The organism is Runella aurantiaca (genome assembly GCF_003339505.1).
GTDB lineage: Bacteria > Bacteroidota > Bacteroidia > Cytophagales > Spirosomataceae > Runella > Runella aurantiaca.
Genome location: NZ_QPIW01000024.1, coordinates 1 through 57,671, shown reverse-complemented (window position 1 = coordinate 57,671; position 57,671 = coordinate 1). Strand labels below are relative to the sequence as shown.

The following is a 57,671-nucleotide window of genomic DNA, read 5'->3' as shown; positions in this document are numbered from 1 at the left end:
ACGACGTATATGGGTACGGATTTTCCGGGAAATACTGCAATTGGTTATAGTGCACTTCGTGGAAGTATTTCATCTGTCAATAATGTAGGTACAGGGAATACTGCTGTGGGTGCAGTTGCGCTATCCGGTAATACATCCGGTACTGAAAATGTAGCTGTGGGTGCTGTTGCACTAACTAAGAATACTTCTGGTACTGCAAATGTAGCTGTGGGTGCTGTTGCACTATTAAACAGTATCACCGGTTATTCAAATGTAGCTATTGGAACTAATGCGGGAGATGTAATTACAGCAGGCTATCGCAATACTTTATTAGGGACGGGCGCCAATACTTCAGCCAATAATTTATTCAATTCAATCGCCATTGGCTATAATGCCATAGTCAATGCTAGCAACAAAGCAGTCATTGGCAATTCTTCGGTTACAACCGTAGGAGGCTATGGCAATTGGAGTAACTATTCTGATAGAAGGCTAAAAGAAAATATTACTTACACCCAGCGCTTAGGACTGGATTTTATCTTAAAACTCAAAACCTCTTCATACAATTACGCCGCAGACACCAATAAACGCCGACGTGATGGCCTGATTGCCCAAGATGTTCAGGCAGTTATGAAGGCATTGAATCTTCCATTTAGTGGATTGATAGAGGATGATGATGCCCAAAAAACGTTAAATCTTGCCTATGCAGACTTCGTTATGCCCCTTATCAATGCGGTGAAAGAGCAACAGGTGCAAATCGAAAAACTTAAACATGAAAATAGCGCCTATAAAGATGACATAGCGATGCTCAAAAATAGCGTTACTGAAATAAAAGCTTCGTTGAAACCAAACCTAGATAGTAACAAATTAGGCAAAAAATAGACTCAAGCTGCGAAAGTATTTAACCGAAAAAACCAAGAAATAATAAATGTAAAACTGCAAAAGGGTCCAATCCTTTTGCAGTTTTACATTTATCGGTTCGCCATTTTTCAGTTCTTACTCCTGCCTCTACTTCACTACCGGCGGCGTGTAGAACTTCCAAGTCGACTTATAATCCCGGCTCAATTTTTTGTTGGTCATTACAGCCCTGACCATATCTACGGGCAGCGAATTTTGCTGCATCACGGCGTCGTGAAACTCCTTGTAGGTCATTTTTTTGGTATCGACCAATTCTTTCTTCAACGCATAAAACTGAAACGCGCCCGTCATATAAGCCAGTTGATACAACGGCTCATAGCCGCCTACGAACGACCGCCGCACTTCGCCCTCGGCATTGGCGCGCTCGTGGCCTACGCGGTCCACGAGGAAGTCAATACACTGCTGCGGTGTCCATTTGCCGAGGTGGTAATTGAGCGAAAAAATAATCCGGGCGCAGCGGTGCATCCGCCAGAATAGCATTCCGACTTTGTCTTCTGGCGACTGAGGAAAGTTCATATCCCACAAAATCATTTCCCAGTACAACGCCCAGCCTTCGGTCCAAAACGGCGTGCGGAAGCGACGGTAGGTTTTGTAGCGGTTGTTCATAAAACCCTGTAAATGGTGCCCCGCGATAAGCTCATGGTGAACCGTAGCACGTGAGAAATGCGGGTTATTGCCGCGCATACTCATCAGCTTGTCTTCATGCGACATGGCCGCCGTGGGGTACGAAATCAGGATTGTTTCTCCACCCAAAAAGAACGGACTGAACTTCTGCCGCTCGGCCGACATCATGGCCATACGCCAAGTTTCTTCGGCAATTGGCGGAATGGTAATCAGGTCTTTTTGTTTCAAAAACGACACCGATTCGTTGTAGAGCCGCAAAATCATTTCGGGCTGTTTTCCCACTGGCACCATCGAGTTTTTGACTTTTTCCTGTGCTTTTTTCCAATCATCGCCAAAGCCCATCTCACGGGAGGCTTTCAGCAATTCGCGGTCGCACCACGCAAATTCTTTGTTGGCGATGTCGATGAGTTCCTCGGGCGTATAGGAAATAAACTCAAATTCTAATTGACGAATCAGTTCATCGCGCCCTACCGCTACCCCGTTGATGCCGCTGCCGTCGTCTTTGAAAGGAGCTACAGATTTGGCTTTTTTGGTAAACAGATTAGCATACGAAGTCAGCAGCGTATCCACTTTTTTGTACGGCTCGGGCATCCACCACGTAAAGTTAGGGTCGTAGGCGTTGTAAAATTCAAAGACACTTTTCAGGGCTGATTTCAGTCCCGTAGCGGTGCCAGCGGCCCGCTCGGCCAGCGCAGGGTCGATTTTTTCCATTTTTGCCACCGCCTTGCGCGCTTCGGCTATTTCCAAACCAAGGGCATTAAACTCAGTGGCCATCTGCTCACCGTTGACGGCCGCGCCTCGTCGGCGTGATTTTTCCAACGCATATATTTTATCCGCAAACGGAAACCACGCCTGCGTCTGACTTACCTCGACGGCTTCTTTACCCAATTCCCGAATGTCAACCTGCAAGTTTCGTTGAAACAACACATAGTCCACTTGGCTGTCAACGGGCAATTTGTCAAAATCCATTTTTTGGAGCTGCCCCAGATAATCGTTGGTCAGTTTTTCCAGTCTCTGACGACGTTCGGGAGAGTTTTCGACAACGTAAAACCGCGTCAGGCTTCCTCGGTCGGCGGCATAATTGGTCATCAAATGGTGGACTTCGCTCGTTTGTTTGTACAACGAATTAGTGGGGGATGGTTGGGCATACGCCGCAGACAAACCTGAAAAGGTCAGTACTGCACTCACCAAATAGTGTTTGGGGAAGAGCATGTAAACAAAAGGGTTAGTTTGGAAATGAAAGGGTTTACGTGCATTAACTGAAATGGTTTTTATCACCAACTATGCACTTAACAAAAGTAATCAAATTGTAACAAATGCCTGACTGCATCGTAGCCAGACTTTTTTGTTCTGTGTAAGTCCTTTTAAAAACGAAACATCCTCCACAAAAGTCAGCTTACTTTATTGCCGAAGCGAATAAACTTATGGTCTATTTTACCAGTATATAACTAAACTGGGACATTTTTATCTTTTACAGGAACAGTAAAATATCCAAAAAAGACAAACACTCCATTTAGATCCATTTATCGTACGGTATATATCAATTAGAACATTAAACTAATTTTGCCGTTATTAAATTAATTTATCCCTAAAAGATACAAAAATTCAAAATGGGGTAATTATTGAACTGAATTTCCAAAAATGAGACTGAATTCTATATTAAAAAAAACGGCATTTTTCATTGTTACGCTACTTATCACGGCATTAAACAGCACTGCACAAGTTCAATCTGGCTTTGTTGATGAATCGTTTAGGGGGATTTGGCTACCAAATGAAGGAGTCAACGGAACAAGTGCCTCCATAGTCGGAGTCACCTTCGATGCAAACGGACGAACTTTCGCGTGGACCAAAGACGGACGGGTATTTGTATTGCCGTATGTACTGCCCAACACAAATAAAGACAATTATTCATGGTCGCTGATGCTCGACATTCGAGGAGATGTCAAAGGTAATTTTGACGGAGGAATGTTGGGTTTTGTGCTAGACCCTGATTTTTTCACCAATGGCTTTTTTTATGTGTATTATTCAAGTCACATTGTAGGGGGCAGCAGCGAAGATGCCGCCATTGGAAGGGTCAAACGCTTCAAAGCCAACAACCCAAATCACCCAACCCTTTTGCCAACGACCGATTACGGAAGTTCGTCAAATAAAATCCTCATTGGCGAAAGCAACTCCACGGGCATACCCATCACAAAGCTATCGCACATGGGTGGTACGTTGGTATTTGGAACCGACAATTCTCTCATTGTTTCGACCGGCGACGGCGCTTATTACTCCAACGATGATAATGGTTCCCACCCCGAAACCGCCTATCAAGAATGCTTGAATAGAGGTGTAATGACCAACGCCGAAAACATCGGAGCCAATCGTTCTCAACTCCTTAGCTCTCATTGCGGTAAGCTTCTACGCATCGACCCCAATACGGGAGACGGCCTACCCTCCAACCCGTACTACAACCCCACTAGCCCACGCACCGCCCAGTCCAGAGTTTGGGCGAGCGGATTTCGAAACCCTTTCCGAATCATGCACATTCCCCTCACTGGCAATCACACCGACGACCCTGGGGATTTTTTGGTGGGTGATGTAGGACAAGGAGATAAAGAAGAGTATAATTTGGTAGTGGAAAGTGGGCAAAATTTTGGGTGGCCATTCAAAGAGGGGATGGATGTCAGCCACAATCGACCACTTACCCAATATGCTCCTGCAAACCCACAAAAACCCATCGTTGATTATCGCACAGGGACAGGCCGCGCTATCAAAAATGACACCATTTTTAACATAGGTAGCCCTCAGGTACCGGGCATCAACCCAATGCAGGGAAACTCAGCCGTAGCTGGTGTGTATTATGATAAAGATACCTATCCTCCAGCGTACAAAAACACTTATTTTGTGGGTGATGCCAGCGGGATTGTTTATAACGTAAAATTAGATGCTAACTACAATGTCCAATACGTCAATCGCTTCAATTATAACATTGGCGGGGGCATGGTGTCTATGGCAATTCACCCCATAGAGGGCACCATTTACTACGTTTCATTTGGAAATCTGCAAATTCGTCGAATGCGCTATTCTCCCGGCAATCAACCGCCCATTGCCAAAATAAAAGCTGATACCACGGCGGGCATCAGCCCCTTAATCACGGCGTTTTCGGCCCTAGACTCCTACGACCCCGACAACCAAACGATTACTTACCAATGGAATTTTGGCGATGGTAGCCCCGTAGAAACTACTCTTGCCCCTCACCACGTTTTTACGAATGCAGGGCAAACATCGTACAAGGTAAAACTCACCGTGACCGACCCCAACGGCGAAAAAGGCTACGATTCTCTCTACGTAAGCCTCAACAACACCCCTCCCGTCATCGACAGCAGCAGTATTCACTCGCTGAATTCTATTGCGGCCAATGCCGCATACCCTATCACCCTCAGCGCCTTTGCCTCCGACGACCATACCGATAGCGCCCAACTTACCTACGTCTGGAAAATCATGCTCGCTCATAATGACCACGAGCACCTTTACATAACATACACCAACAACAATCAAAACATCTCCCTCCCTTCCTTGGAGTGCGAAAAGGGGGTGGCTACCTACTGGATTCGGATTTATCTCATCGTCACCGACCAGCAGGGATTATCAACAACTTATACCAAAGACATTAACCTCAATTGTGTCGGTTTACAGCAATCCATTACCTTCCCCGCTATCCCCGACAAGTTAACGACGGCTTCGGCCTTTGCCCTAAATGCTACCGCAAGTTCCACGTTGCCTATTTCCTACTACTTGGTTTCGGGCCCCGCAACCGTGGGCGGCTCAACCGTTACTTTAACGGGAAAACCTGGGCCAGTGAAAATTCGGGCGACTCAACACGGAAGCACTCTCACTAACTATAATCAAGCCCCGATTGTGGAGCGGACTTTCAACGTAACGCGGCCCATTACGCAACAAACCGTTACGCTGGATTCTGTCCCGCCCAAGCTAATCACCTCACCTGCTTTTGCGCTCAATGCCACTGCTTCTTCGGGGCTTGCCATCAAGTATTTTGTCCTCAGCGGGCCCGCCACCCTTTCCAATGGAAACCTCATCACGCTTACCGGGCAAGAAGGAACGGTACGGGTACGCGCCGTTCAGGCAGGGAATTATACCACCAACGGCGCGTTTGCCGAGCGAACATTTACCGTCACTGATCCTTGCCCACCTGCACGGACGTTGACCCAAACCCTAGCGAACGGTGAACCCATGACGATTCAGGCAGGGCAAACCATCCAAGCCGCCAACCTCATTCAAAGCGGAGCGAATGTTGTTTATCAGGCAGGGGCCGCAATTGAATTAAACCCAGGGTTTCAGGCCGAAGCCAGTAGCGTATTTAAAGCTCAAATTCAGGGATGTAATTAAGAGAATGCAAAGAGGTTACTTTTGGACCAAACTTTATAGGCTGATAAAAAAACAAAGTGCCTTAAACGGGCACTTTGCAGAATAAAAACCATTGTTTTTTCAAACTATCATTACTTCAAGTATCTAAAATCCTCATCTCCTTTCAATTGCACCAACACTTCGTACATGAGGTTAATGACATTCTGCACGTCCTCCTTATGAACCGTTTCAACAGTGGTGTGCATGTATTTGAGCGGAAGTGAAATTAAAGCCGAAGCCACCCCTTCCGTTGCATACGCAAAAGCATCGGTATCTGTTCCAGTAGAACGGCTAACGGCTTGGCGCTGAAACGGAATCTTTTTCTCTTCGGCTATCTGAATCAGCATATCCAATACGTTGTTTTGCACCGCTGGACCGTAGCACAATACTGGGCCGCTTCCGCATTTCAAATCCCCTTGTTCTTTTTTCTTGTACATCGGCGATTGGGTATCGTGCGTTACGTCGGTACAAATCGCCAAGTCAGGTTTCAGGCGACGCACAATCATCTCCGCGCCGCGCAGACCGATTTCTTCCTGTACTGAGTTGACAATGTAAAGCGTAAAAGGCAGATTGATGGCGTTTTCGTCCAACAGGCGAGCTACTTCCGCAATCATAAATCCACCAATGCGGTTGTCCAACGCCCGTCCAACAAAATAACGGTTGTTCAATTCAAACAGGCCATCCGAGAAAGTAGCTACCGTTCCGACGTGAATACCCATGTCAAGCACTTCCTGCTTCGTGGTTGCGCCTACGTCAATCGTCAGGTCAGCCACTTTAGGAGCAGTATCTTTGGCGAGTTCGCGTACGTGGATGGCAGGCCAGCCAAAAACACCCTTGACAACGCCTTTTTTGGTGTGTAAATTAACACGCATGGAAGGCGCAATGACGGCATCAGAGCCCCCGTTGCGGATTACATAAATATAACCGTCGTCGGAAATGTAATTGACAAACCACGAAATCTCATCGGAGTGGGCTTCAATCACGACCTTGTAGGGCTTTCCTTCATTGATGACGCCCACGGCGGTTCCGTAGGTATCCACAAAATAATCATCAATGTAGGGTTTTAAATAATCCAACCAAATCTGCTGTCCCGACGATTCAAATCCGGTGGGCGAAGCATTGTTGAGATAGGTATACAAAAATTCGGTGCTTTTTTCGTTCATTTTTACTTTCGTTTATAAATCCGCGCGCCCTTTGGCGAACCATCATTTACTTGGGCTATCAGTTGATAATGTTGTTTTACAAAATTAGCAATCGGCGGGAAATACTCATGTTGGTGCTCAGTTTTTCCTTCCGTATTTATCAGACTCCCGTTCAAATCCACAAAAATGACGGGTTGATTTTGGTTCATATCCGCTAAAAAGTCTTTCACACGAATGTCATGCTGGGCGCTGGGCCAATAAATTCCGATGGTGTGCGGCCAACGGTAGCCCATGGGCAATCCCGTATAAACATAAAACCGATCTGCGTAGCCCCAAATAACCAAATGGTCAGTAGGATGCGTATTTTCTTTGATAATTTTTACTACCTGTTGGTCAATTCCATCGTATCCTAGTGGCTCTAGCGGTTGGCGTTGGGTGAGGTTAAAAATCCCCTGCCCTATGGCACTCACCAGTACAATACCATACACTACGTTTTTGAGAGAGCCCCACTGAGTTGCAGAAGGGCGACTCAAGAGGACTCCGATGAGAAAGGTAAGCGGCATCGGCAGAAAGAGCGTGTAATGCGTGTAGGGATTTCCAGATTGTAAGATAGCGTAAAAAGTGACGCACAAAAAAGTGGCAGCAAACAACAACAGTCGGTTAGAACGGTCTAAACTTAGTTTTTTAACGGTGCCAAGAAAACCTACAAGCACCGCCAAACACCACCCGCCAAACACAAAACGAATGGCGTAACTTTGCCACATCAAACTCCCCACCCGCCAAGGGCTGAAACGTTTCCATACTGGCAGTTTAGAAAACTCCTCCGAATAGCCATAATAAAAATAATACCAAAAGTAGTTGTTCCAGAACGTGTCAAACTCTCCGCGCAGGGCAAAATAAACGTTGACGACTACCGTGGGCATAAACCCTCCTACCACCAACCAACACAGGCTTTTCCAGCCTTTTTGGATAATGAGTTCGTAAGCAAGAAAAGCGGCAATAACTAAGCCCATTGGCACATTTTGAAACTTAGCATAGACCAGCAAGCCCAACCCAATTCCCAAACTCAGCCAAAACACAACTGAAAGCTGACGATTGTCCGCTGGTAAATCTCGCCGATGAAACGCATAAACGTACGCACCGATGCCAGCGGTGAGCATCAATACACTCACAGCTTCTGAATTATAGGCAAGATGATCGTGATAAGCAGTAGTGCCCAACCACGTCAGCAACGGTAACACTACGATCAACGCCCGTAAAGCTGATAGGGAGAGCCAACGAAGTGTGTTGTATAAAATAACGAGGGTAAACAACCAACAAACAATCCCGACGCCTTCAGCCACGGGGTAAGTGGCGTCAAACCCCAACGCATTGGCGATGAGCAACGGAACAACCGTTAGAGGACGGCCGTCGGTGTAATTGAGCCAAGTCCAAATCGGGTCGGAGGATTTATCAATCGAAATAACGCCTGCCAACCACGTACTTGTATCAATATTAGGCTCGCGAGGGGTCATGTTGCTCCACCTAAGCAGAAACACACCCACTATCAGCCCTACTAAAAGCCAATTAACTGTTTTATTTTTATGCATTTATCTTACTCCTTTACCTGCCTGGCAGGATTCATTACTGTAAAAAGGGAGCTTCCGAACGGTGCCCGGGGTAAAACCGCCTCTTCCAGCTTGACAAGCCAATAAAGGGGAATATTAATAAAAAAAGGAGGTACTGCTACATCAGAAGCTTGTTTTGACAAATCTATCCATCCCCGACGCAACTGAAAACGTTGCCACGCCCGAACCGCCATAATCAGGGGGGAAAGGAAAAAACTCCAGTAGGTCGCATAAGAAATAGATAAGCCTGCCCTATCTACCAATCGCTCTAAATCCTCCTTAATAAAACGTTTTTGGCCGCCTACCACAATATCATGTATACCCGAAAAAGCCTCGTGTGAGTTATTGTTCGTAATAAAAACTCCTCCCGGTTTAAGCTTAGTACCAATACCCATTATGATTTTCTGAATTACGGCATCGCTGAAATACGTGAACACATCGTTGCAAATGATAACATCAAATTGCTGCCCAGGCTTGTATTCGGCAATTTTTGTGAGGTCATGATGGGTCACGGCCAAACCTCTCATTTGTGAAAAAGCAACACCATCTTCCGAAAAATCAAACCCTTCAATAGTAGAAAACCCCTCTTCAAGCAAGTGCATCAGCATTCCTCCAGTGCCACATCCAGCATCAAGAATTGAAATATCAGGGCGGTTTGGGAAGTGTTTTTTAATACTCCTTGTCACCTTCTGGTGCAAAACCCGGTACCACCACAAATGGCGTTCCGCATCATACATGCGTTTATATTCGTCGTATTTACCTATCATGGGTTCACAAAAATATCACTAGTTCGGAAAATATGTTTTTGGCATTCATTATTTAGAAACACTTTTCTCGATATACTGCGGGAGTCCGCTTTGATCCATGTAAATCCGGCCAATGTACTCTCCCACCACCCCCAAAGCCGTCAAAATCATTCCACTGAAAAAAATCAGTAAAATAAGGGCAGAATTAAGGATAAAAAGCTGCGCACGAAACGCATAAAGTATTAAATCAACAAAAGCCGAAACACATGACAGTCCCATAAACAATAAACCCGCCGCTGTGAGTAACCGCAAGGGTTTGAGGGAATAACCAAAAAAAATCGTCAGAAACAAAGACGTCAGTTTTCGCAGCGTATAGCCCGACTGCCCATCTTCGCGTTTGTTATGAGATACCTGCACCCGCCCCACGTTGCGCGTTACGCGGAAAATCAATCCGTCAATATAAGGATAAGGTCCTTTGTACTTGATGATTTCTTGCACGACTGGCTTCGAGATAAGTTTGAAGCTCGACAAATACAGGTCCTTGGGTTTTTCCAAAAGCCAAGTGGTAAGGCGATTGACCAGCATACTGCCAAAATTTCGAAACAATGAATGTTGTTTTTGACCGTAAAACGAAAAAACCACATCGTATTGATGGTCTTGGGCCGTGGTCATTAACTTCAGAATTTCGGAAGGAGGATTCTGAAAATCATCATCAATCATTACGCAGTAATCTCCCGAAGCATGGTTTAGCCCACACATAACCGCATTGAACTCCCCAAAGTTTCGACGAAGCGAGATGAACTTAACCTGCTCAAAACGGCGCGCCAACTCTGTACAGACCCTTTCGGAGTCGTCGCGGCTACAATCATTGACCAAAATGATTTCGAGGGTACTTTTATCCAACGTTTCCAGTACATGTTCAACAAGCCTGCCGATGGTCCGGGCACTATTATACACCGGAATAATAACCGACAGCAGCATGAGATTGAAGGACTGATTGATTGATGGTTTGAACAATATACGCAGCCTCTTCGTTGGTCAGCGCAGGATGAAGCGGCAGACTCACCACTTCGTTGTGAATTTGCTCCGTAATGGGCAAACTTAAGTGATTATATTCAGCGTAGGCTCTTTGCTTATGAGGCGGAACGGGATAATGAACCGTGGCCTGAATGCCATTGTCCATTAAATAGTCGATAAATTCTTCTCTTTTAGGATGCCTCACCACAAAAAGGTGCCAAGCGTCTTCGTAAAGCGTTTTCACGTTTGGCAGTATTAAATCAGGATTTTTGATTTCCGAAAGGAAATAACGGGCCAATTCTCGACGGCGAATATTTTCGGCATCCAAATACCCCAACTTTACGTTCAAAATCGCCGCTTGCAATTCATCCAACCGACTGTTGGTGCCTACGTGGTCGTTGTAATACTTGATGGTAGAGCCATAATTGCGCAGACTTGAGATTTTACGCGCCAATTCGGCATTATTTGTGGTTACGGCGCCAGCATCTCCCAAAGCGCCCAAATTTTTGGTTGGATAAAAACTAAATGCCGCAGCATCCGACAAATTACCCGCTTTCAGTCCTGCATAAGTCGCTCCATGCGCTTGGGCCGCATCCTCAATAATTTTTAAGTCATAGGTTTGAGCAAGCTCCCAAATGGGTTTCATCGTACAGCATTTTCCGTACAGATGCACGGCTAGAATAGCCTTGGTTTTCGGGGTAATTTTTCGCTCAATTTTTTTCGGATCAATATTATACGTTTTGGGGTCAGGCTCTACCCAAACTGGTTTCAAGCCCAAACTCGTTACTGAAAGTATAGAAGCAATGTAGGTATTGGCTGGTACAATCACCTCACTTCCTTCGGGAAAATCGAAGGCTTTAAATATCAATTCCAAGGCATTGAGGCCATTAGCAACCCCAATACAATGCGAAACACCGCAATAAGCAGCCCAACTTTGCTCAAAAGAAGCGACCTCTCTACCCAACACATACCATCCCGACTCCGCCACTCTTTGCATAGCTTCGGCAATTTCAGCCTGATACGGCCGATTGATTTGCTTTAGGTCTAGGTGAGGTATCATGGTTTTTGGTATACGTAGTCTTCTTTATCGTAGTATTCGTTAGACAAAACCAGCAGGATGGCATCAGACGAAAACTCATCCATTATATGCCAATCTCCCGGCTCAATAATTAAACATTGGGCGGGATGATTTAAATAAAAAGTCTGCTCACCGTCCTTTGATGTAACAACAATTCGGCAACTGCCTGCTACTGGAATAAGGGCATTCCATGTTTTTTTATGTCCGTGTTTGGCCCTCTGTTCCTCTGGAGGAACTCCGTAGATATAAAAGGCTCTTTTAATGTCACCAGGAAGAATTTTTTCAAAAACGGTAAGCTTTCCATTGGGGTCACCAAAGGTACTTAATTCAATCAGTTGGGGCATATAGGGTAAGATAAACGCTGTTAGAAACGCAAAAAATTAAAATTTTCCTTAAAGAAAAGAAAAAAAAACAAGTTTTTCCCCCTATTTTCAGCGGTTTTAAAGAAAATAAAATTTACCGATTGAGCCACAAGAAAATTTTTAATCAAAATTTAATATATAAAATAAGTAATTGTACGTATCCAATTTTATACCAAAACGATAAAAGAATCGATAAAAGCCAAAAAAACATACCATTAAAGCCAAGTACTTTTCAACAAAAAACCCCGCCAAAGACGGGGTTTTTTAGTGCTATGTATTCCAAAAATCAGATTTTCACGCCTTTAACGGTCTTGATAATGCGAGCCGCTACTTTATAAGGATCGGCAGCCGAGTTTGGACGACGATCTTCTAACCATCCCTTCCAGCCTTTTTGAACTGCGGCGATAGGGATACGAATAGAGGCTCCACGGTCAGAGATACCGTAAGAGAATTGGTCAATTGATTGTGTTTCGTGCTTACCAGTCAAACGCAAGTGGTTATCAGCACCATACACGGCAATGTGTTCAGCAACTACTGGAGCAAATGCTTCACAAATCTTGTCGTACGTTTCTTTGTTACCAGCAGTACGCAAAGCTGTATTTGAGAAGTTGGCGTGCATTCCCGAACCGTTCCAATCGGTAGCTCCGAGTGGCTTGCAGTGCAAGTTAATGCCTACTCCATATTTCTCACCGATGCGCTCCAACAAGTAGCGAGCAACCCAGATTTGGTCACCAGCTTCTTTAGCACCTTTTGCAAAAATTTGGTATTCCCACTGACCAGCGGCTACTTCGGCGTTGATACCTTCAACGTTCAAGCCAGCTTGCAATGTATATTCAAGGTGTTCTTCGATAATATCGCGTCCAAAAGCATTTTTTGCGCCTACTGAGCAGTAGTAAGGTCCTTGAGGCGCTGGATAGCCATTGGCTGGGAATCCAAGGGGCTTGTCAGTTTCAAGGTTCCAAAGGAAATATTCCTGCTCAAAACCAAACCAAAAATCATTGTCATCATCTTCAATCGTGGCGCGGCCGTTAGACTCGTGAGGAGTACCGTCAGCGTTAAGCACTTCGCACATTACTAGGTAAGCGGGTGTTCCTAATTTAGAACGCTCAGGATCTGGGCAAATAAACACAGGCTTCAACAAACAGTCAGACGAACCGCCTGATGCCTGCTCTGTAGAAGAACCGTCAAACGACCACATACCGCATTCCTCTAATTTACCGGTGAAATCAGACTCAATTTTGGTTTTACTACGCAAACTTTGGGTGGGCTTGTAGCCGTCCAACCAGATGTACTCTAATTTAGCCTTTGCCATTGACATGTATGATTTTAGGTGGTTGAATAATTCACTTGGTGTTGTTGTACTTTTTACGGATTCAAAATTAATGTGTTTTTATTAAATCACCAAATAAAATTTTATATTTTTTAACATTGACCATCTTTTATGGAAGAAAACGGCCACAAATTACACTAACAAGGTAAATAATTGTACAAAAACAAGATAGATCCAATTTTACCAACTTTTGCAACAAAGATGTAAAATATGGAGAAAGTAAGATTAAAAACAATACTCATAAAAGAATATTTATAAAGAAATGACAAATGTTAGAAATAGCAAAAACCCATCAAAATTGCGCTAAAATAGGATTTATCCCTCTTTTAAAATGAATTTCATCCTCTTATAAATCCTAAAAACAACCTACTTTTTAGATAAAAGCACTTTTATTCTGTTGTTTATTATCATGTAGACCACTCATGAAGTTCATTGTGATTGTAGACAGTATTAGCGGCTTCTCTGTTTCGAAAAACACAACATTGACCAAAGAAAAACCCCGTATTTCTCAGAAAAAGAAATACGGGGCTAAGTAGTCAGAAAAATTACTATCTACATACTATTTGTCTTTGCGCTCTATCTCCCGCAGGTTTTCCATTTTCTTGTTACGCAAAAAACCGTTGATGTCTTCCAAGTGTTCTTTCACACGTTTGTTTCCAAACTCAAACACCTTCTCCGCCAATCCGTCCAAGAAATCACGATCGTGCGAAATCAGAATGATGGTTCCTTCAAAAGCCTTCAGGGCATCTTTCAGAATATCTTTCGTTTTGAGGTCGAGGTGGTTGGTAGGCTCATCTAATATCAAGAGATTGACGGGTTCGAGCAATAGTTTAATCATGGCCAAACGAGTACGCTCTCCACCCGACAGCACATTCACTTTCTTATTAATACTCTCGCCGCTAAACATAAACGCCCCCAAAAGGTCTTTGATTTTGGTGCGAATATCACCCACGGCAATGTTATCAATCGTCTGAAACACCGTCAAATCTCCATCCAACAAAGCGGCCTGATTCTGCGCAAAATAACCAATCATGGAATTGTGTCCGAGTTTCATTTCACCTTCGTACTCAATCTCGCCCATGATGGCCTTAACGAGCGTAGATTTACCTTCACCGTTTTTGCCCACAAAAGCCACTTTCTGGCCGCGCTCAATGGTCATACTTGCGTCTTTGAAGACCAAATAGTCGCCGTAGCTTTTGCTAAGTTGCTCCACAATCACAGGATAATTGCCCGAGCGTGGCGCGGGCGGAAATTTAAGGTTCAGCGCCGACGTATCCACTTCATCCACTTCCACAATGTCAAGTTTCTCCAGCATTTTCACCCGCGACTGCACCTGTAAGGTTTTTGAGTACGTTCCTTTGAAACGCTCAATAAACTCGGTAGTTTCGGCAATCATTTTCTGCTGGTCGTTAAACTGCTTTTGTTGCTGTTCGTGGCGCTCTTTGCGGAGTTGGAGGTACTGCGAGTAGTTTACCTTATAATCATAGATGCGCCCCATCGTGATTTCGATGGTACGATTGGTGATATTGTCCACAAATGCCCGGTCGTGCGAAATAACAATGACAGCCTTGGCGGTATTAACCAAAAACTCTTCCAACCACTGAATCGACTCAATATCAAGGTGGTTGGTGGGCTCATCCAACAAAATCAAATCGGGCGTCTGCAACAGAATCTTGGCCAGCTCGATCCGCATACGCCAGCCACCACTGAACTCATTGGTTTTACGGTCAAAATCCGAACGCAGAAAGCCCAGCCCTAAAAGCGTCTTTTCGATTTCAGCATCGTAATTGACTTCTTCGGTCGAATAGTACTTCTCGCTCAACTCCGACACCCGCTCAATGATGGTCATGTACGCATCCGATTCATAGTCGGTACGCGTTTCTAACTGATGATTCAGCTCATCCAATTCGGTTTTCATTCCCAACACTTCGGCAAATGCCTTGGCGGTTTCTTCAAAAACAGTTGAATCATCCTGAGTCAGCAAATGCTGCGGCAAGTAGGCAATCACGGCATCGTTGGGAGCGGAGATTTTGCCGCGCGTGGGCTTGTCGGCTCCCGCGATGATTTTGAGCAGGGTCGATTTCCCAGCTCCATTTTTACCCATCAGGGCGATTCTATCTTTTTCGTTGATGTTGAAGGTTACATCACTAAACAAAGCTCGTCCACCGAACTCCACTGTTACGTTATCTACTGAAATCATTCCTTATAGTAATAATAAGGCGCAAAGATAAGGGGAATGGGTGGAAAGTCTACACGGTAACGGGCGGAGCTAAATTAGCTTTAAAGATTTTAATGTTTGTTTACCCATGATTCCATCTGTGATAAGTCCTTTTGTAAGTTGATAATTATAAATTGCAATTTCCATGTTCTTATCGTACTTATCATTCATATCACCAGGGTCAATACCAAAGTTTTTTAAAGCTTGTTTGGCTAATAAAACAATAGGGTCTGTCATTATTGGAACAGTAACTTTAAAATTAACCGCAGGAATTGTGTAAGGTTCTGTCCCCTGCGTTTCATCATACAGAATACCATTTACTAGTAGAGCAACATCCCAATGACGTAGATTTATTTTACCTCTGGTTACCCCATGGTTTTTATCCATTGCCTCAATGGTCTTCCCATTGCCGTCTGAAAATACAATGTGCCCTATGGCACTGTTAGGAAATCTAAGTAGTACAGCACCTTTTACTTTTTTTGCTTGCTCAATGGATATTGTTCTACATTTAGTTGCTATATCTTCCTTCCAATATCCTGTATAAGCATCATTGTTGCGCATACCGACTTTGATACCTGAAACTTGGTAAACACACCATGAAACAAATTCGGCACAATCCCATGGACCTGTATAATTGGCATTGTCTTTAGGGGCAACAGCTCCTAAAATATACTTTTCGCCAAGATGTTTTGCGGCTAATTCAATCATTTCGTCACCCGTTGCCATTTCTGTAAGTAATTTAGTTGTCCCTACTCTCTGTATTAAGGTGCTTTTTCGGGTTAATCCACCTAATTTTAAACTAAACTTTTCATCATAAAACCGCTGATTTGGTCGTTATGGGCACTTTTCTCCTAAGATATCTCTTACAATGTAGCCAATTTGGTAAGGGACAGTTTTTGCGCGGCGCCAAGTGCGCCTTTTAGGATGACTAAATCCCAGTACGTGGCAATATTCATGTATCAAATGAGCGGCATAACATTGGGCAGAATGTTCCAAAATATAGTTTTTTTGTGTGGCAATTATTTTACCAGTTGTATGGCCTATTTCATTTCGAAAAGTTGTATCAACTTTCAAGCTGAGGTTAATAATCTGGTCTGGAATCGTGCCTAATTCTTCTCCGTTCAAGATTTTGTCTAATACTCCATTGGAACTGAGGCCATTTCTTCGGAGTAGCTTTTTGGTTAAAACTAAATTTGCGAATTCGTTTGTATTGATAGTTTTTTCAAATAAGCCAACGGCTTCATTTAACTTTTTTTGAAGTTCAGGGGTATCAAAGCCCATCTTTTGGTCTATCCGAACTTTGGTTTGAGTAAAGCTACTTAATGCCAGTATCATTAAAAAAGCAGAAAAAATGAGTGTTTTCATAAACCTATTTTCTTTTAGATTTAACAATGCTGAAAAGCGGTATATCGTAAGCAACTCGCAGTTGCCAACGATGTGCATTACTTAGAACTTCGGATGTAGCATCCTTATCCAACTTTCTAAGTTGCGGAGCATATTGATAGCCTGCGCTCAAGGTAATCGGTGTATTAGGGAAGCCCCAACCTAATGATAAACCCGGAGAAAGAAACTGCTTAAAATTGAACTCATCGGGGAGCGTATTGGCGTTGGTATTGAGGCGATAACTAAGCAATGCGCCTAAATCAATGATACTGGCAAATAAACTTAGCGAAGAAGCTTTTAAAAATTTAAAACTAATATCTATACCTATTGGAAGGGTAAGGCCAAAAGTACTTTTGCACTCACTTTTTCCGGCAGTATCTACTAGCTTTTCTCGACCTACATATAGCCCCGGCATTCCCCCTATAGTAAGCGTAAAAGGATGATTGCGTTTGTCTATATACGAAGAAGGCGGATTAACGTAGCGTTTTACAACAGCCTTTACATCTTCGCTGGTTTTGGCATTTACCGCAGCCGACATAAATCCTGACCACTTGTCTATTTGTTGAATAAGTGGAATGGCTTTGCTGTTTTGGGCTATATTGACTAGCGTAGAGTCGATTTTGATATAAATATTTTTTGATTCTAAGCCTGTTTTTATGGTGGTTGTAAGCGATGTTATTAATGCCTCATTTAAAGTTTCTCCTCTTCTTGCTACAAGTGCATCGTTTACCAGTTTTGTAATTTCTTGTTGCCATTTGCTTGTAAAATCCTTTTTAGCAAAAGCATCTATTTCGGCGGTCAATGTGTTAATAAATGCGTCGTTGTTGGAAGTATATAGACTCTTATTTAGGCGTTCATCAATATACTGATTGTATTTTGTGAAAGCTGGAATGGATTTGTTACGGTTATTAAAAAGATGATAAAGTTCTTTTTCATTAGAATCATAACTACCCAACAATGGTCCAAACGGGCTATCTATAATCTTTCGGTAAGCATTGGCATTATTGAGAGGGTCTGTTGTAGCATCAAGTTTAGCTATTACTCCTTTGACTAAATTTATTACTGGTATCCCTACGACATCCGAACCACTATTATTTTTTGTCAACAATTTTATTATGTTACCAATTTGAGCAGGTAGATTACCATAATTTTTGGTTCGGATAGCGTTGTAAGTTAAGAAAACCTCATTTGATAGGCTAATGTAATGTTCTGCACGCCCTTGATTTTCTTGAGTAAGCGCCAATTTTACCAAGTCACCTGTGAGTTTCATCAAAGGCAAGAAGTTTTGCTCTTCAAAAAGGGTTTTGTTCTTGAGTTTAATGAATTCATCTATTTTCACAAGAGTAGAGAGTAAATCTGTAAGTTTACATTTGGATTTTAAATCATTAAAAGTGCTACTTGAAGATATACGAATTGGGTTAAGTGTATTATTAAAAAAAGAAGAATCCTCGTTCATCAAAAGCGCCAAAAAATATTGTTGCTTTTTAGACGTATTAAGCTGTGATAGTTTTTCAAAATTAATCCATACGTTCGGAAATTGTCCATTTACTTTAGCGGTCGTGTCGCGCAGGTTACGTTGGAGAATATTGAGTAAATGAAACGATTTGCCCAACTCTGTTAAGGTAGTACCGCCATCATCATAGTATTTTGCATCCAGATAACCGATTATGTCTGCGGGGTGTACACCATCGATGAGTTTTTGGGCAATCTCGGCAGAGAGCTTGAAGTGTTGATATTCCCTTTTGTTTTTTAATGTATTACAAAACGCAGGATTTAATAATGCAAATACTTGATTGGTTTTTAGCTGGAATGATTCTGGACTCTCGACATGGCTGATGAGGTGTTCTAACGAAGATGATAAATCTTCGTTAAATACCAATTTAAGTTCATTGCCTATTTCTTTGTAGCGTATAGGGTCAAAAGTACGCAGTTTCTCATAAGTAGCGGGGAACAAGATTTCGAGTTCGGCGGTTTTCCCAATCGATTTTTCAAAAGTATTCAGGTACGTTTGCATATACCCTCTCCGAAACTCATCAGCAAAATAGATGGTGAGTCCATACAACAAGGTATCTACTTGGGCGGTTGATAAGCGCGAGAAGTTGAGTAATGGTGCCGCCAAACTCAGGATAGAAGCCCCTGCGAATTGATTTTCATAATCTCTGACGGCCAATCCTATGGCTCTTTGTTTTTGAAGAATAGCCCGCACTCGTGCAAAATCGGGTTTGGGCTTATTGAATGGGTCATTTTTAAAAAGTTGACATTCCTCAAGAACTTTTTTTTCTCCAGGGGTTAGACCATCATCATTTTGTGAGTTCAGATCCTCATCATTCAAATTTGCGCAAAACAGGGCGTCGTAATAGGCATTTTGGGCAATGCCTTGGTTCAATATGCCCAGTAAAGCAATGATAACATACAGGTTTTTCATGGGTTTATAATTTTTCGTTTTTGTAGAAAAAGCTTGTTTTGAATGGCTTTGGCAGCGATTGTTTCTGTCCATAAGTTGCAGTACTGATCAATGTAGTACGTGCTTCTATCTACCATAAATTGATATAAAAAAGGCCAAGAGGCTGGTGTAGCCGATATAGCCACTATGGAATCTTTATATGCTACACTTTTTTCATTTTTATCAAATTTATTTTCATCAAATGTTATCTTTATCCCCCCCTTCAATGTATAAGAATACACACCTGCATCACTCTTGTCTTTTCCATACGGTCTGAGTAAATCGTCATTCATTATAGCATTTGGATTGTCCAGATAGAGTAAGTTGTAGATGGTTTCATTTTTTAATTCTACGTTCTTACTCGTTTCATATTTTTGAGTAATTGTAGTTGATTCAGTCTCATAAGAGGTTAATAAATTTGTCTTTGCTATTTGTAGGCTATCACGCTTTTTACTCAATACTTGTCTAATACTTGCTACATTTAGCACATTTACTGTGTCAAGTTTTTGTAATGAATCTAACTGTTTTTCTATTTTTAGATTGTCATCTTTATACTTGCTAGCAAGATTTGTAATCTCCTCGTTTTTATTTTTCTCTATATTCCTAAACTTTGTTTGTAATGATTCTCGTATTGCATCCAGATTCTTGTTTTTTTGATAATCGAAAATTACTTCCCCTGTTAAGAATCCTTTTTGCACCAAAAAAATACGAGCTTCTTTAGACAAGTGTTTTTTATCCACTGGGTGGTCGGGAAGTATAGAAAGTGCGCCTGTCAATCTTTGTTCTTGAATAGATTCATTTTGACTACTTGTGCCTAATTCATATAAAATTCGACCTGCAATCAAATCAGCATCTCGTTCTTTGACAATGTCTCCTCTTTCAAAAACATGTCCCAAAAAATGATGCGCCCACTCGTGTGCTAAGATACCTTCGAGTTGATATTGGGTCTTGGTGCTGTCTTTTTTCCATTCATTCAAAAAATAACGGTAGTTGAGCAGAATATATCTTTTGTTTCGCCGCCGATCAAAGTGGGCAAAGGCAATACCCACTGGCACATCTCTTAAAATCACTTTTGAAAGTGATAATTCAACCCCCGAAAATGTCATTTCTTTGTATATTGACACTACTTTTTGGGAAAAACTCTTCAAATCCAATGGCTTAGGTTGGGGATTAGGTACAGCTGTTTGAGCCAATAAAATATTCGGACTAATCATGAACAAGCTTATTGATAGATAGCGCAGTAGCCAAGGTCTAAAAAGCGAATTTTGTGATGCTTTCATATAAAGTGGTTTTTAGGAAAGTTAAGCCCGTGTAGGTGATATGTAAGTTGGCCTATCTTTTCGTCTCATGACCCCGAAGAAACTCGTATTGCGTACCAACCCTTTACATAGAAATCATTCCAAAGTGATTCATTATCGGTTGTAGAAAGCATTTGGGCAATACTATTACGCAATTGACTCGCTCGTACATGGAGCGTTGCGTCTATCCACTCATTAATGGCTGTACAAGCCAATGCCAGTGTAAGATAAACAATGAGGCCAATTAAAACATTAAGCGATGTGAGTATATTCATATAAGGTTGAGGGGTAACAGCGCCATTAATCTAATAAACACCAATAATAAATTCAAAAAAAGTTATCAAACGGCTATTGGATTTTTAATTATGGCAAATTTGGTAGGTTGAGAGCCGCTAATCAATGGGAAATCTCACCTATTTATTACCGTATTTTTCCTGCACAAAAGGGGGGATTTCCCGTACAAAAAGATTTATTCTTAAAATACCTTTGCAACGACATCGGAAACGCGTATTTTCGAACATTAACTTTCAAACACTTAAATTTTTACAAATATGCCCTTACTAGCAACTAAAGAAGAGTTTAGGTTTGACCCTGTGCATATAAAGTATTTCTATCGTTGGCGAGATGCGTACATAAGTAGAAATACCAGATTCAATTTAAAAAATGGGAAAGAAAAAGTAGATTTAAGTGATGAAAATTTATATGTTACTTTCAAAGCCTCTAAAATATGGTCTCTAATTGAGAACGAGACTACAAACGGGAAGTTTTTAACTGTACAATTTATGTGTCAAGGTAATGGTGATATAAACAAAAAATATAACTATTTAAGTGCAGCTATTTGTATCATGGATAATAAGGTCCCTATAACTCCTTTTATACTACCAATTGGCCTGCCACCTAGTTTTACTGCTGATATTGGCAAAAAAAACTATAAAGACAGAAAAGATATTATAAAAAAAACTAGTAATTCATTGGCTATTAGAGAGGAGTTTGAACGGGATGAAGATGGCATAGCCCATGAAATAACTAATGATTTAAGAGCATATTTCTTTGCATTAGGAGATAATAATGTTAAAGTAATTTTTGTTAAAGTACCAGAATTGGAAGATGATATGATTGGAGAAATCTCTTTACCAACTGATAGAAAGGGCAGACTTACTGTAGTATTTGTACAAGATGATTTTGAACCAGATTCAACCCTACCTCTCAACAGACTTAGCGAGTTGGAGCTTGCTTTGTACGACTTTGGTCAAGGTTGTTGCCCACCACAATAATTATGTCTGTATGAATACAGTAAATTATATCTATATGTCAATCCTATCAGGATGTTTTCTGATAGGATTGATGTCCTATAAATCGTTTAGAGTACCTACTAAGATAATGTATCTATATGTTGTCTTAACTTTTGTAACGGAAACATTAGGATATTATTCTCTGTATATAAGTGCAGAAAAAAAGGTAAATTTTCTACTTTATAATATTTATGCACCTTTGAGTTTTTCGATTCTTAGTATTTTCTTTTACAAAATCATTGAAAATGAAAATATTAAAAAAATTCTTTTCATATTGACACCATTAGCTGTATTAATAAGTATTTACTTTGTTTTTGGAAGTTCAAATAGTAAACTCAATTACAGAATTTTGCTATTTTCAATGGTTATATTATCTATGTATTGTATCATATTTTTTAAACAAACCCTAAATACTGAAGAGAACTTCTTTTCAAACCCGCATTTTTGGATAGTTACAGGAATTCTTTTTTTCTATGCAGGATTCTTTTTCCTTTCAGGGTTTATTAACTATATTTCTTCAAAAGACATTATACTCGCCCGTAAGCTACATACAATCAATCACTTACTTAATATTGTCTATTATTCACTCGTAACGTTTGGTTTTATATGTCAGCGGAGATTAATGAAGTTATCATAATAGTACTTGCAGGTACATTCCTGATGTTACTATTGCTGACCTTTATCTTTTCTTTTTTCTTTTTACATCAACGCCGCCAACTTCAAAACATCCAAGAAAAAGCCGCCCTCCACGCTCAATACCAACAGGAAATCCTTCAGTCTCAAATCGAAATTCAGAATCAGACCTTGCAGCACATCAGCGGGGAGTTGCACGATAACATCGGGCAGTTGCTGTCAGTGGCGCGGCTGCAACTGAATATGTTGGAAGAAGAAGAAAAAGCCACCCCCGCGCAAATCCGCGAGGTAAACGACGTCATCGACAAAACCATCCACGAACTACGGGCCCTGAGCAAGAGCCTTGACGGCGATTTTGTCAAGGATTTTGGCCTGATGGAGAGCCTTTCGCACGAGTTGCAACGTATACGCACTATGAGTAAGTACCAAACCGAGATTATTACGGAAGGAGAGCCGTATCGGTTGGAAGGGCAAAAAGAAATTGTACTGTTCCGCGTAGTGCAGGAAATTTTGAACAATACCCTCAAACACGCCGCCGCCAAAAACATCAAAGTAACACTTCAATATGAGCCAACTCAGTTTACCCTCATGGTGCAGGACGATGGAAAAGGCTTTGATTTTGAGAAGCTAAAGAGCCGAGAAATGACCGAATCCGGGGCGGGCCTGCGCAATATTAAACGCCGCACCGAACTCATCGGCGGCAACTGTCAGCTGGAATCTACCCTGGGCATAGGCACTAAAATACGGCTTCAATTGCCCATTGCTTCCTAAAAACCGTAAAAAAACCTTCACAAACGGGAATTCTCCCCTTTCGCTCCCCATTCCATCCTTTTACTTTCGTACTATTCCGATTGTATCGGTCGTTTTATTGGTCATAATGTATCCAAAAAACAGCAGTGAGCATGGAAGAAGGGAAAAAGCTGACACAAACTAAAAAATTAATGGAGTATCAACATGAAGTGCTTGAATCTCAGATTGAAGTACAAAAACAGGCATTTGAACGCATCGAAGCCGAATTGTACGACAACGTAGGCCAAATGCTATCCGTCGCCAAGATTTATCTATGTACACTAGAAGAAAGTGCATTGGACGAAGAGCAACAGAATTATGTCAAACAAATCAATGACATTGTGGGCAAAACAATTCTTGATTTACGCACACTGATTCGAAATCTGGACGCCTATCTTTCCACCAATTTCGATTTAAGCAGTAGTTTGTCTACCGAAATTCTGCGTATTCAGAAAACAACCCGCGTCAACATTGAATTACAGATTTCGGCCACTCGGTATTCGTTAGGCTACGAAAAAGAAATTGTGCTGTTCAGAATTGTGCAGGAGTTAATCAACAAACTGTGGAGTACGGGCAATGTTTCAAACATTAAAGTTATTCTGAATTATACACCTACATTGTTCAGTATTTCAATTCAGTTTCAGGGAAAAAACGTCAAAATAGAGGCCGACACTCTCCACCGTCGTACCGAATTGATGGGCGGACAATATGTATTTATAGACAAAAAAAATAAGGAAATACTCATTGAGCTACCCGTTATAAATTAACTCATTTTAGAAAAAAGCTAAATTTGTATAGAAGGCCATTGCACCCACAAATTCAAGCGTTTTTTCTTTTTATTTTATCTAAATCCTTGATACATTTAGGCAAACTGCGCAAACTTTATTTTTACTGATTATACCCACTCTCCTCCCCCATGAAAACCTCTATCGCTATTGTTGACGACCACGAATTAATGGCCAAAGCCCTGTCAGGATTGGTTCAAAAATACGAAGAATACGAAGTCATCTACGAAGTCGGCAATGGCAAAGAATTGATTAAGTACGTCCAACTCAATATGGTGCCCGACATCGTGCTGCTCGACATCAATATGCCCGAAATGAATGGGTACGAAACGGCATTGTGGCTAAAAAACAATTATCCCAAAATAAGAATTTTGGCACTTTCAATGAATGATAAGGAAGAGGCCATCGTCGAGATGCTCCGCAACGGCGCGCACGGCTATTTACCCAAAGGCTGCAAGCCGTATGAACTTAAAATGGCTTTGGATTCACTGGTGGCGAAAGGCTATTATTATTCTGAATTTGTGACAGGGAAGCTCGTCAAAAGCCTCAACCCCGACACCATTTTGAATCCTGTCGAAGCCCTAAATCTCAACGACCGCGAAACCGAATTCATTAAGTTGGCTTGCAGCGACCTCACCTACGTCGAAATCGCCGACAAAATGTGCGTTAGTCCACGTACCGTCGATGGCTATCGTGAGTCAGTGTTTCAGAAAATGAACGTCAAAAGTCGGGTGGGAATGGTGATTGAAGCTATTCGTCTTAAAATCGTAGAAGTATAACGATTTCTCCACCAAAACCCTGCTTTACCGGGAAAACAATTACTGAAAACGACCGCGGTGTTGAAATACAACAGCGCTTTTTGGCAAGGATATTGCCGTTTTAACGTTTTGTAATCATCCAATTTTCAACTCGCTTCCTGCTACCAACCTTTTCGGGTTGTTTCCAGAGTTTTACCCCGTGCCTGATATGCGTCAAACAGTAGATTGGTTTGTTAAGAATTTCCAACGATTGTTGGATTGGTTACGCCAAAAGACAATCCACAAGGAAATCGGCCTGGCTACACTCCAAGCACTTCCATTCTGGATAGCTTCTTTGCTGACGGGATTAGTTGCCGTGGCATATGAAAAACTATTCTCGATTTTCGAACACCTCGGCACCCTGCTCTATATTCAATCTCCCGTATTGAGCTTTGTCTATATCCCCGGTTTTTTTCTGTTGTCGTGGTGGTTGGTACGTCAGTATGCTCCTACGTCGCGGGGGAGCGGCATTCCACAGTTAATGGCTTCCATTGAATTGGCCAATCCGCGCCATGACGCACGCGTAGACAAGTTGCTCAGCCTCAAAATTGCGGCTGTCAAAATAATCAGCAGCCTGAGTTTATTGCTGGGCCACGGTGCCATTGGTCGCGAAGGACCGACGTTGCAGATCTCTGCATCCATTTTTCGATTTGTCAACCGCATGTTGCCTGACTTTTGGCCGCCTATTTCCAAACGTATCATGCTCGTCACGGGGGGAGCATCGGGATTGGCGGCGGCGTTTAATACGCCCTTGGGCGGGATTGTTTTTGTGGTAGAAGAGTTGACCAAAACCCACATTACCCAATTCCGTACGGCCGTTTTCGCTTCCGTCATTATTGCCGGTATGACCGCACAGTCGTTACTGGGTCCTTATTTATACTTGGGGTTTCCTAAAATCACCCCGGTCGGCTTTTCCTTTGTTTGGGTCGTTCTCGTAACAGGGGCTGTTTCGGGACTGATGGGGGCTTATCTGGCCAAACTGCTTTTATGGCTAAGCGACTGGAAAGCGCGACATTTCACGAAGTTGTACCAACAAATCATTTTCGTATTGGTGCTTGGTGTACTTTTTGCAGCATTACTTTCCGTGATGGGCCCCAACGCGGGCGGAAGCGGCAAAGAGTTAATGAACCGTCTGCTTTTTACTGATCACAAGCAAGTCCATTGGTATGAATTTCCCGGACGTTTTTTGGGCCCTGTTTTAAGTTATATGAGCGGCGGAGCAGGAGGTATCTTTGCCACCTCACTCAGTGCAGGAGCCGCCTTAGGCGCGCTCATTGCCGAAGTATTGCACATCACGCAGGCCAATTATAATTTGGTCATCCTTATCAGTATGGTAGGCTACCTGACGGGCGTCACTCGTTCGCCTTTTACTTCCGCCATTCTTGTATTGGAAATGACCGACCGACACTCCGCCATTTTCTATTTGCTGTTGGGAGCTGCCGTGGCCGGTCTGATCGGACACGCTGTTGACCGTAAATCTTTTTATGAACATTTAAAGGAAAAATTCATACTTGAAACTGCCTAACGTCATGATTTTCGACGCATTCACACAGGTTGTAGCCAAAAGCCTGCTACCTTTGCGGCATGAATTACCTTTCAGCAGAAAATATTTCCAAGTCTTTTGGCGACAAGTGGTTGTTTAAAGACTTGACCATCGGCCTCAGTCGCGGTGACAAAATGGCCCTCATCGGCGCCAACGGAACGGGCAAAACGACTTTAATGACCATCTTGGCGGGCGTTACGCCCCTTGACCAAGGCAACGTCAGCGTTCGCAAGGACATTCGCGTGGGCTATCTCGAACAAGCACCTGATTTTGACGGACAACTCCCCGTTTTGGAAGTTTTGTTTTCGGGCAATAATCCCGTAGCAAAAGCTGTCAAAGAATACGAAGAAGCACTTTTATCGGGCGATGATAAACGATTTGCGGCCGCCATTGAAAACGTGGACTCGCTGCAAGCTTGGGATTTTGAAGCCCGCGTTAAAGAAATTTTGGGTAAACTCGGCATTCCCGACGTTACGGTCAAAATAGGAACCATGTCGGGTGGACAACGCAAACGTGTTGCCCTGGCCAAAGTACTCATTGAAAGCCCCGATTTATTGATTCTGGATGAGCCCACCAACCACCTTGACTTGAGCATGGTGGAATGGCTAGAAAATTACCTCAACACCCAAAACACCACGCTCCTGCTCGTGACCCACGACCGGTATTTTCTGGATACCGTCTGTAACGTGATTGTGGAGTTGGACAACGGCACGCTCTTTACCTACAAAGGGAATTACGCTTATTTTCTGGAAAAGAAAGCCGAGCGCGAAGCCATCGAAGCCTCCGAAGTAGATAAAGCGCGCAACCTATACCGCAAAGAACTCGACTGGATACGCAGGCAGCCCAAAGCACGCGGAACCAAAGCTAAATACCGCGTCGACGCCTTTGAAGATACCAAAGATAAAGCCAGTCAACGCAAGTTTGACAATCAAATAGAACTCAACGTAAAGTCAGCGCGACTGGGTAGCAAAATTGTTGAACTGCACAGCGTGGGCAAACATTTTGGCGGCAAAACCGTCGTTGACAATTTCTTATATACCTTCAAAAAAGGCGATAGAATTGGGATTGTCGGCAAAAACGGAGCGGGGAAATCCACATTGCTCAACATGATTACGGGCGAACTACGCCCCGACAACGGCCAAGTGGTACGGGGAGATACCGTTCAGTTTGGTTATTACAAACAAACCGACCTTGAGTACAAACCCGGTCAGCGGGTGGTAGACTGGGTAAAAGATGTGGCTGAGGTCATTCGACTCGGCACGGGTCAGACCGTTACGGCTTCGCAATACCTGAACGCCTTTCTGTTTCCTCCCCATAAGCAGGGTACGCTCATCGAAAAACTCAGCGGGGGCGAAAAACGACGCCTTCAACTGCTCCGTATTTTGATGGCCGAACCCAATTTCTTGATTCTGGATGAGCCAACCAACGACCTCGACATCACGACCCTCAACATTCTGGAGGAGTTTTTAATGAACTTCCCGGGTTGTTTGATTATCGTTTCCCACGACCGGTATTTCTTAGACCGCCTCGTCGACCACTTGTTTGTGTTTGAAGAAAGTGGCGGCATCCGCGATTTTCCAGGAAACTATACCGATTACCGCAACTTCCTTTCTGAAAACAACGATCTAAAATCCGATACCAAAGCACAAACTGCGGTCGCACCCGTCAAAGCCGACACGCCTGCAGCGGCACCAAAGCGTAAACTGAGCTACAAAGAGCAGAAAGAACTGGAAGGGCTAGATGCAGAAATGGCCGCTTTGGAGAAACAAAAACAAACTTTTATTGAGAAGCTAAACGGTGGCAGTGGCTCGCACGAAGACCTCATTCAGTGGGCGCGCGAAATTGAAAATATCAATGCCAAAATTGAAGAAAAAGAAATGCGCTGGCTAGAGTTGAGCGAACTAGCCTGAGTAACGCCTTTTAAAGTGCTATTTTTTAGAAAGAAAATAAACAAAGCAAGACTTATTCGGTTGGTTATTTCCCCGTGAACCGGAAGTTATGTAATTTTGAGCATGGATTCAATTACTGACTTTTTCCAATACCTCGTTAACTCTGAAGAAATTATCCGTACGGGTGGATTAGTGCTCATAACGCTCATCATTTTTGCCGAAAACGGTCTATTCTTTGCGTTCTTTTTACCGGGCGACTACCTCGTGTTTTTGGCGGGGGTTTTCTGCGCGTTAAAAATTCTAGATGTCCCTATTTTTCTACTTTTGGGATGTCTTTTTGGAGCTGCTATTGTAGGCTCACTGACGGGGTATCTCACTGGCCGTTTTTTTGGCGACCGGATTCAGAATCGGCCCGATTCTATTTTTTTCAAGAAAAAGCACATCGAAACCACGCGCATTTATTTTGCAAAATACGGCAGTCGAACGCTCGTAATCAGTCGTTTTTTGCCCGTAGTACGCACTTTTGCCCCTATTTTGGCGGGGTTGGTCAAAATGAAATGGCCCGGGTTTATGCTCTATAATGTGTTAGGGGCCGGATTATGGATTTTTGGATTGACGGGCGGAGGTTATTATTTTGGGGAAAAATTTCCGTGGATTATTGATTATGTTCATTATATTATCTTTTTCTTTTTGGGAATTACTACGTTCACGGTGGTGAGGGGATATTTTAGCGCAAAAAAAGACATAAGCAGCGAGGGATAAAATGTAGTCTAAAAGGGATAAGCCGCCGTAGTACAGTTAACTAAACAAATTATGTTTTTATTCCAGATAGGTTTTTTAAACATCGAATGGGTAGATGTATTGGACATCGTACTCGTGGCGTTTTTACTGTATCAAATCTACTACTTAGTACGGGGAAGTCTGGCGAGCCGCGTATTTTTGGGCTATTTACTGATTTATCTTTTCTATTTGGTCGTACGGGCCATTGGCCTTGAGCTTTTGACCAAAATTCTGGAATATTTCATGGGTGTGGGAGCCGTGGCGTTGATTGTGATTTTCCAACAGGAAATTCGGCGCTTCCTGCTGTTTATCGGAAAATCGACCGCTTTTGCCAACAACCGACTGCTGGGTCGTTTTTTGCGCCAGCCTTCTTCAACCGAAAAAATCAACGAAATCAAGCCCATCATTGAAGCCGTTCGGGCCATGGCGTCCGAATTTACGGGCGGGCTATTGATTATCAAGAAAAACGACGAACTCGACAAATACCTCCAAACCGGCGAGGAAGTCGACAGCGTGCTCTCCAAGCGTCTTTTTCTTTCATTGTTTAACCAATACAGCCCCATGAACGATGGCGGTGTGATTGTGGCCGATGGGCGCATCAAAGCCGCACGCTGTATTTTGCCCGTTTCTGACAGCGATGATTTTGGTAATTTAGGCTTTCGTCACCGAGCGGCGTTGGGCATGAGTGAAGTAACGGACGCCGCCGTCATTGTGGTCTCCGAAGAAACAGGCCGTATTTCGCTCGCGATTGAAGGAAATCTATTGAGCAATATTCCCGCTTCTGAAGTCGAAGAACGCCTTCGAAAGTACCTGTTTGAACAAAGTAGTAAAAAGTAATTGTTAGTTCTTCATTTGTTCGGTCTTTGCTGAGTTGCCGTAATAAGGGTACGTTTCAAAAGGTTGCATTCCCGCCGTGCGAGGGTCGGCGGTCTCTTTTCGCCATTGGTACAATTTCATTGCCAAACTCTTTTTAATTGACTGGTAGCTAGTGTTTTTGGCCAAATTGTTCACTTGTTCGGGGTCTTTCCTTAAATCATATAGCTCTTCTGCTGGGCGCTTGGCAAAAGACAATTGGTAATGATAGGCGTACTTGGCCGAATCTTGTAAGATAACATCTTTGGTCGGGCCTGGATCAACGTCTCCGTAGGATCCTACGGCAAAATAAGCCTGCGGGTCGCCAGCGGGCCATTGCCCTGGTTCAAGGTTTTGAACGTATAAAAAATCGCGGGTACGAACGGCGCGGATAGGATAACTTCGGTCGCCCTTACGCACATTGGCGTGTCGTTCACGTTCAAGAAAAACTTCATTTCGATGGTTTTGAGTTTCTTTTCTCAACAAAGGCCACAGACTTTTCCCTGACATTTCTTTGGGCGTAGGCAGGTGCGCTGCCTCCAAAAAGGTAGGTGCAAAATCGACAAAACTCATGAAAGTATTGGTAGCCTGAGCTGGGATTTTGCCTTTCCAATAAACCACCAACGGTAGGTTCGTTCCTGCATCGTACACATTGGCTTTGGCACGCGGAAAAGGCATTCCGTTGTCGGAGGTAACAACTATGAGGGTATTTTCCAGCTCGCCGATTTCTTCCAGTTTTTTGAGCAATAGCCCCACTTCCCGGTCAAAACGTTGTACCTCATAATAATAATCTAACACATCGTCGCGGATTTCGGGCGTATCGGGCCAGTAAGCAGGTACACGCACATCGGCAGGATTCATGCCCGAGGCTTTTCCCGTTCCTGTTTCATACACTCGGTGCGGGTCTTGGCTACCAAACCAATAGCAAAAAGGGCTATCGGTGGGTCGTTTTTCCAAAAATTCATCAAAATTTTTGTAGCTTTTACCCGCAGGGTTTTGTTCATAACCACCGACTTTAAAATCGCCTGGCCCCCATCCTTTGCGCTCCAGACCTACGTGGTAGCCGTTTTGGGCTAATATTGAAGCATAATTGGGCAGTTTGGTTTGCAGCGTACTCCAAAGGTTTCCGCTTTCTTCGTTTTGGTGCGGATAACGCCCCGTCAGAATCGTCGCCCGGGAGGGCGTACACGACGGTGAGCCACAAAAAGCATTGGTAAAAACGACACCCTCGCGGGCCAAACGGTCAAAATTGGGCGTTTTTACGACTTTATCCCCGTAAATACCCGCGTGTTTTCCCCAGTCATCAGCAATACAAAAAAGGATATTAGGCTTTTTTTGCGCCCACAGAGAGTGCATAAACAAGCATAAGACACCCGCAAACTTTATAACTTTCATAATGAAGAAATGTGAAGTGTGGTACGGACAAAATCTCAATAATTTCCCTTGTAAATGTGGTCGTTGCGCTTTTGCTTAATTCGTTTGAGCGGAATCTGCAAACCGTTGGTATTCTCCAACCAGCCCCAAACTTGGTCGCGCAGGTCTTTCGCAATCGTCTGGTGTTGAGGACTTCTGATTAGATTATTGATTTCTTCGGGGTCGGTTTGTAAGTCGTAAAGTTCGTTGGCGTCCCACACGCCGTGGTTAAAAATGTATTTGTAACGGTCGGTTCGTACGGCAAACATCGTAGGTGTTTGAGGAAAATCATATTCCCAGTAATATTCATAAAATGCCCGGTCTTTCCACTCCGTTTTTTGTCCTTTCAGCAACGGCAAAAACGATTTCCCCTGCATTTGAGCAGGCGTAGCCAAGCCCGCATAGGCCAAAATCGTGGGCGCAATGTCGATGTTCTGAATCACATTGGTGAGCTTGGTTTTGGGTTTTATCACCGACGGACAACTCACCAACATCGGCACCCGCATCGACTCCTCGTAAGCGTGGCGTTTGTCAATCAGGCCGCGTTCACCAAAACTAAACCCGTTGTCGCCCATATAAATCACCAAAGTATTTTCGGCCAATCCATTGTCTTCCAAGTATTTCATCACCCGACCCACGCTTTCATCGACTCCGAGTAGGGTTTCGCAATATTGGCGATAGAAATCATTGAAGCTGATGGTTCCGTGGTAAAGATAATCCACTCCGTGCCAGCTATATCGCTGATTTTTAACCCAATTGGGCATATCTTTCATGTTGCTTTTGACCTCTCCCGTCTCGGGGTCTTTTGCATTTCTTCCCCAAATTTTACTGGTATCGCTCTTGGTCAAATACATTGAGGCAGGGTACTGAATCTGCATGTCTTTGTACTTGCCCGCGTGGCGTTTGGCGGGTTGAAAATCGGCGTGAACGGCCTTGTGCGAGAGGTACAAAAAGAACGGTTTGTTTTTGTCCTGCTTACCCATCCACTCAATGGCGTAGTCGGTCAGCAAATCGGTCGTGTAGCCATCTTTGTGGGTTACCTGTTTGCCGTTGATATTGAATGTGGGGTTGTAGTACTGTCCCTGTCCTTTAAAACTCAACCAATAATCAAAGCCCGGTTGCGGGGCGTCGTCGGCATTACCCATGTGCCATTTGCCCAAGAAAGCCGTTTTGTAGCCCGCCTTTTGCAGATACATCGGAAAAAATTTGGTATTGGGCGGCAATGGCGCAAAGTTGTCAACCACCTGATGCGTGTGCGCGTATTGACCCGAAAGAATGCTCGCCCGGCTTGGCGAACAAAGGGCTGTACTCACAAAGGCGTTTTGTACGTGCGCCCCATTGGCAGCCATTTTATCTAGATTTGGGGTCTGTAAACCCGAGAACTTTTCCATAAAACCCATGGCATCGTAGCGGTGGTCATCGGCCAAAATGAAGATGACATTTTTGGGAGAAGCAGCAACGCTTTTAGTGTTTTTCGACGGATTAAACCCCGTCAAAGCCACGATACCAGCCGTAGCCGCGATACAAAAGAGAAAGGCTTTTTTGAACATGATAGAAACAAAGTGAATAATCTCTTGATAATAAGCGTAATAAAAGGCGCTTTTACTTAAACAATTCAGGTAGATGCACGCGGCTACTTTTGCCAGTTCACCGCGCCCGCTTTTTGAATGTGATTTCTTAATTTCTTTACTAAAGTTTCATACATCGCTTTATTAGCGGTTTTTACATCCGTCGTTTCGAGGGAATCTTTCGACATATCGAATAGCTGAAAAGGCTCAAACGGTGTGTTTTGCAAGATTTTCCAGTTTCCCTCTCGCAAAGCGTAATACTCTTGTCCACCGTACGCTCCGCCTTCCCGCCGTACCCAGAAAGTGGGTCTTTCCGAGCTTGTTTTGGGCTCTCCTTTCAGCACGGATAAAAAAGACTTCCCGTCTATGAAGGGCGGGAATTTCGCCCCCGCAGCTTCACAAAAAGTGGGGAGTAAATCCATGGTAAGCGCCCGAAAATCCGTTTTCGTATTGGCGTTGATTCTATTCTTCCAAACGGCAATGGTCGGCACCCGAATTCCGCCTTCGTACATTGTCTGTTTGCCTCCTTTCCAAATGCCGTTATCGGCTTCGTCAGACAACAGACCCCCGTTATCGCTGCTGAAAACAATGAGCGTATTTTCAGCCTGCCCATTTTGACGCAACACCTCCATTACCTTGCCAATACTTTCATCCAAATGCTCAATCAGGGCCGTGAGTTTGGCCCGTTTTTCGGAAAGATTAGGATTCCGTTTTTTTACTTTTTCCAGCCATTCTTGGGGTGGTTGAACGGGGAAATGAGGGGCATTGTATGCCAGATATAAAAAGAAAGGTTTCGGATTTTTCTTTTGGGTATTCAGGTAATCAATGGCCCATTGGGTAAATAAATCGCTGGCGTGGCCTTGTGGGTCAATGACCTGTTTGTTGAGCCGCATCCAGTTTTTTCCTTCGCGCAGGTGCGTATAATAATCATCCATCATGTCTTCCAAAAACCCGTGAAAATGCGCAAATCCCCGTCGATTGGGGTGATTTTCTGGCTCCAGCCCCAAATGCCATTTTCCGACCATCGCGGTCTGATAGCCTGCCGTTTTCAGTACCTGAGGGAGTGTGAGGGCTTTGGGAGAAAAGTACCCCCAGCTATTTTCAACGTTGCCCCGAATCACGCCAGGCACACCCACCAAATCGGGATAACGGCCCGTCATCAGGGCGGCCCGGGTAGGCGAACACACGGTTGAATTGGCGTAAAAATTCGTGAATCTCATCCCCTGTTTGGCAAGGTTGTCCAGATGGGGTGTTTCGCAATATTTTGAACCGTATACACCCACTTCGCCCCACCCCATATCGTCCACCAAAATCATAATGATGTTGGGTTTTTGTTGGGCAAAAGCCAAAGAAGAGAAAAACAAAAGAAAACAGAGAGAACGAACGCAAGAAGGCAAAAGGCTCATATCGTTTTTTATGATTTACTATTGCTATAAATCACAAAAGCCGCTATTCTAACCTTCTATTCACCGCTTTTTAACAGATACTTTCTGCGCACATCATTGATTAAAAACTTTTTTTGGGCGGTGAAGCTCTCGGGATGTACTTGTGCATAGAGCGTTTCCCATTCCTGAAAACGCTCCGCTTCGTGTTGGCGAAATGCCTTTATGTCAATTTTTTTGGTGATAAGGTATTGTTCAAAGGTCATTGTCTGTCAAAATGTCGTTTTTTATACAATGGAACGGGGATTGAAGCACTGGGTTTTTCTCATTCTCAAACACCATGATTACTTTCACCAACTCAAGTACTGACGTCGCCGAGGGCGGCAATTCAGTCTTTCAAGATGATGCACCTTTACTCGATGCTTACTCCCAAACGGTGGTAAATGTAGCTAAAAAAGTCAGCAACTCGGTCGTTCAAATCAAAGTGAGCGGCAAAAAAGAACCCCGCAGCCGCAACCCAAACGAAGGTCAGGGAACCGGCTCTGGGTTTGTGATTTCGTCCGATGGGTTTGTCATCACCAACAACCACGTGGTGGCAGGTGCCACCAAAATTTCGGCTCTGCTACAAGACGGGCGTGAGTTTGAAGCCCAAATCATTGGTCGTGACCCCGCCACCGACATTGCCGTGTTGAAAATCTACGGAGATGCCTTGAAGGCCGTTGCATTTGGCAACTCCAAAAACCTTCAGGTAGGCCAAATCGCCATTGCCATCGGCAACCCCTACGGATTTCAATACACCGTCACGGCGGGGGTCATCAGCGCCTTGGGCCGCACGTTACGCTCGGAGTCTGGGCGTTTGATTGACGATGTCATTCAGACCGACGCTTCCCTCAATCCGGGCAATTCGGGCGGGCCGTTGGTCAACTCACACGGGGAGGTCATCGGCGTCAATACCGCCGTCATTCTACCCGCGCAGGGGCTGTGTTTTGCGGTATCTTCCAATATCACCGCGCAAGTAGCCGGTCAGCTTATCATGCAAGGCCGCGTACGTAGAGGATATTTGGGGATTGCGGGGCAACTCATCAACCTCACCGACCGCATCATGCAGTACAATCAATTACAGACCAAAACAGGAATCTACATCGTGAGCGTAGAGGCCGACGGCGTATCGTACAACTCGGAATTCAGAGCGGGCGATATTATTGTGGGCTTTGAAGGAAACCCCGTTGGCTCAGTGGATGATTTACACAAATTGCTCACCGAAACTACCATCGGAAAACGCAGTGAAGTGACGATTTTAAGGAATAATCTGGCGAAGAAGATAAGTGTTATTCCGGGCGAATTGAAATAATTTGAGTGATTTACTCATTCCGTTCTATTGCTTCCTGAAAATCAGTATGCATTTGATTGAAACGCGCAAAAATGGTTTTTAGAAAGGCTTCGTCAGAAAAAAGCTTATGAATATCGGCTTCGTCACCAAAAAAATCCATTTCGCTGACTTTATAGGTCTGCTCGTACAAACCCGCTTCCACCTTGACGATGTACTTACCATTCCATGTATAAAGGGCGATTTTGTAATGATCGGTGCTTGATATATCTCCTACGTAACGCATGACAGTAAGTGAAAGCGGTTACTCATAACCGCGTTTTTTTGAAGGGGAGGTTGCTTACAACCGACCTTGTTTTTCTTTTATTATTCGGGCATTCTATCGGGCAGAGGCCGCTGCGGCTCTGCCCCTACCTTATTCACAACCCTCTTTGCGGCGGGTATCGATGATGCTCAGGATTTTCCAACCAGCGGCGGTTTTGACCAACTGAAACGCATTGACCCCGCAATGACTGAAATTGCCTTTGAAATAAAATTTATAGGGTGTCCAAGCCGTGGCCATTTCACCGTCGATGCGAATGTCGACCGCGCTCAGGCGTTCGTCCAAATCACCAGGGGTAGCTTTGCCAATACTTTTCAAAAATCCTTCGAAAGAATCGGAACGTACCGTGACTTCACCAGATTTGTTTTTGGCAATCGACTCAAGACGCGCGCCCGGCATCAACGATTGGCGTACTAGGGTCGAATCGCTCTTTTTCATTCCGTCAAACAGCTGCTGAATAGGCACTTTGACCGCCGTTTCTTCGGCCGATTGGGCAAAAACGCCAACACTACAAAAGAGCGAAATACTCAAAATTTGGAATAACTTTTTCATAGAAAAATGAGTTTTAGGAAACAAAAGAAGCGACGCTTATTCAAACGTCGCTTCGTATTTATATCAAATGCTAAAAATCTAGTTGGCCGCAGTGGCTGCTGAATCAGCCGCTGCTGGTGCCGCCGCAGGAGCCGTTGTTTCAGCCGTAGCTGCACCAAACATTTTTTCACGAATACTGTTGGTACGCAGTTCGAGTTCGGGCTTAGCCGTATATTTAATCTTGGTCTGACGAGCCGCCGAATCAGGATGTACACCGTAAACGTATTCATCGCCGGCGCGTACATCTGTTTGATCAATCTTATTGTTCTTTTGATACTTACAAGAGGCCAAAGAAACAACCAACAACAAAGCACTTATTTTCAAAAAGTTACGTTTCATCTTCAAGATTCGTTTATCAAATTTGTACAAAAATAGAGTTCAAATTTGAAATTGCCAACGTTTCTACATTTGTTTTGCAAAATTTTAATCGCATTTATGTCCTTACACTTAGACAAATTGACACCGCGCGAAATAGTCGCCGAGCTTGATAAATACATCATCGGACAACACGATGCCAAGCGCAACGTAGCCATTGCCCTCCGAAACCGTTGGCGACGCATGAACAGCACGCCCGAAATGCAAAAAGAAATCATTCCCAACAACATCCTGATGATTGGGGCCACGGGGGTCGGAAAGACCGAAATTGCCCGCCGATTGGCCAAAATCGCCAATGCACCTTTCGTAAAAGTGGAAGCCTCGAAGTTTACCGAAGTGGGTTACGTGGGTCGCGATGTAGAAAGCATGGTGCGAGATTTGGTGGAACAGGCCGTCAATCTGGTTAAAACCGACAAGAAAGAAGCCGTCAAACAAAGAGCGCAGGAAATCGTCGAAGATATTATTCTGGACGTATTAATCCCTCCGATGTATCCCAACAATACTAACCAAGGTCAGCACCGCCCCAGCGTTGGATTTGCCATTACGGATGATGCCGACATGGTGCAAACACCGCCCCCGATTTCTTCCATGCCCGACCACGAGCTCAACGAACGGACGCGCGGGCGTTTTCGGGAAAAACTGCGCGCGGGCGAACTCGAAGACCGCAAAATCGAAATCGACATGCAGGCATCGTCCGCACCCAACATCGGCGTCATGGGTGGTCCCATTGATGATATGTCGATGATGAATATCCAGGAAATGCTCGGCAATATGATGCCTAAGCGCAACAAAAAGCGCAAGGTGACCATCGCCGACGCCCGCAAGATTTTGCTCGAAGAAGAAGCCGCCAAGCTCATCGACATGGACGAGGTCAAAGAAGAGGCCATCGCCAAAGCCGAAGATTTAGGCATTATTTTTATTGATGAAATTGACAAAATTGCCAATTCAAACGGAAAAGGTGGCGGCCCCGATGTGAGTCGTGAAGGCGTGCAGCGCGATTTGTTGCCAATTGTGGAAGGCTCCACAGTCAACACCAAATATGGTCCCATCAAAACCGACCATATTTTATTTGTGGCGGCGGGGGCATTTCATGTTTCGAAGCCGTCTGATTTGATTCCCGAATTGCAGGGACGTTTCCCGATTCGGGTAGAATTGCAAAGCCTTACAGAAGATGATTTCTACCGGATTTTGAAAGAGCCGCGCAACTCTCTGACTCGCCAATACCACGCGCTGATGGAATCCGAAGGCGTTGAATTGACATTCAACGACGATGCCCTGCGCGAACTCGCCAAGCTAGCGTTTACCATCAACTCCGACGTTGAAAACATCGGCGCGCGTCGTTTGCAGACGGTCATGAGTACCTTACTCAATGATTTTATGTACGACATTCCCGACGTCATTGGGGCCAATTCGCACGTATTGGTTACCAAAGAATTGGTGCAACAACGTCTGTCGAGTTTAGTCAAAAACCGCGATTTGAGTCAGTATATTTTATAGTGAATTAACGTCGGCGAGGTTTGAAAAGGGCCGCCCAGTCCTCGCCGACGTTTTTTGTAAACGCAATAACCAATAGGGGTTGATAGAAAACAACTGTAAAAGCCTTACGACAAACTCCGCTCAATGCCCATTTCCAACCCTCTTAACTCAGCCAAGCCGCGTAAACGACCGATGGCCGTGTAGCCAGGATTGGTCCTTTTGCCTGCGTTGAGGTCGTCGAGCATTTTGTGGCCGTGGTCAGGTCGGAACGGCATCCGCAGGTCGGTGCGGCCTTCCTGTTTTCTACGTCTTTGTTCCAACACCAACGCTTTCATAACGCCATACATGTCCACATTTCCTTCCAAGTGATTGGCTTCGTGAAAGTTACCTTCTTCGTCGCGCTGCGTAGCCCGTAGGTGAATGAAGTGAATGCGGTCGCCGAGACGCTCAACCATACCCACCAAGTCATTGTCGCCGCGCACGCCGTAGCTTCCCGTGCAAAAACACAGACCGTTGGCCGATAAATCGGCCGCCGCTAACAATTGTTTGGCATCGGCTTCTGTGCTTACCACGCGCGGCAGGCCCAAAATCGGATACGGCGGATCGTCGGGGTGAATCGACAATCGAATGCCCGCATCTTGGGCCAAGGGCACGATTTCGCGTAAGAACGCGTACAGATTCTCGCGTAATTCTTTGTCACCTACATATTTATACGTATCCAACACGTCCCGAAACTGCTCAACGGTGTAGCTTTCTTCAGAACCCGGCAAACCCGCGATGATATTGCGCACCAATCGAGTAACATCCGCCTCGTCGGCTTTATCAATCCACGCTTTGGCCTTCAATTTTTGGGTTTCGTTATAGTGCGCTTCCGCCCCTACCCGTTTTAAAATATACAGTTCAAAAGCGGCAAATTCGTTAAAATCAAACCGCAATCCCGTAGAACCGTCGGGCATGGGCGCGTTCAAATCCGTCCGTGTCCAATCCAAAATGGGCATAAAATTATAGCAAACGGTATCAATGCCACAAGCCGCCAAATTGGTGAGCGATTCTTTGTAGTTTTCGATGTATTGCTTAAAATTTCCCGATGCTTTCTTGATGTCTTCATGAACGGGCACACTCTCTACCACCGACCAGCTCAAACCCGCCTCTTCGATGATAGATTTGCGTTGCTGAATATCTTCTACCGTCCAAACCTGACCGTTCGGAATTTGGTGCAGGGCGTTTACGATGCCCGTTGCGCCGGCTTGTCTTACGTCCGACAGGCTTACGGGGTCGTTGGGGCCAAACCACCGCCATGTTTGTTCTAATGCCATATTTTGATGTGCAAAAGCACTGTTAATTGTTATCTGTTAATCGTTATTAATTAATTCTTTTACTCTGAATAAGTTGGCAAGCAAAAATTAAAGTCAGCAAACAAAAAAAATTACTTCACAAATTTGCTAAAAACAGCCTTCTGCTATTGTTTATGCAAATTTTGTCCTATATTTTGGCGTTTAATTCCTAAAATCTTCTTGACCTTGAAAATTGCGATTTTAAAAGAAACGAAAGCCTTTGAAAGGCGCGTTGCTATCACACCTGATATTGTTAAATCTCTTCTGAAAGCAGGTTTTACGTGCACCATTCAATCGGGCGCGGGCGAAAACTCCTCCCTTCTGAACGCAGACTACGAAAAAGCGGGCGCCACCGTCGCCGCCGACACCCAAACCCTTCTGGCCGATGCCGACGTGGTGCTGAAAGTCAACGCCCCCACGCTCGACGAAGTAGCGCAAATGCGCGAAGGTGCCATTTCGATTTCGTTTTTGTACGCCTACACCCAACCCGAGTTGGTCAAGGCCCTCAATGCGAAAAAGATTTCGGCTTTCAGCATGGATGCTGTACCCCGCACCACCAAAGCCCAAAGCATGGATGCGCTCAGCTCGCAGGCCAACCTCGCCGGCTACAAGGCCGTGCTTCTCGGTGCCAACGCCCTCGGCAAGATTTTCCCACTCATGATGACCGCCGCTGGTACCATCAAGCCTTCCAAGGTGTTGATATTTGGGGCGGGCGTGGCGGGCTTGCAAGCCATCGCCACCGCCAAACGCCTCGGAGCCGTCGTGGAAGTGTCGGATGTACGCCCTGAGACCAAAGAACAAGTGGAATCGTTGGGGGGCAAATTCTTGAGCGTTGAAGGCATGGAGGCCAACAAGTCGGAAGGCGGCTACGCCAAAGAAGTATCGGCGGAGTTTTTGCAGAAACAACAGGACCTCATTAAACAACGCATCAAAGACGCCGACATCGTTATCACAACGGCCCTTGTGATGGGCAAAAAAGCCCCGATTCTGGTCACGGAAGAGATGGTAAAATCCATGAAAACGGGCAGCGTGATTGTAGACATGGCCGTAGAGTCGGGCGGCAACTGCGCCCTGAGCGAAGCCAACAAAACCGTAGTCAAAAACGGCGTCACCATCATCGGAGAGTCTAACCTCCCCGCCTTGCTATCGACCAACGCCAGTGATTTATACGCCAAAAACATCAGCACACTTCTATTGCATTTGGCCAACAAAGACGGCTTTAAGTGGGAATTGGAAGAGGAAATCACCAAAGGTAGCCTCATCACCCACCAAGGCACGTTGGTACATGCGTTTACAAAAGGGATTCTGGAGAAGTAGTGAGGAGCGAGAAATGAGGAGTTTTTGACTTCAATCCTCCTCATCAATTACTAATCACCGGCTACCAACCACTAACCACAAATCACTAATTAAATGGATTCAATCATCACGTTTATTGGAGAAAATATCCAGCTTATTTATATCCTCATCCTCTCCATTTTTGTGGGGATTGAGGTCATTTCCAAAGTGCCGTCGGCACTGCATACGCCGCTGATGTCGGGCGCCAATGCCATCCACGGGGTGGTGATTATCGGGGCCATCATCGTCATGGGCCACGCCGAAGCTGGCAACTGGCCCGCCTTGATTTTGGGCTTTTTGGCGGTGATTCTCGGCACACTCAATGTCGTCGGCGGTTTCGTAGTCACGGACCGAATGTTGGAAATGTTTAAAAAGAAGAAATAAAATTTAGTTCGCAGTTAGCAGTTCGCAGCCCACGGTAAAAAGGGAAAGCGACTGCCAACTGTTTACCACTCGGGTGACCCCGTGTAAACTGCACACTCACAATGCTTCAACAATACTGGTTATACCTCATTTACCTTTTGGGTTCCGTGTTTTTTATTGTAGGCTTGAAAATGCTCTCTGGCCCCAAAACCGCCCGTAACGGCAATTTTTTGGCAGCAGCGGGCATGACACTCGCCATTTTGGGCACCATCTTCATGCACAAAAACGAAGACGGCGAGTCGATCGGCAACTACGGCTGGATTTTCGGTGGTATCGCCATCGGTACCGTGCTGGGCTGGATTTCGGCCAAGAAAGTCAAAATGACGGCCATGCCCCAAATGGTGAGCCTTTTCAACGGCATGGGCGGTGCCTGCGCGGCCTTGATTTCGCTGGTAGAATTTGGACACCTGCACGGCGATACCCCACCCGTCACGATTCTCACCATCGTGGCTGGACTCGTCATCGGGAGCGTTTCGTTTTCGGGCAGTATCATTGCCTACGCCAAATTGCAGGAAATTCTAAAAAAGACTTTCAAGCTTCCCGCCCAAAATATCCTGACCATCATCCTCATGGCGAGTATTCTAGGGCTGAGCATCTACCTGTCTTTCGGACACGCTTCTACGGGACTGTTGTACGTTATTTTTGCCCTGTCACTGGCTTATGGTATCCTGTTTGTGTTGCCAATTGGCGGGGCGGATATGCCCGTGGTCATCTCTTTATTGAACTCCTTTACAGGCGTGGCGGCGGCCTTCGGCGGTTTTTTGTACGACAATCAAGTCATGCTTACGGGCGGAATTCTGGTGGGTTCGGCGGGTACGCTACTCACGATTTTGATGTGTAACGCCATGAACCGTTCTCTCACCAATGTTATCTTCGGGTCGTTTGGCGGTGGCGGTGCTACGGCGGGAGAAGCCAGCACTTTTGCGGGCGGCACGGTGAAAAGCAGCACGCCTTCCGACATTGCCATTCTGATGAACTACGCCCAGAAAGTAATCGTAGTGCCGGGCTATGGGTTAGCGGTGGCGCAGGCGCAGCACGTAATACACGAACTGGAAGCCATTCTCGAAAAACGTGGCGTGGAGGTCAAATACGCCATTCACCCCGTAGCAGGACGGATGCCCGGCCACATGAACGTGCTCTTGGCGGAATCCAACGTAGCCTACGATAAGCTCGTGGAAATGGAAGAAATCAACGACCAATTTGCCACCACCGACGTGGTGTTTGTGGTAGGAGCCAACGACGTTGTCAACCCCGCCGCGCGCAGCAATCCCGCCAGCCCCATTTACGGAATGCCGATTTTGAACGCCGACAAAGCCCGCACGGTCATTGTAAGCAAGCGCTCCATGGCGGCTGGCTACGCGGGCATTGACAACGAACTCTTCTATTACCCCAACTGCCTCATGCTCTTCGGCGACGCCAAAGACTCGATTACGAAGGTTGTGGCGGAACTGAAGGGAATGGATTAGTGACTACCATTTGATAGTTATTTGGCAGCAGTTTTATCAGAAACTAGTGAGACACATTTTGGATTTTCACAAAACAGGCAGCTCATTTGGGCTGCCTGTTTTGTGAAAATAAATTATTCATTTCTTAAATTCCTAATGCCCCAATTTTAACGAAACCTGACGCACTCACTTCCCCGCCAAATGCTGATTCCGGTACTCAATGGGCGTACAGCCTTTGATTTGGCGGAATTGACGCGCAATGTTTTTGCTATCGGCCAGCCCCATGTCCAGTGCGATTTCAAAAACCGTCATGTCGGTTTCGATGAGTTTTTGGGTAAACTTTTCGATACGCAGATTAAAAATGTATTTGTAGATGGGATAGCCTGTAATGTCCTGAAAACGCTGTTCCAAGGCTCTTCTCGACAGTGGAACCTGCTTGACGATGTCTTCCACTTGCAGGTTTTTGTCGATATTTTGGTGAATAAACTTCAACGAAGAAGCAATGTAGCGGTCGTTGGTGGCGTAAATATCGGTCGACTGCCGCGTGATGATTTGCGTGGGCTTAACGATGATGTCGTAATAGTCGGCCGTGCCATGCTCAATCATGTGGTGTAACAACTTGGCCGCGTCGTAGCCGCCTTTTTCGGTATCTTGACCAATACTCGATAGCGGTGGGTCCGAAAATTCACAAATCATTTCGTCGTTGTCAACGCCCAGTACCGCTACGTGTTCGGGAATACGGATGTTGGACTGGCGACAAGCTTCGGTGATGTGTTGGCCCTGATTATCGTCGCAAGTCATAAGCGCAATGGGCTTGGGAAGCGATTTGAGCCACTGACTCAGCGGGCTGGGTTTGTAGTACCACAACTCACTCGACCGCGCCATAATGTGCTCAAAATAATGCACTTGATGTCCTGCTTTTTTGACCCGATCTTCGAAGCCATCGGCGCGCTCGCGCGACCAAACGATGTCTTTGAAACCGTAAAAAGCGAAGTTTTTGAATCCTTTTCGGAGAAAATACTCGGCCCCCATTTTACCCGCTTCGTAGTGGTCGCCAGTGATGTTGGGAATCTCTTTGAAGCGCTCTTTAAAATCTTGGGCAATGACGGGAATGCCCGCTTCCACGATTTTACTGATTTTTGGGTCGTTGTACAACTGCCCGATGATGCCGTCGGCTTCCCATTCGAGCGCCCACTCCAAAATCCCGTCAATTCCAATTGTTTCACGCTGAAACAACGGCATTCGACAGAAAATCCAGGGGCCGTGCTCTTTGGAATACTTAGAGATTCCTTTCAACAGTCCCTTGCTGTATTCTTCGGCAAAGTCGATGAGAAGAATGATTTTGTACATGTGTGACGGAGTAGGGTTAATTTTAGGTACACACCCATTTCTGGAAGGAGCATTTTATCATTTGTTAATCGTCGGTTTTGAGAAACCTCCTGCACAAACGCTCATAGCCTTACGAAAAAAGCTCTTTCCAACTTTTGACAGTGGCATTGGTCACGAGGGGTTTGGCCCAGAGACCGATGCTCAAAATGTACCCTAAGGTAATCATCAAAAACAACATTGCCAAGCGTAAACCGACCAATTCGGCCAATCCGCCGATAATGAGCGGCACCACCGCGCCACCCGCAATGCCTGAGCAAAGAATTCCCGAAAATGTACCGTGGTGATACGGCACGGAGTTGAGCGCCAACGACACAATGATGGACCACATGACCGATGCACAAAATCCACTTAGCGGAAACGCATACAACGCCGCTTGAACGGGCCCAAACAGACCCACCAACACCGAAACAATGGCGCCCACGGTGAATAAAATCAATACACGACGGCTATCGAAGATTTTGAGTAACACCAACCCTAAAATGCAACCAATGGTGAGTAATCCCCAAAAATAAGAAATGACCGACGCGCCTTCGGTAGCGGGGTCGATGTTGTGGTAGGTTTGGAGAAACTTGGAAGTCCAGTTGGCAATACCCTGCTCGGTGCCTACATAACAGAAAATACCGATAAAAAATAGGAATACATAACGGTTTTTGAGCAGGTCTTTGAAGGCATTTTCGGTATCAATTTTTTCATCTTCCTTAAGTTCCACTTCGGGGAATCTAACGAATCGAACCACGACCACCATCAGAAAAGCCACCACCGCAAACACCCAGTACAGCGATACCCATTTCAGGTCGATGGGCACAATTTGATTGAGCGTGTTGATGACAGCATTGGAGGTTGTACCAGCGTGTACGTTTAAGACCAAATAACTGTACAACATCGGACTCAAAAACGAAGCACCCCCGAAAAAAAGCTGCGCCATTACCGAATTAAAGGCAAAATTGGCCTCACCACCCGCCACCCGCAGCAAAGGATTAATCACCACTTGCAACATTGCCATGCCAATACCAATGATGAACAGTGAAACCAATGCCACCGTAAATGTAGGCATCAAGGCAAACAGTAATGCACCCCCAAACGCCATCATAAAAGCCCACAAGAGCACCTTTTTCTCCCGGTATTTTTCAACCAAAATCCCCGAAGGAATGGAAGCCACTCCGTACGCCACAAAAAAAGCAAATGGTAAAAAACCCGCAAGTCCAATACTCAGATCAAAACCAGAAACGATGTCGGGGATGATGGGCCCCAGAATGTTGCTAAGAAAGGAAATAACGAAGAATATCAGAAAAATCAGAATAACAATAAAGGTGTTGCTTTTCATGGAATTGGGTTTGCGAGCTTTAATTTTGCCACTAAGAACACAAAATAATAAAAGGAAATGTAGATTTCTTTGGGAAACTTTGTGTAGCTCTTCGGGTTTTTGGTGGTTAATGTGGATATATTAAACTTTCACCTTCAAATCTTGAGCAACCAACGCAGCGGCTCCCAACATTGAAATATCATCATCTTGAGATTGAAGCAATTTGAGGCGCTTGAGCGACTGCGGATAGGCAAAATCGTTGAGCGTTTCCAACATTCCCGCCTTAAATAAAGGATAGGCTTTGGAAATCGACCCACCCAATACAATGGCTTCGGGGTCAAATACATACATGGCGGCCTTGATGGCACACCCAATATGTACCCCAAATTCCGACCACATGTTGATGGCCTTTTTGTTACCATTAAGTGCCGCTTGGCTTGCTTCTAGGGCTGTAGTGCCGTGGATAGAATCGAAGAAATTGCTACAAGCGTAGTATTCAAGGTTATGGTCGCGATAAGGAAGCAGTCCTATTTCTCCCGCCCCGCAATTGTGCCCTACATATAGCTGATTATCAATAATTAACCCTGAACCCAACCCAGTGCCGATGGTCATTCCCACGACCGAACTATAATTTTTAGCAACTCCGAAACGGTGCTCTCCAAGGGTGAAACAATTGACGTCGTTGTTGACAAATACTGGCAGGTTGAACTCTTCTTCCAAAATATCCCGCAAGGCCACTTTTTCCCACGAGGGAATATTCGCAACGTTATACACGATGCCGCGTTCGACATCCACCACCGACGGCACCCCAATGCCAATGCTGGTGGCGGGATAGTCGGTCAGGGGTTTGATAAGATTAATTAATTGGGTTAAAGTAGCCGATAACGAGTCCTTTTGTTGAAGGAATATGGTGTTCTGCCGAATAATCGAACCGTTTGTTTCGACGCCCGCCTTTATTTTTGTTCCTCCTAAATCTACACCTATTTTCATGTTCACTCTTTTTTAATCGTTTTCTTTTTTTCATTCCTGCGGCAGGGTATATCCTACCGCTAGTTACCTATTTATTTACTGTATAGTTGTGGACTGTTGAAGCAATACCGACCCTCGGAATTTTGGACAGTAAATTCCGTTTACTGATGATTATTTCGTGTTTATTCACTTAATCAATTCACAATCACGGTCCGGCTTCCTTTGCCAGAGGCATCAAAACTTTTCAGCTTCAGGGTACCGCTTACTTTTATGGGACTTTTATATTCTGCTGATTTTTGGGTGGGCTCGCTGCCGTCGGTAGTGTACCGAATCGTTAATCCCGGAAAGGCTACGTTGGCCTTCAGGGTGCCGTTTTCAATGAAAGCTCCCGGTAACGGTACGCGGTAATTGTACCCGCCGTTGAGATAACTTAATCGCGGCAACTCTTTTTGGGCCAACGTATTTACAAACACATTCCAGCCCGTTTGAATGACTTTTTCACGCGTCGTTTTATCGGCGATATTCTCCCACGGGCGCTCGGCACTCCAGGCACTTTCGGCAAATCCCATCAGTTTGGGTAAGGTATAATACTCCATCATGTCGCGGCCTTTGACGGTTTCGCTCCAGAGCTGACATTCTACGCCAATGATGTTTTTGCGGGCTTCGGGTTTGAGGCGTTCCACTTTATCAAACACCATGGGTTTGCCCATGGCGGTGGTGTAGTTGGTTTTGAACATATCGTAGGGCGCAAAGGTGTAATTGTCGCGCGTGTCTACAAACCCCGCCCAATAGAGGCCCGGCTCTTTGGGGTCGTTGTTATAAGCCAAATCAAAATAGAAATTGGTCACGTTGCAGAGCACCACAGGGTAGCCCGCATTGGCAATTCTGTACCCCATGTCGGGGTCATACACGTTGTTCCAAACGTAAGGAATGACATTTTTACCCGCAAACTCAGGGTTGACTTTCAACCTACCTTCTTTGTCTTTAATCATCGAAACTTCCTCCCACCCGTGTATCTGAAGGTTACGTTTTTGGAGTCTTGGCAACAATCGACGAATGAAATACGGGTGTAGGTTGTATTCATTGCCAATACTTGGGTCTTTTTTGAGAAGTTCCTGTGCCAAAGGGGATTGGGTCCAAGCGCCTGCGGCAACTTCATCACCACCGATGTGAAAAAGGTCGAGCGTTAGCCCCGCTTCCTTGTACATTTTGATGATTTCATCGGTGACTTTTTCGTAAAAATGATACGTAGACTCCCGCGTTACATCCACCACGTTGTCTTTATAGCCCTGCGCCGACAGGTACACCGATTTATCATCGGGGTCAATGAGGCGATATTCGTTGGCTTCTTTTTCTTTGCCCTCCTTCATCAACCGCTCGTAGCGCGCCTCCATGGCTTTGATAGCGGCATGGGCGTGTCCGGGCAGATTTACTTCAGGGATAATTTTGATGTGCCGTGCAGCGGCGTATTTTAGGATTTCAATAAAATCTGCTTTGGTATAAAAACCGCTACCGTGTTTGCCTTTTTCGTATGCCACTGGCCCAGAACCATAGCCGGGGTGCAGGGCGGCATTTTTGTACGAAGAAATGTGTTGACGTTGCGCACCTACCTGTGTTAATTCTGGCAAACCTTCAATCTCCAATCGCCAGCCTTCATCTTCGGTAGTGTACAATAAAAAGTGGTTGAGTTTATAAAACGCCAGTACATCCAACAGTCGCAAAAGGGTTTCTTTGGTTTGGAAATTGCGGCTCACGTCGAGCTGCATACTGCGAAAATGAAAACGTGGAGCATCTTCGATTTGAACGTAATCCAAACCGATCGAAGTCGTTTTTTGAACAAACGCTTGGGTCGGAATCAGCGCCGCCAAACTCTGTGTACCATAAAAAACCCCCGCCGCGTCGTTGCCGACGATGGAAATACCTTTGTCGCTAATGTTTAATTGGTAGGCTTCTTTGCTGATGCTGTTGACAGCGATTTTGCCCGTTTGTAGTGAAATCGTGTTGGCAGCTGGGGCAGCATTTTTTATCGCAAAATCGCTACCAGTCAATTCTTTAAGACGTTGGGCGAGCAATTTGGCTTCGCTTTCCAGTCCGTTTTGGTAATGAATGGGCGTGGAGGCGGTCAAAGTAAAGGTTCCTTTGCCGGGCGTTACTTTCACGGGCGTAGGAATCACCTTCAACAATTGGTCGGCGCTTACTGGACTGACGCCCAAATTCTCTTTGTATTGCTGCTCATGGGTCAAAATCGGGTCTTCATCGTTGCTTCCGCGTAGCAATTGCTCTTGTTTGGTGAAGGGCACCACGGTGCAGGGGTCAAGTTGTACGATTTGTGTCTCTTTTCCTGCTTTATCATAGAATACAAAATACAAGCCCAAAGGCGCGTCGGTTTCTTTCACGATACCTTCCGTTCCACGATAGCTCACCGTCAGCGAGTCGCCGGGGGCTAGACGAAAGCCTTTGTTGGGCGTCATTTTGTACCAATCGCCGTTGATGTGTTCGAGGGTGGCGGGCTGGGGAGTCGGATGCCCCGTCAGCGGGCGCGGAGCCATGTTGAAAAATAAAGCCCAATCACGGTCATTTAACGTGAGCGTTCCGTTGTTTTTTAGGTAAAATTTGGCTTCAAAGGTGTCTTTCGGCCCCACAAAATTACTGACCAATTCCCACGAAATAGCCACCTTGCCAGCTTGGTCAAACTCACCGCTTTGGGTTGATTTACAGCTGATAATCGCAAGAATTGTTGTAAAGAGGAACGCACTATGTAAAATATTACGCATAATTTGCGGGGTTAAATAGCCCTAATAATACTGTGGCACGTATTAAAAATACCATTCAGGTTTGAAGTAATTTTTAACATTGACTTAATCCCTTCCTTTTGATGCTACCACAAACCAACCGACTCATTTCGCTAGACGCGCTGAGAGGGTTTACCATTGCGGCCATGCTTATGGTCAATTTTCCAGGCAGCGAGGAGCATGTCTTTTTTACCCTGCGTCATACCAAATGGAACGGCCTTTCTTTTACCGATTTGGTAGCGCCTTTTTTTCTCTTTGTGGTGGGGGTTTCGATTGTTTTTGCGTATTCCAAACGCAAGCAGGACGGCAGTCCGAAGGGAGAGCTTTACAAAAAAATCGTTATTCGCTCGCTGAAGATATTTGCGGTGGGAATGTTTTTGAATCTGATGCCCAACTTTGATTTCAGCGATATTCGTTGGACGGGTACGTTGCACCGCATTGCGTTCGTATTTTTGGGGTGCGCAGTTTTGTTTTTGAATACGAATTGGCAACAACAGGCCTGGATTGGGGGCCTCATACTGGTCGTCTATTGGCTGGCGTTGACGCTGATTCCTACGCCCAGCGTGGGGCAAGTGATGCTAGAACCCGGCATAAATCTGGTGGCGTGGTTTGATAGTAAATTTCTGCCTGGCAAAATGTGGCAGGGCACGTGGGACCCCGAAAGTATCCTGAGTACGTTTCCGTCTATCGTGTCGGGCATAACTGGAATGCTGGCGGGGCGGTTGTTGCAAAGCAATTTTACGCCCAACGAAAAAGTTAATTACCTCATGACGGCGGGCGTGTTTTCGGCGGCGTTGGGGTATTTTTTGGGCTTGGGTTTTCCAGTCAATGAAAACCTTTGGACGAGTTCGTTTGTCCTCGTGACGTCGGGTTTTGCGGCCTTGCTTCTGGGGGCTTTATATTTTATGGTCGATATTTTAGGAAAAACCAAAGGTACCCAACCCGGAATTATCTTTGGCGCAAACGCCATTGCGGTGTATGTATTGGGAGATGTGTTAGCACTCGTTTTTTACGGGGCAAAATTCGGCGAGCATTCGCTCAATGAACACGTAGTCAATGGTTTAATCAATACGGGCGTTGCGCCCAATTTGGCCAGTTTGTTGTACGCGCTGTTTTTTGTTTCGGTCAATTTTATCCCCGCGTATTTTCTTTATCGAAAAAAGATATTTATCAAATTGTAAAATGTTAAAATCCGCACAAATTCGCGTTGCCAGCATCGGCGTTATCCGCGTTCTGACTTTATAATGGAACACGGATGACGCGAATTTTCAAGCGCGAATTGACACGGATAAATTGTAAAATCATGAGAAAGCTTTCTACTGCCTGCTTCATTTTCAGCCTCTTGTTTTCCACCATTTCTTTGGCTCAAAAAATAAAAAAGGTAAAGTTTGGACTGTTTACGGACGTTCACGTACCGACCATGCACGATGCCAAAGAGCGCCTCACGGCTTTTATGGACAGCATGAAGACCGCCAAGCCCGATTTTATCATCGAACTCGGTGATTTCGGTACGCCCGCGCCCAAGTATGCCTACGGATTTGAAATTTGGAAGTCGTACGCTGGTCCAAAATATCAGGTCATCGGCAACCACGAAATGGACGGAGGGTTTTCTCTACCGCAGGCATTGGCCTACCGTGGTATGTCCTCTTCGTATTATTCATTCCAACAAAACGGTTTTAATTTTATCGTACTGGACGGAAACGACAAAAAAACGCCCGACGTAAAAGGCTATCAGCAATACATCGGAGAGAAGCAATTGGCGTGGTTGAAAGAAGAATTAGCGAAAGCCAAAACGCCCATCGTTATTTTCTCGCACCAAGGATTAGGAAAAGACGGTGTTGACAATTCGGCTGATATTCGGGCCATGCTAGAAGCGCACAATGCGAAGGCCAAAAAGAATAAAATTATTGCCAATTTCTACGGACACATTCACTACGACCGCGCCGACAATATCAATGGCATTTGGTATGTCTGTATCAATTCGATGTCGTACAAATGGCTGGGAGAAGAATATGGACACGTGCGGTACAGCGAGCAGATTGATAAAGATTTTAAATGGATAAAATACACTGCTCCTTACAAAGACCCGCTTTATACTGTGATTGAAATCTCTACAAAAGGAACAATTTCTATTGCTGGGAAAAAATCGGAATGGGTGGGCCCCGCTCCCGAAAAAGTGGGTTTCCCCGTGCAAAACAGCGAATATGAAGTACCCGAAATCAGGGCCCGAATGCTGAAATTTAAACCGTAGGGGTTGATTATTTATTTTTCTATCTATCTGATTATGAATAAAATACTATTTGCTTTTTTGTTATTGTTCGGAATTCCAGGTTTTGCCCAAACCATTGATATTTCTGAGGCACGAATCTATACTTCCATTTCTGATAAACAGGTGTTGCGGCGAAGTATTGAGATATTACAACAAGAAGTAAAAAAACGCAGCCGCTTGGATTGGCCCCTTTTGAATAAACTCCCGTCGGATGGGAAACCCTACGTGGGCATTGCGTTGGAAAGTGATTTGTCAGCGTTTCCGACCAAAGTACGTGACGAGATTCGCAAACTGCCCGCCATCGCCGCCGAAGGGTTTAAGTTGTTGGTGATGCCCGACACCAAAGCAATTTTTATTGTGGGCAAAGACGCCCGCGGAATTTTGTACGGCGTGGGCCGGCTCTTGCGGAAAATGGAAATGAGTCATACGTTGGTTACCGTTCCGACTACGCTGGCGTTGGCTACGAGTCCTAAGTACACCGTTCGCGGGCATCAGTTGGGCTACCGCCCCAAAACCAACGCTTACGATGCCTTTACGGTGGAGCAGTTTGACCAATACATTCGAGAATTAGCACTTTTTGGGGCCAACAGCATCGAAATTCTGCCACCCCGCACCGACGACGACGCAACGAGTCGGCACATGAAACTGCCCGCCATCAAGATGATTGCGGAGCAAGCCCGGATTTGTAAAGAATACGGCTTGGACGTCTGGATGTGGTATCCCAACATGGGCTCCAACTACACGCACCCCGATTCTATCCAAAAAGAATTGAAAGAGCGGCACGAGATTTTTTCTACGGTTTCTCAACTCGACAATGTGTTTGTGCCAGGCGGTGACCCCGGCGACTTAGAGCCCGACGTGATGTTTGCCTGGCTGGGTAAAATGGCCGTTGTGTTGAAAAAATATCACCCTAAAGCCAAAATATGGGTATCGCCGCAGGTATTTCGACCCACCAAAAAATGGTTTGATGCGTTTTATTCGCACGTCAATCGTAACTATCCGTGGTTTGGGGGCGTGGTGTTTGGCCCTTGGGTTAAAATGCCCGTGGCCGAGATTCGTAAAGTGATAAATCCTGCGATTCCGATTCGTCATTATCCCGATATTACCCATAATTACAGCGCGCAATACCCCGTTCCGCACTGGGATTTGGCCTACGCCATGACGCTCGGGCGGGAGAGCATCAATCCGCGTCCGCACGATGAAAAAATGATTCATAATGCCTTGGATGAATATGGCGTGGGGAGCATTAGCTACTCAGAAGGCACCAACGACGACGTCAACAAATTTGTGTGGAGCGATCAGGACTGGAATCCAGACATGCCCGTCATTGAAACACTGCGTGACTACGCCCGCCTGTTTTTTGGGCCTGAATATCAAGAACCTATTGCACAGGGGTTGGTGGCGTTGGAAAACAATTTAAAAGGATCCCTGATGACCAACGAGTCGGTGTCTCGAACGTTGATGCAATGGCAGACGATGGAAAACAACGCCTCACCCGAACTGTTGCAAAATCCTCGCTTCCAGATGGGGCTGATTCGGGCGTATTACGATGCCTACACGCGCCGCCGCTTGATGTACGAGACCGAAGTGGAGCAGGAAGCCAAAGATATTTTGGGACGAGTGCGATCTGGCAGTTCATTGGCCACGATTCAGCGGGCAAAAACGGCGTTGGAAAAAGCTTGGCAATGGCCTATCCTGCCCGATTACCGCCGCAAGTGCTTTGCATTGGCGGATTCGTTGTATAGAAGTATCGGGGCACAGTTGACGATTTCCAAGCACGGGGCTATGTCGGGGCGCGGCAATTTTGTGGATAATATCGACATCCCGCTCAATGATGCACCCTACCTTTTAGACCAATTATCAAAGATTGAAAAGTTGGGTAATGAGACCGAACGATTGCAGAAAATTGACCAGTTGCTTCGCCGTACTGATCCTGGACTCGGTGGTTTTTACGATCATTTTGGTTCTCCCGAAAGCTGGCACCGCGTGGTGTCGGAGGTGTCTTGGGAAAAAGACCCCGGCAGTTTGAAATCTCCCCGCATTGGATTTGGGGTAGGTTTGGTGGGTGAAGAATGGGTGGACGAAATCAAAGCCACGGGTTTTAAAGGACAGGTCACGCCGCGTGTTTGGATGAAGCAAGCCAAAACGCTTTATGACCAACCGCTAAAAATCGCTTATGATGAATTAGACCCGCAGTCGTCGTACCGAATGAAGATTTCGTACACGGGGCGTTTTCGCTCACGCATGAAACTCACCACCGACGACGGTTCCGTTATCCACGATTTTCTTCAAACGGGCGAGCAGCCGATTTTTGAATTTGACGTTCCCCAAAAAGCCACCGCCGACGGCAAAGTAACGTTTATTTGGAATTGCGGCGAAGGAGAACGGGGTTCGCAAGTGACAGAGATTTGGTTGATGAAGAAATAACGTACAAGCTTTGTCATCTTGGCAGTTCGCCAGCAAAAGAACCTATGGTGCGCAGAGAATAGGTTGTTGTTAGCGTTCAGTTTGTTTTTATACAGGAAATAATAAAGAACCACTAAAAGCAGAAAGTTAGATTTTTACAAAATGACAAATATGCTTTTAAACCCATTTTAAATTAGTATGAAGCAGGTAGTGTGCAGCATTTTTCTACTCGTAGGTTGGCAATCCTTCGCCCAAACCACCGCCAATGGCACGGTCTACCACGACCTCAACAAAAACAGTCGAAAAGATAGGGGCGAGCCGGGCATTGCCAACGTGTGCGTTTCCAACGGGAAGGAAGTGGTAAAGACCGATAAAAACGGTAAATGGACACTGCCTTTGGGCGATGATACGGGCTTTTTTGTGGTTAAACCCGCCGAGTATGCCGTTCCACTGACGAGCGACAACTTGCCGAAACATTATTATTTGCATAAACCCAACGGCTCGCCCTCTACCAAGTCGGAGGGAGTAGCGTCGACGGGAGCGCTGCCTGTTTCCATTGATTTTCCATTGTGGAAGCAGAAGTCAGAAACGCAATTTTCGGTGCTGTTGTACAGCGACACGCAAACGAGGGGCGTGACGGAGGTCAATTACGTAACGCGCGACGTGGTCGAAGAATGCATCGGAACAAAGGCGCGCTTTGGCATTTCATTGGGCGATATTGTGGCCGATGACCCTAACCTTTTTGCGGAAATCAACGGCAGCATCGGGCAAATCGGTGTGCCTTGGTACAACATTTTCGGGAATCATGATTTTAACCGTGGAGCTTCCAATGACCAGTTCAGTGATGAAACGTTCGAGCGTTTTTATGGCCCAAGTACCTACGCTTTTGAAGAAGGCCAAGTGGCATTTATCGGTCTCAAAAACGTGCATTTCGGCCCCGACGGGAAGTACAAAGGCCATTTTACGGAAGCGCAGATTACGTTTGTTAAAAATTACCTTGCCCACGTTCCCAACGACAAATTGGTCGTTTTGCTGATGCACATTCCGATTGTGATTTGCGATAACCGAAAGGAAATCTTCCAGCTCATCGAAAAACGCCCGCACACGTTTTCGACGTCGGGGCATACGCACACCATGATTAATTTTTGGGTAGATGAAAAATACGGCTGGACCAACGCGACCCCGCATCATCATTTTGTCAATGCCACGATTTCGGGAAGTTGGTGGTGCGGCCTGAAAGATGAAACGGGTATTCCGCACGCAACAATGAACGACGGGACGCCCAACGGCTATTCTATTTTGACGTTTGACGGCAATAAATATTCCATTCGCTTCAAAGCGGCTCGTCGGCCAGACAACTATCAAATGAATATTTATTGGCCCGATGAACTTACCAAGGCAGAACTAGACACCACGCAGTTGCGGGTCAATGTTTTTGCCGGCTCAGCTCGCTCCAAGGTAGAATTTCAATTGGCGGATCAAACGAATTGGACTCCTTTGGCGCTCACTCCTCAGCGCGACCCCGGAAATATGCTTATGTTTCAACAAAGTGCCTATTTGGAAGCAACCGTCAACGACACCAAATTGGATAAAATCTTTGGCTGGAGCATGGATAAGCCCAGTGTGTCTACGCATATTTGGCAGGGAAAATTACCGACAGATTTACCGCCCGGTACGCACCGACTGACTGTTCGCACGACTGATGCCTTCGGCAAAACCTATGCTTCGCATCGGATTTTTAGGGTACGATAAAAATAGAAAAGGGGGAAATTCCGTAGAATCTCCCCCTTTTCTATGAACCATCATTAGCGACTTGGGCTATCATTAGGTCGTTTTTGCTCCTCACGGAGCTCACGATCAGCATCGCTTTCTCCGCTGCGTTGCTGGTGGTGTTGACTTTGGTCGCGCTGTTGCGTCTGCCCACCTTGTTGTCTTTGTTCCTGCTGTTTAGTGCCGGAGTCCTGACGTTGGGTTTGGCCTTGTCCCTGTTGCGACTTGTCACCTTGTTGTTGAGGGTTGTTGCGTTGCTCAGAATCTCGGTTCTGATTTCCGCTTTTTTGGTTGTTTTCCATTTTAACGAAAAGATGGTTTGTTAAAAAAATGGTTTTTGATTTTAACAAAGAGAAAGATTCTTTTCCATGTGTAAGACATTCCGCTCTTCCATTTCGCCGCTCTTTCTCTTTGTTCATTTTCAGAGATTGTCTCTCTGGCTCTATTTATCAAAATAACCATACCATGCCCTTTGGGAGGGTTTTAGGCTTCTTTTCGAGGTGAAAGTTTCACAGTGTGGGGCTATTATTGGCCAATGATGGGGCAACAATTGTGTTTAAGAGATTATTTATTATATTTTTTCAATAATCAAGACAATATTCGGGTAACTGGCATCTGTTCCTAGCATGGGCAGCCCACCGTTTTTCATAGATGGGTTATCTCGATAGCCTGGGCAAGATTCCCCTATTGGTATTTTGGAAATGTAATTATACCAATTCAATTGTGTTGACCGCTAAATACCCTTCCCTTATTTTAAGGAATAAGAATCTTGTCAACCCATTAAAAAACTGGGCACTGGTTAAGGGGAAAAACCAACGAATGAAATAATTATGATTTTTTTGAAAAAAGCCACAACAGGTGATGCTCATATTTTAAAGTATACTGAAGAAAAAATGATGGAAGTAGCTCATTTATTGACAATTTTAAAACCAATAAATGAGTTACTTCCTTTCTCTCTGCCTTGTTATTGATCTTATAAAGCCTGGGACGCAGAATCCAATAGCCAGTCCTTCTCCCCTAACCCCATGCTTTAGCGTGGGGAGTAAATAAGCGCCCAAAACACCTTCTTAACCAAGAAAAAGACTCCAATCCACGGGTGGAAGGTTATGACGATACTGTTACGAAATTTGGCTTCTTGCCGAGGGTGGTGAAAACACCACCCTCTTTTAAAGTCGTTGTTGCTGTTATCACCGCACGGGCGGCTCCGCAACAACCCTCTCTCAACCATCTTCCAATTTGTCAGAAAATCAAAATCTTTCCGTGGCATTGATGACAGTTTCTGGTGATAATATAAATTGAAAATCAGGTTGTCGGTGATAACAAACGGCGTAAAATTGAAAAAAATGGAAATCTATCAAGTAAAAACAAATTTAGATTATCAATGGGTATTGCCCCAAATTGAGGAAAGTAAATTATTAAATCTAATAACTTTTGACTGCTACCCAAAAGTAGAATCTTGGCCTAATATTGATTGGTATATTTATAATCCAAAAAGAAAAAAAGGTAACTTTTTCGAGATAGGTCATAGCGGTGCTTTAGTATTTGATGAGACCGTTTTCAACAGTGACTTATATTCATTGATTGAAATGGCAGGAGAAGTATTGACGATAAAGCTGGAGGATAATACTAATTTGTATGTTTTAAATGTGTTAAAATGCATTAATTCTCTTAATCAAAAAAAACAAAATGGCAGTTGTATGAAGATGGCTCGAAAGCAAGAATATTAGATTATAGTTTTCATACTACTGTACCCGAAGATAATTGCTATGTAAAACAAAAAGGCTGAATTTTGAAGCGACCAAGCATCAAACCAGCCTTTAAGAATGAAAAAAATCATTAGGGACGAAGTTATTAAATTGCTTCAAAAAAT

General features: G+C 44.9%; 47 protein-coding genes (1 of these 47 running past the window's edge). 20 read left to right on the top strand and 27 right to left on the bottom strand.

Features of this window, described 5'->3' with window-relative positions:
- On the top strand, window positions 1-858 hold the 3' portion of the coding sequence (locus DVG78_RS22475; RefSeq protein ID WP_158550078.1) for a tail fiber domain-containing protein. It extends 924 nt beyond the left edge of the window; only the last 858 of its 1,782 coding nucleotides appear in the window; the start codon falls outside the window, past its left edge; its stop codon occupies window positions 856-858.
- Between the two features lie 126 nt (window positions 859-984).
- Here the strand turns inward: DVG78_RS22475 and DVG78_RS22470 are convergent, their stop codons facing one another.
- Window positions 985-2,730, bottom strand: a complete 1,746-nt coding sequence (locus DVG78_RS22470) for a DUF885 family protein (protein ID WP_114463281.1) — start codon at window positions 2,728-2,730, stop codon at window positions 985-987.
- A 429-nt stretch (window positions 2,731-3,159) separates the two neighbouring features.
- On the opposite strand from DVG78_RS22470, the gene DVG78_RS22465 reads away from it, so the two are divergent.
- Window positions 3,160-5,910 carry a PQQ-dependent sugar dehydrogenase gene (locus DVG78_RS22465; RefSeq protein WP_114463280.1) on the top strand — a complete coding sequence of 917 codons (2,751 nt, stop codon included), beginning with the start codon at window positions 3,160-3,162 and terminating at the stop codon, window positions 5,908-5,910.
- Window positions 5,911-6,020: 110 nt separating this feature from the next.
- Here the strand turns inward: DVG78_RS22465 and DVG78_RS22460 are convergent, their stop codons facing one another.
- The 13 genes from DVG78_RS22460 to DVG78_RS29930 all read right to left on the bottom strand — a co-directional run bounded on the left by DVG78_RS22460 (window position 6,021) and on the right by DVG78_RS29930 (window position 20,827).
- Entirely contained in the window at window positions 6,021-7,091 is a 1,071-nt protein-coding gene (locus DVG78_RS22460; protein WP_114463279.1) for a M42 family metallopeptidase, read from the bottom strand.
- Between the two features lie 2 nt (window positions 7,092-7,093).
- The gene (locus DVG78_RS22455; RefSeq protein WP_147277148.1) at window positions 7,094-8,659 is read right to left on the bottom strand and encodes a hypothetical protein; all 1,566 of its coding nucleotides are present in this window, start codon (window positions 8,657-8,659) and stop codon (window positions 7,094-7,096) included.
- Between the two features lie 5 nt (window positions 8,660-8,664).
- Entirely contained in the window at window positions 8,665-9,444 is a 780-nt protein-coding gene (locus DVG78_RS22450; RefSeq protein ID WP_114463277.1) for a class I SAM-dependent DNA methyltransferase, read from the bottom strand.
- Window positions 9,445-9,492: 48 nt separating this feature from the next.
- Window positions 9,493-10,404: a glycosyltransferase family 2 protein gene (locus DVG78_RS22445; protein WP_114463276.1), complete on the bottom strand. Its 912-nt coding sequence runs from the start codon at window positions 10,402-10,404 to the stop codon at window positions 9,493-9,495.
- The gene (locus DVG78_RS22440; protein ID WP_114463275.1) at window positions 10,373-11,500 is read right to left on the bottom strand and encodes a DegT/DnrJ/EryC1/StrS family aminotransferase; all 1,128 of its coding nucleotides are present in this window, start codon (window positions 11,498-11,500) and stop codon (window positions 10,373-10,375) included. The genes DVG78_RS22445 and DVG78_RS22440 overlap by 32 nt, the downstream gene beginning before the upstream one ends.
- Complete coding sequence (locus tag DVG78_RS22435) at window positions 11,497-11,862, bottom strand: sugar 3,4-ketoisomerase (protein ID WP_114463274.1); 366 nt, start codon at window positions 11,860-11,862, stop codon at window positions 11,497-11,499. The genes DVG78_RS22440 and DVG78_RS22435 overlap by 4 nt, the downstream gene beginning before the upstream one ends.
- A 304-nt stretch (window positions 11,863-12,166) precedes the next feature.
- Window positions 12,167-13,192, bottom strand: a complete 1,026-nt coding sequence (locus tag DVG78_RS22430) for a glutamine synthetase beta-grasp domain-containing protein (RefSeq protein ID WP_114463273.1) — start codon at window positions 13,190-13,192, stop codon at window positions 12,167-12,169.
- A gap of 577 nt (window positions 13,193-13,769) precedes the next feature.
- Window positions 13,770-15,410 carry an ABC-F family ATP-binding cassette domain-containing protein gene (locus DVG78_RS22425; protein WP_114463272.1) on the bottom strand — a complete coding sequence of 547 codons (1,641 nt, stop codon included), beginning with the start codon at window positions 15,408-15,410 and terminating at the stop codon, window positions 13,770-13,772.
- A gap of 69 nt (window positions 15,411-15,479) precedes the next feature.
- On the bottom strand, window positions 15,480-16,154 hold the full coding sequence (locus DVG78_RS22420; protein ID WP_114463271.1) for a peptidoglycan-binding domain-containing protein: 675 nt from the start codon (window positions 16,152-16,154) through the stop codon (window positions 15,480-15,482).
- A 108-nt stretch (window positions 16,155-16,262) separates the two neighbouring features.
- A complete protein-coding gene (locus tag DVG78_RS22415; protein ID WP_114463270.1) occupies window positions 16,263-16,793 on the bottom strand; it encodes a hypothetical protein in 531 nt (176 codons plus the stop codon).
- A 4-nt stretch (window positions 16,794-16,797) separates the two neighbouring features.
- Window positions 16,798-19,236 carry a hypothetical protein gene (locus DVG78_RS22410; RefSeq protein ID WP_114463269.1) on the bottom strand — a complete coding sequence of 813 codons (2,439 nt, stop codon included), beginning with the start codon at window positions 19,234-19,236 and terminating at the stop codon, window positions 16,798-16,800.
- On the bottom strand, window positions 19,233-20,534 hold the full coding sequence (locus DVG78_RS22405; protein WP_147277147.1) for a M48 family metalloprotease: 1,302 nt from the start codon (window positions 20,532-20,534) through the stop codon (window positions 19,233-19,235). Before DVG78_RS22405 ends, DVG78_RS22410 begins: the two co-directional genes overlap by 4 nt.
- 65 nt (window positions 20,535-20,599) lie before the next feature.
- Window positions 20,600-20,827: a hypothetical protein gene (locus tag DVG78_RS29930; protein ID WP_147277146.1), complete on the bottom strand. Its 228-nt coding sequence runs from the start codon at window positions 20,825-20,827 to the stop codon at window positions 20,600-20,602.
- A 276-nt stretch (window positions 20,828-21,103) separates the two neighbouring features.
- On the opposite strand from DVG78_RS29930, the gene DVG78_RS22395 reads away from it, so the two are divergent.
- The 8 genes from DVG78_RS22395 (at window position 21,104) to cdaA (ending at window position 29,897) form a co-directional block, all read left to right on the top strand.
- Window positions 21,104-21,826: a hypothetical protein gene (locus tag DVG78_RS22395; protein ID WP_114463266.1), complete on the top strand. Its 723-nt coding sequence runs from the start codon at window positions 21,104-21,106 to the stop codon at window positions 21,824-21,826.
- A gap of 624 nt (window positions 21,827-22,450) precedes the next feature.
- The gene (locus DVG78_RS22385; protein WP_114463264.1) at window positions 22,451-23,248 is read left to right on the top strand and encodes a sensor histidine kinase; all 798 of its coding nucleotides are present in this window, start codon (window positions 22,451-22,453) and stop codon (window positions 23,246-23,248) included.
- Between the two features lie 170 nt (window positions 23,249-23,418).
- Complete coding sequence (locus DVG78_RS22380) at window positions 23,419-24,033, top strand: sensor histidine kinase (protein WP_158550077.1); 615 nt, start codon at window positions 23,419-23,421, stop codon at window positions 24,031-24,033.
- A 149-nt stretch (window positions 24,034-24,182) separates the two neighbouring features.
- Entirely contained in the window at window positions 24,183-24,830 is a 648-nt protein-coding gene (locus DVG78_RS22375) for a response regulator (RefSeq protein ID WP_114463262.1), read from the top strand.
- A 187-nt stretch (window positions 24,831-25,017) separates the two neighbouring features.
- Entirely contained in the window at window positions 25,018-26,373 is a 1,356-nt protein-coding gene (locus tag DVG78_RS22370; RefSeq protein ID WP_114463261.1) for a chloride channel protein, read from the top strand.
- 59 nt (window positions 26,374-26,432) lie between these two features.
- Window positions 26,433-28,301: a ribosomal protection-like ABC-F family protein gene (abc-f, locus tag DVG78_RS22365; protein WP_114463260.1), complete on the top strand. Its 1,869-nt coding sequence runs from the start codon at window positions 26,433-26,435 to the stop codon at window positions 28,299-28,301.
- A gap of 102 nt (window positions 28,302-28,403) precedes the next feature.
- Window positions 28,404-29,042 carry a DedA family protein gene (locus DVG78_RS22360; RefSeq protein ID WP_114463259.1) on the top strand — a complete coding sequence of 213 codons (639 nt, stop codon included), beginning with the start codon at window positions 28,404-28,406 and terminating at the stop codon, window positions 29,040-29,042.
- 51 nt (window positions 29,043-29,093) lie between these two features.
- Window positions 29,094-29,897 carry a diadenylate cyclase CdaA gene (gene cdaA, locus DVG78_RS22355; protein WP_114463258.1) on the top strand — a complete coding sequence of 268 codons (804 nt, stop codon included), beginning with the start codon at window positions 29,094-29,096 and terminating at the stop codon, window positions 29,895-29,897.
- Between the two features lie 3 nt (window positions 29,898-29,900).
- Here the strand turns inward: cdaA and DVG78_RS22350 are convergent, their stop codons facing one another.
- The 4 genes from DVG78_RS22350 to DVG78_RS22335 form a co-directional block, all read right to left on the bottom strand.
- Window positions 29,901-31,307: a sulfatase family protein gene (locus DVG78_RS22350; RefSeq protein ID WP_114463257.1), complete on the bottom strand. Its 1,407-nt coding sequence runs from the start codon at window positions 31,305-31,307 to the stop codon at window positions 29,901-29,903.
- Window positions 31,308-31,342: 35 nt separating this feature from the next.
- Window positions 31,343-32,875, bottom strand: a complete 1,533-nt coding sequence (locus DVG78_RS22345; protein ID WP_114463256.1) for a sulfatase family protein — start codon at window positions 32,873-32,875, stop codon at window positions 31,343-31,345.
- An 83-nt stretch (window positions 32,876-32,958) separates the two neighbouring features.
- Window positions 32,959-34,299 carry a sulfatase family protein gene (locus DVG78_RS22340; RefSeq protein ID WP_114463255.1) on the bottom strand — a complete coding sequence of 447 codons (1,341 nt, stop codon included), beginning with the start codon at window positions 34,297-34,299 and terminating at the stop codon, window positions 32,959-32,961.
- Window positions 34,300-34,355: 56 nt separating this feature from the next.
- Window positions 34,356-34,541: a hypothetical protein gene (locus DVG78_RS22335; RefSeq protein WP_114067122.1), complete on the bottom strand. Its 186-nt coding sequence runs from the start codon at window positions 34,539-34,541 to the stop codon at window positions 34,356-34,358.
- A gap of 74 nt (window positions 34,542-34,615) precedes the next feature.
- Between DVG78_RS22335 and DVG78_RS22330 the strand changes: the two genes are divergently transcribed.
- Window positions 34,616-35,626 (top strand): S1C family serine protease, encoded by a 1,011-nt coding sequence (locus DVG78_RS22330; RefSeq protein ID WP_114463254.1) that lies wholly within the window; start codon window positions 34,616-34,618, stop codon window positions 35,624-35,626.
- Window positions 35,627-35,636: 10 nt separating this feature from the next.
- Here the strand turns inward: DVG78_RS22330 and DVG78_RS22325 are convergent, their stop codons facing one another.
- The 3 genes from DVG78_RS22325 to DVG78_RS22315 form a co-directional block, all read right to left on the bottom strand.
- The gene (locus DVG78_RS22325; protein ID WP_114463253.1) at window positions 35,637-35,888 is read right to left on the bottom strand and encodes a hypothetical protein; all 252 of its coding nucleotides are present in this window, start codon (window positions 35,886-35,888) and stop codon (window positions 35,637-35,639) included.
- A 129-nt stretch (window positions 35,889-36,017) separates the two neighbouring features.
- Window positions 36,018-36,476, bottom strand: a complete 459-nt coding sequence (locus DVG78_RS22320) for a nuclear transport factor 2 family protein (RefSeq protein WP_114463252.1) — start codon at window positions 36,474-36,476, stop codon at window positions 36,018-36,020.
- Window positions 36,477-36,554: 78 nt separating this feature from the next.
- Window positions 36,555-36,854 (bottom strand): hypothetical protein, encoded by a 300-nt coding sequence (locus tag DVG78_RS22315; protein ID WP_114463251.1) that lies wholly within the window; start codon window positions 36,852-36,854, stop codon window positions 36,555-36,557.
- A 96-nt stretch (window positions 36,855-36,950) separates the two neighbouring features.
- Between DVG78_RS22315 and hslU the strand changes: the two genes are divergently transcribed.
- Window positions 36,951-38,387: an ATP-dependent protease ATPase subunit HslU gene (gene hslU, locus DVG78_RS22310; protein ID WP_114463250.1), complete on the top strand. Its 1,437-nt coding sequence runs from the start codon at window positions 36,951-36,953 to the stop codon at window positions 38,385-38,387.
- 104 nt (window positions 38,388-38,491) lie between these two features.
- On the opposite strand, the gene uxuA is transcribed toward hslU, so the two are convergent.
- Window positions 38,492-39,682, bottom strand: a complete 1,191-nt coding sequence (uxuA, locus tag DVG78_RS22305) for a mannonate dehydratase (protein ID WP_114463249.1) — start codon at window positions 39,680-39,682, stop codon at window positions 38,492-38,494.
- 204 nt (window positions 39,683-39,886) lie between these two features.
- On the opposite strand from uxuA, the gene DVG78_RS22300 reads away from it, so the two are divergent.
- The 3 genes from DVG78_RS22300 to DVG78_RS22290 all read left to right on the top strand — a co-directional run bounded on the left by DVG78_RS22300 (window position 39,887) and on the right by DVG78_RS22290 (window position 42,924).
- Complete coding sequence (locus DVG78_RS22300; protein ID WP_114463322.1) at window positions 39,887-41,017, top strand: Re/Si-specific NAD(P)(+) transhydrogenase subunit alpha; 1,131 nt, start codon at window positions 39,887-39,889, stop codon at window positions 41,015-41,017.
- Between the two features lie 93 nt (window positions 41,018-41,110).
- Window positions 41,111-41,419 carry an NAD(P) transhydrogenase subunit alpha part 2 gene (locus tag DVG78_RS22295; RefSeq protein ID WP_013928540.1) on the top strand — a complete coding sequence of 103 codons (309 nt, stop codon included), beginning with the start codon at window positions 41,111-41,113 and terminating at the stop codon, window positions 41,417-41,419.
- A 101-nt stretch (window positions 41,420-41,520) separates the two neighbouring features.
- On the top strand, window positions 41,521-42,924 hold the full coding sequence (locus tag DVG78_RS22290) for an NAD(P)(+) transhydrogenase (Re/Si-specific) subunit beta (RefSeq protein WP_114463248.1): 1,404 nt from the start codon (window positions 41,521-41,523) through the stop codon (window positions 42,922-42,924).
- A 165-nt stretch (window positions 42,925-43,089) separates the two neighbouring features.
- Here the strand turns inward: DVG78_RS22290 and DVG78_RS22285 are convergent, their stop codons facing one another.
- From DVG78_RS22285 to DVG78_RS22270, 4 genes are all read right to left on the bottom strand, one after another.
- Window positions 43,090-44,253 (bottom strand): DNA-binding transcriptional regulator, encoded by a 1,164-nt coding sequence (locus tag DVG78_RS22285; protein WP_114463247.1) that lies wholly within the window; start codon window positions 44,251-44,253, stop codon window positions 43,090-43,092.
- A 109-nt stretch (window positions 44,254-44,362) separates the two neighbouring features.
- Window positions 44,363-45,616: an MFS transporter gene (locus DVG78_RS22280; protein ID WP_114463246.1), complete on the bottom strand. Its 1,254-nt coding sequence runs from the start codon at window positions 45,614-45,616 to the stop codon at window positions 44,363-44,365.
- Window positions 45,617-45,736: 120 nt separating this feature from the next.
- Complete coding sequence (locus DVG78_RS22275; RefSeq protein ID WP_114463245.1) at window positions 45,737-46,585, bottom strand: ROK family protein; 849 nt, start codon at window positions 46,583-46,585, stop codon at window positions 45,737-45,739.
- A 173-nt stretch (window positions 46,586-46,758) separates the two neighbouring features.
- Window positions 46,759-49,338: a family 20 glycosylhydrolase gene (locus tag DVG78_RS22270; RefSeq protein ID WP_114463244.1), complete on the bottom strand. Its 2,580-nt coding sequence runs from the start codon at window positions 49,336-49,338 to the stop codon at window positions 46,759-46,761.
- A 101-nt stretch (window positions 49,339-49,439) separates the two neighbouring features.
- Between DVG78_RS22270 and DVG78_RS22265 the strand changes: the two genes are divergently transcribed.
- The 4 genes from DVG78_RS22265 (at window position 49,440) to DVG78_RS22250 (ending at window position 55,783) form a co-directional block, all read left to right on the top strand.
- A complete protein-coding gene (locus DVG78_RS22265; RefSeq protein WP_114463243.1) occupies window positions 49,440-50,537 on the top strand; it encodes an acyltransferase family protein in 1,098 nt (365 codons plus the stop codon).
- 122 nt (window positions 50,538-50,659) lie between these two features.
- Window positions 50,660-51,607, top strand: a complete 948-nt coding sequence (locus tag DVG78_RS22260; RefSeq protein WP_114463321.1) for a metallophosphoesterase family protein — start codon at window positions 50,660-50,662, stop codon at window positions 51,605-51,607.
- Window positions 51,608-51,640: 33 nt separating this feature from the next.
- A complete protein-coding gene (locus tag DVG78_RS22255; protein ID WP_114463242.1) occupies window positions 51,641-54,052 on the top strand; it encodes a hypothetical protein in 2,412 nt (803 codons plus the stop codon).
- 177 nt (window positions 54,053-54,229) lie between these two features.
- Complete coding sequence (locus DVG78_RS22250) at window positions 54,230-55,783, top strand: calcineurin-like phosphoesterase C-terminal domain-containing protein (RefSeq protein WP_114463241.1); 1,554 nt, start codon at window positions 54,230-54,232, stop codon at window positions 55,781-55,783.
- 53 nt (window positions 55,784-55,836) lie between these two features.
- Here the strand turns inward: DVG78_RS22250 and DVG78_RS22245 are convergent, their stop codons facing one another.
- Complete coding sequence (locus DVG78_RS22245; RefSeq protein WP_147277145.1) at window positions 55,837-56,103, bottom strand: hypothetical protein; 267 nt, start codon at window positions 56,101-56,103, stop codon at window positions 55,837-55,839.
- Window positions 56,104-57,144: 1,041 nt separating this feature from the next.
- On the opposite strand from DVG78_RS22245, the gene DVG78_RS22235 reads away from it, so the two are divergent.
- Window positions 57,145-57,528 carry a hypothetical protein gene (locus DVG78_RS22235; RefSeq protein ID WP_147277144.1) on the top strand — a complete coding sequence of 128 codons (384 nt, stop codon included), beginning with the start codon at window positions 57,145-57,147 and terminating at the stop codon, window positions 57,526-57,528.
- Window positions 57,529-57,671: the final 143 nt, after the last annotated feature.

Excerpts from the sequence above, each read along its gene's own strand:
- DVG78_RS22470 (WP_114463281.1), bottom strand. The coding sequence starts at position 2,730 with ATGCTCTTCCCCAAACACTATTTGGTGAGTGCAGTACTGACCTTTTCA.
- DVG78_RS22465 (WP_114463280.1), top strand. The coding sequence starts at position 3,160 with ATGAGACTGAATTCTATATTAAAAAAAACGGCATTTTTCATTGTTACG.
- DVG78_RS22460 (WP_114463279.1), bottom strand. The coding sequence starts at position 7,091 with ATGAACGAAAAAAGCACCGAATTTTTGTATACCTATCTCAACAATGCT.
- DVG78_RS22455 (WP_147277148.1), bottom strand. The coding sequence starts at position 8,659 with ATGCATAAAAATAAAACAGTTAATTGGCTTTTAGTAGGGCTGATAGTG.
- DVG78_RS22450 (WP_114463277.1), bottom strand. The coding sequence starts at position 9,444 with ATGATAGGTAAATACGACGAATATAAACGCATGTATGATGCGGAACGC.
- DVG78_RS22445 (WP_114463276.1), bottom strand. The coding sequence starts at position 10,404 with ATGCTGCTGTCGGTTATTATTCCGGTGTATAATAGTGCCCGGACCATC.
- DVG78_RS22440 (WP_114463275.1), bottom strand. The coding sequence starts at position 11,500 with ATGATACCTCACCTAGACCTAAAGCAAATCAATCGGCCGTATCAGGCT.
- DVG78_RS22435 (WP_114463274.1), bottom strand. The coding sequence starts at position 11,862 with ATGCCCCAACTGATTGAATTAAGTACCTTTGGTGACCCCAATGGAAAG.
- DVG78_RS22430 (WP_114463273.1), bottom strand. The coding sequence starts at position 13,192 with ATGGCAAAGGCTAAATTAGAGTACATCTGGTTGGACGGCTACAAGCCC.
- DVG78_RS22425 (WP_114463272.1), bottom strand. The coding sequence starts at position 15,410 with ATGATTTCAGTAGATAACGTAACAGTGGAGTTCGGTGGACGAGCTTTG.
- DVG78_RS22420 (WP_114463271.1), bottom strand. The coding sequence starts at position 16,154 with ATGGCAACGGGTGACGAAATGATTGAATTAGCCGCAAAACATCTTGGC.
- DVG78_RS22415 (WP_114463270.1), bottom strand. The coding sequence starts at position 16,793 with ATGAAAACACTCATTTTTTCTGCTTTTTTAATGATACTGGCATTAAGT.
- DVG78_RS22410 (WP_114463269.1), bottom strand. The coding sequence starts at position 19,236 with ATGAAAAACCTGTATGTTATCATTGCTTTACTGGGCATATTGAACCAA.
- DVG78_RS22405 (WP_147277147.1), bottom strand. The coding sequence starts at position 20,534 with ATGAAAGCATCACAAAATTCGCTTTTTAGACCTTGGCTACTGCGCTAT.
- DVG78_RS29930 (WP_147277146.1), bottom strand. The coding sequence starts at position 20,827 with ATGAATATACTCACATCGCTTAATGTTTTAATTGGCCTCATTGTTTAT.
- DVG78_RS22395 (WP_114463266.1), top strand. The coding sequence starts at position 21,104 with ATGCCCTTACTAGCAACTAAAGAAGAGTTTAGGTTTGACCCTGTGCAT.
- DVG78_RS22385 (WP_114463264.1), top strand. The coding sequence starts at position 22,451 with ATGTCAGCGGAGATTAATGAAGTTATCATAATAGTACTTGCAGGTACA.
- DVG78_RS22380 (WP_158550077.1), top strand. The coding sequence starts at position 23,419 with ATGGAGTATCAACATGAAGTGCTTGAATCTCAGATTGAAGTACAAAAA.
- DVG78_RS22375 (WP_114463262.1), top strand. The coding sequence starts at position 24,183 with ATGAAAACCTCTATCGCTATTGTTGACGACCACGAATTAATGGCCAAA.
- DVG78_RS22370 (WP_114463261.1), top strand. The coding sequence starts at position 25,018 with ATGCGTCAAACAGTAGATTGGTTTGTTAAGAATTTCCAACGATTGTTG.
- abc-f (WP_114463260.1), top strand. The coding sequence starts at position 26,433 with ATGAATTACCTTTCAGCAGAAAATATTTCCAAGTCTTTTGGCGACAAG.
- DVG78_RS22360 (WP_114463259.1), top strand. The coding sequence starts at position 28,404 with ATGGATTCAATTACTGACTTTTTCCAATACCTCGTTAACTCTGAAGAA.
- cdaA (WP_114463258.1), top strand. The coding sequence starts at position 29,094 with ATGTTTTTATTCCAGATAGGTTTTTTAAACATCGAATGGGTAGATGTA.
- DVG78_RS22350 (WP_114463257.1), bottom strand. The coding sequence starts at position 31,307 with ATGAAAGTTATAAAGTTTGCGGGTGTCTTATGCTTGTTTATGCACTCT.
- DVG78_RS22345 (WP_114463256.1), bottom strand. The coding sequence starts at position 32,875 with ATGTTCAAAAAAGCCTTTCTCTTTTGTATCGCGGCTACGGCTGGTATC.
- DVG78_RS22340 (WP_114463255.1), bottom strand. The coding sequence starts at position 34,299 with ATGAGCCTTTTGCCTTCTTGCGTTCGTTCTCTCTGTTTTCTTTTGTTT.
- DVG78_RS22335 (WP_114067122.1), bottom strand. The coding sequence starts at position 34,541 with ATGACCTTTGAACAATACCTTATCACCAAAAAAATTGACATAAAGGCA.
- DVG78_RS22330 (WP_114463254.1), top strand. The coding sequence starts at position 34,616 with ATGATTACTTTCACCAACTCAAGTACTGACGTCGCCGAGGGCGGCAAT.
- DVG78_RS22325 (WP_114463253.1), bottom strand. The coding sequence starts at position 35,888 with ATGCGTTACGTAGGAGATATATCAAGCACCGATCATTACAAAATCGCC.
- DVG78_RS22320 (WP_114463252.1), bottom strand. The coding sequence starts at position 36,476 with ATGAAAAAGTTATTCCAAATTTTGAGTATTTCGCTCTTTTGTAGTGTT.
- DVG78_RS22315 (WP_114463251.1), bottom strand. The coding sequence starts at position 36,854 with ATGAAACGTAACTTTTTGAAAATAAGTGCTTTGTTGTTGGTTGTTTCT.
- hslU (WP_114463250.1), top strand. The coding sequence starts at position 36,951 with ATGTCCTTACACTTAGACAAATTGACACCGCGCGAAATAGTCGCCGAG.
- uxuA (WP_114463249.1), bottom strand. The coding sequence starts at position 39,682 with ATGGCATTAGAACAAACATGGCGGTGGTTTGGCCCCAACGACCCCGTA.
- DVG78_RS22295 (WP_013928540.1), top strand. The coding sequence starts at position 41,111 with ATGGATTCAATCATCACGTTTATTGGAGAAAATATCCAGCTTATTTAT.
- DVG78_RS22290 (WP_114463248.1), top strand. The coding sequence starts at position 41,521 with ATGCTTCAACAATACTGGTTATACCTCATTTACCTTTTGGGTTCCGTG.
- DVG78_RS22285 (WP_114463247.1), bottom strand. The coding sequence starts at position 44,253 with ATGTACAAAATCATTCTTCTCATCGACTTTGCCGAAGAATACAGCAAG.
- DVG78_RS22280 (WP_114463246.1), bottom strand. The coding sequence starts at position 45,616 with ATGAAAAGCAACACCTTTATTGTTATTCTGATTTTTCTGATATTCTTC.
- DVG78_RS22275 (WP_114463245.1), bottom strand. The coding sequence starts at position 46,585 with ATGAAAATAGGTGTAGATTTAGGAGGAACAAAAATAAAGGCGGGCGTC.
- DVG78_RS22270 (WP_114463244.1), bottom strand. The coding sequence starts at position 49,338 with ATGCGTAATATTTTACATAGTGCGTTCCTCTTTACAACAATTCTTGCG.
- DVG78_RS22265 (WP_114463243.1), top strand. The coding sequence starts at position 49,440 with ATGCTACCACAAACCAACCGACTCATTTCGCTAGACGCGCTGAGAGGG.
- DVG78_RS22260 (WP_114463321.1), top strand. The coding sequence starts at position 50,660 with ATGAGAAAGCTTTCTACTGCCTGCTTCATTTTCAGCCTCTTGTTTTCC.
- DVG78_RS22255 (WP_114463242.1), top strand. The coding sequence starts at position 51,641 with ATGAATAAAATACTATTTGCTTTTTTGTTATTGTTCGGAATTCCAGGT.
- DVG78_RS22250 (WP_114463241.1), top strand. The coding sequence starts at position 54,230 with ATGAAGCAGGTAGTGTGCAGCATTTTTCTACTCGTAGGTTGGCAATCC.
- DVG78_RS22245 (WP_147277145.1), bottom strand. The coding sequence starts at position 56,103 with ATGGAAAACAACCAAAAAAGCGGAAATCAGAACCGAGATTCTGAGCAA.
- DVG78_RS22235 (WP_147277144.1), top strand. The coding sequence starts at position 57,145 with ATGGAAATCTATCAAGTAAAAACAAATTTAGATTATCAATGGGTATTG.